At 50.4% G+C, this 57,671-nt stretch carries 50 protein-coding genes and 1 pseudogene (1 of these 51 running past the window's edge); 22 read left to right on the top strand and 29 right to left on the bottom strand.

Annotation, left to right across the window (positions count from 1 at the left end; genetic code table 11):
* The 4 genes in view from KQJ19_RS07730 to KQJ19_RS07715 are tightly spaced (at most 12 nt apart) and all read right to left on the bottom strand, a layout consistent with a single transcriptional unit that may run on beyond the window.
* Window positions 1-981: the 5' portion of a hypothetical protein gene (locus tag KQJ19_RS07730; protein ID WP_216403515.1), read on the bottom strand. It extends 27 nt beyond the left edge of the window; only the first 981 of its 1,008 coding nucleotides appear in the window; it begins with the start codon at window positions 979-981; the stop codon falls past the left edge of the window.
* Window positions 978-1,220, bottom strand: coding sequence for a DUF4222 domain-containing protein (locus KQJ19_RS07725; protein ID WP_216403514.1), 243 nt, complete (start codon window positions 1,218-1,220; stop codon window positions 978-980). The genes KQJ19_RS07730 and KQJ19_RS07725 overlap by 4 nt, the downstream gene beginning before the upstream one ends.
* Before the next feature lie 12 nt (window positions 1,221-1,232).
* Window positions 1,233-1,709 (bottom strand): toxin YdaT family protein, encoded by a 477-nt coding sequence (locus KQJ19_RS07720; protein ID WP_216403513.1) that lies wholly within the window; start codon window positions 1,707-1,709, stop codon window positions 1,233-1,235.
* The gene (locus KQJ19_RS07715) at window positions 1,696-1,920 is read right to left on the bottom strand and encodes a Cro/CI family transcriptional regulator (RefSeq protein WP_087052715.1); all 225 of its coding nucleotides are present in this window, start codon (window positions 1,918-1,920) and stop codon (window positions 1,696-1,698) included. The genes KQJ19_RS07720 and KQJ19_RS07715 overlap by 14 nt, the downstream gene beginning before the upstream one ends.
* A 74-nt stretch (window positions 1,921-1,994) precedes the next feature.
* Between KQJ19_RS07715 and KQJ19_RS07710 the strand changes: the two genes are divergently transcribed.
* The 9 genes from KQJ19_RS07710 to roxA all read left to right on the top strand — a co-directional run bounded on the left by KQJ19_RS07710 (window position 1,995) and on the right by roxA (window position 11,057).
* Window positions 1,995-2,399, top strand: coding sequence for a helix-turn-helix domain-containing protein (locus KQJ19_RS07710; RefSeq protein ID WP_087052714.1), 405 nt, complete (start codon window positions 1,995-1,997; stop codon window positions 2,397-2,399).
* Window positions 2,400-3,347: 948 nt separating this feature from the next.
* Window positions 3,348-3,542, top strand: coding sequence for a hypothetical protein (locus KQJ19_RS07705; protein ID WP_216403512.1), 195 nt, complete (start codon window positions 3,348-3,350; stop codon window positions 3,540-3,542).
* Window positions 3,535-3,720, top strand: a complete 186-nt coding sequence (locus KQJ19_RS07700; RefSeq protein WP_216403511.1) for a hypothetical protein — start codon at window positions 3,535-3,537, stop codon at window positions 3,718-3,720. The genes KQJ19_RS07705 and KQJ19_RS07700 overlap by 8 nt, the downstream gene beginning before the upstream one ends.
* A gap of 297 nt (window positions 3,721-4,017) precedes the next feature.
* Entirely contained in the window at window positions 4,018-5,850 is a 1,833-nt protein-coding gene (locus KQJ19_RS07695; RefSeq protein WP_253296323.1) for a hypothetical protein, read from the top strand.
* Window positions 5,851-6,133: 283 nt separating this feature from the next.
* A complete protein-coding gene (gene xisR / locus KQJ19_RS07690; RefSeq protein ID WP_216403510.1) occupies window positions 6,134-6,349 on the top strand; it encodes an excisionase family protein in 216 nt (71 codons plus the stop codon).
* Window positions 6,349-7,635 (top strand): site-specific integrase, encoded by a 1,287-nt coding sequence (locus KQJ19_RS07685; protein WP_057064235.1) that lies wholly within the window; start codon window positions 6,349-6,351, stop codon window positions 7,633-7,635. The genes xisR and KQJ19_RS07685 overlap by 1 nt, the downstream gene beginning before the upstream one ends.
* A 73-nt stretch (window positions 7,636-7,708) precedes the next feature.
* Window positions 7,709-8,380: a two-component system response regulator PhoP gene (phoP, locus tag KQJ19_RS07680; protein WP_003846709.1), complete on the top strand. Its 672-nt coding sequence runs from the start codon at window positions 7,709-7,711 to the stop codon at window positions 8,378-8,380.
* Entirely contained in the window at window positions 8,380-9,843 is a 1,464-nt protein-coding gene (gene phoQ, locus KQJ19_RS07675) for a two-component system sensor histidine kinase PhoQ (RefSeq protein ID WP_016152698.1), read from the top strand. Before phoP ends, phoQ begins: the two co-directional genes overlap by 1 nt.
* A gap of 92 nt (window positions 9,844-9,935) precedes the next feature.
* Window positions 9,936-11,057 (top strand): [50S ribosomal protein L16]-arginine 3-hydroxylase, encoded by a 1,122-nt coding sequence (gene roxA, locus KQJ19_RS07670; RefSeq protein WP_016152697.1) that lies wholly within the window; start codon window positions 9,936-9,938, stop codon window positions 11,055-11,057.
* Window positions 11,058-11,161: 104 nt separating this feature from the next.
* Here roxA and pepT read toward each other — a convergent pair whose 3' ends face one another.
* Complete coding sequence (gene pepT / locus KQJ19_RS07665; protein WP_047415361.1) at window positions 11,162-12,388, bottom strand: peptidase T; 1,227 nt, start codon at window positions 12,386-12,388, stop codon at window positions 11,162-11,164.
* 250 nt (window positions 12,389-12,638) lie between these two features.
* On the opposite strand from pepT, the gene potA reads away from it, so the two are divergent.
* The 3 genes from potA to KQJ19_RS07645 all read left to right on the top strand — a co-directional run bounded on the left by potA (window position 12,639) and on the right by KQJ19_RS07645 (window position 15,688).
* Window positions 12,639-13,775: a spermidine/putrescine ABC transporter ATP-binding protein PotA gene (potA, locus tag KQJ19_RS07660; protein ID WP_016152695.1), complete on the top strand. Its 1,137-nt coding sequence runs from the start codon at window positions 12,639-12,641 to the stop codon at window positions 13,773-13,775.
* Window positions 13,759-14,622, top strand: a complete 864-nt coding sequence (gene potB, locus KQJ19_RS07655) for a spermidine/putrescine ABC transporter permease PotB (RefSeq protein WP_016150058.1) — start codon at window positions 13,759-13,761, stop codon at window positions 14,620-14,622. Before potA ends, potB begins: the two co-directional genes overlap by 17 nt.
* Window positions 14,623-15,454: 832 nt before the next feature.
* Window positions 15,455-15,688, top strand: coding sequence for a hypothetical protein (locus KQJ19_RS07645; RefSeq protein ID WP_029139493.1), 234 nt, complete (start codon window positions 15,455-15,457; stop codon window positions 15,686-15,688).
* A gap of 19 nt (window positions 15,689-15,707) precedes the next feature.
* Here the strand turns inward: KQJ19_RS07645 and KQJ19_RS07640 are convergent, their stop codons facing one another.
* The 6 genes from KQJ19_RS07640 to cspG form a co-directional block, all read right to left on the bottom strand.
* Window positions 15,708-24,290: a glucoamylase family protein gene (locus tag KQJ19_RS07640; RefSeq protein ID WP_049282082.1), complete on the bottom strand. Its 8,583-nt coding sequence runs from the start codon at window positions 24,288-24,290 to the stop codon at window positions 15,708-15,710.
* Between the two features lie 156 nt (window positions 24,291-24,446).
* Window positions 24,447-24,611 carry a YnfU family zinc-binding protein gene (locus KQJ19_RS07635; protein WP_175299807.1) on the bottom strand — a complete coding sequence of 55 codons (165 nt, stop codon included), beginning with the start codon at window positions 24,609-24,611 and terminating at the stop codon, window positions 24,447-24,449.
* Window positions 24,612-25,307: 696 nt separating this feature from the next.
* Complete coding sequence (locus tag KQJ19_RS07630; protein ID WP_016152691.1) at window positions 25,308-25,481, bottom strand: addiction module toxin, GnsA/GnsB family; 174 nt, start codon at window positions 25,479-25,481, stop codon at window positions 25,308-25,310.
* 206 nt (window positions 25,482-25,687) lie between these two features.
* Window positions 25,688-25,918 carry a hypothetical protein gene (locus KQJ19_RS07625; protein ID WP_019076503.1) on the bottom strand — a complete coding sequence of 77 codons (231 nt, stop codon included), beginning with the start codon at window positions 25,916-25,918 and terminating at the stop codon, window positions 25,688-25,690.
* A 73-nt stretch (window positions 25,919-25,991) separates the two neighbouring features.
* Entirely contained in the window at window positions 25,992-26,180 is a 189-nt protein-coding gene (locus tag KQJ19_RS07620; protein ID WP_094169075.1) for a cold-shock protein, read from the bottom strand.
* 10 nt (window positions 26,181-26,190) lie between these two features.
* Complete coding sequence (cspG, locus tag KQJ19_RS07615) at window positions 26,191-26,403, bottom strand: cold shock protein CspG (RefSeq protein WP_016152690.1); 213 nt, start codon at window positions 26,401-26,403, stop codon at window positions 26,191-26,193.
* Window positions 26,404-27,702: 1,299 nt separating this feature from the next.
* On the opposite strand from cspG, the gene KQJ19_RS07610 reads away from it, so the two are divergent.
* On the top strand, window positions 27,703-28,794 hold the full coding sequence (locus tag KQJ19_RS07610) for an FUSC family protein (RefSeq protein ID WP_049282083.1): 1,092 nt from the start codon (window positions 27,703-27,705) through the stop codon (window positions 28,792-28,794).
* 487 nt (window positions 28,795-29,281) lie between these two features.
* Here the strand turns inward: KQJ19_RS07610 and KQJ19_RS07605 are convergent, their stop codons facing one another.
* Window positions 29,282-29,470 carry a cold-shock protein gene (locus KQJ19_RS07605; protein WP_071600303.1) on the bottom strand — a complete coding sequence of 63 codons (189 nt, stop codon included), beginning with the start codon at window positions 29,468-29,470 and terminating at the stop codon, window positions 29,282-29,284.
* Window positions 29,471-29,898: 428 nt separating this feature from the next.
* Complete coding sequence (locus KQJ19_RS07600; protein WP_005127641.1) at window positions 29,899-30,111, bottom strand: cold-shock protein; 213 nt, start codon at window positions 30,109-30,111, stop codon at window positions 29,899-29,901.
* A gap of 552 nt (window positions 30,112-30,663) precedes the next feature.
* On the opposite strand from KQJ19_RS07600, the gene KQJ19_RS07595 reads away from it, so the two are divergent.
* The gene (locus KQJ19_RS07595; protein ID WP_016152687.1) at window positions 30,664-30,876 is read left to right on the top strand and encodes a KTSC domain-containing protein; all 213 of its coding nucleotides are present in this window, start codon (window positions 30,664-30,666) and stop codon (window positions 30,874-30,876) included.
* Between the two features lie 138 nt (window positions 30,877-31,014).
* Here the strand turns inward: KQJ19_RS07595 and KQJ19_RS07590 are convergent.
* Window positions 31,015-31,122 (bottom strand): annotated as a pseudogene (locus KQJ19_RS07590) (antitermination protein); the annotation flags it as partial.
* Window positions 31,123-31,360: 238 nt separating this feature from the next.
* Here KQJ19_RS07590 and potC point away from each other — a divergent pair.
* Both potC and potD read left to right on the top strand, forming a co-directional pair.
* A complete protein-coding gene (gene potC, locus KQJ19_RS07585) occupies window positions 31,361-32,140 on the top strand; it encodes a spermidine/putrescine ABC transporter permease PotC (RefSeq protein ID WP_003030794.1) in 780 nt (259 codons plus the stop codon).
* Window positions 32,141-32,167: 27 nt separating this feature from the next.
* Entirely contained in the window at window positions 32,168-33,214 is a 1,047-nt protein-coding gene (gene potD, locus KQJ19_RS07580; protein WP_029139492.1) for a spermidine/putrescine ABC transporter substrate-binding protein PotD, read from the top strand.
* Between the two features lie 51 nt (window positions 33,215-33,265).
* Here potD and cobB read toward each other — a convergent pair whose 3' ends face one another.
* From cobB to lolC, 5 genes are all read right to left on the bottom strand, one after another.
* Window positions 33,266-34,087, bottom strand: coding sequence for a Sir2 family NAD+-dependent deacetylase (cobB, locus tag KQJ19_RS07575; protein ID WP_016152685.1), 822 nt, complete (start codon window positions 34,085-34,087; stop codon window positions 33,266-33,268).
* Between the two features lie 15 nt (window positions 34,088-34,102).
* A complete protein-coding gene (nagK, locus tag KQJ19_RS07570) occupies window positions 34,103-35,014 on the bottom strand; it encodes an N-acetylglucosamine kinase (protein WP_200049509.1) in 912 nt (303 codons plus the stop codon).
* A 141-nt stretch (window positions 35,015-35,155) separates the two neighbouring features.
* A complete protein-coding gene (gene lolE / locus KQJ19_RS07565; RefSeq protein ID WP_216403509.1) occupies window positions 35,156-36,400 on the bottom strand; it encodes a lipoprotein-releasing ABC transporter permease subunit LolE in 1,245 nt (414 codons plus the stop codon).
* The gene (gene lolD / locus KQJ19_RS07560) at window positions 36,400-37,101 is read right to left on the bottom strand and encodes a lipoprotein-releasing ABC transporter ATP-binding protein LolD (RefSeq protein WP_003832278.1); all 702 of its coding nucleotides are present in this window, start codon (window positions 37,099-37,101) and stop codon (window positions 36,400-36,402) included. Before lolD ends, lolE begins: the two co-directional genes overlap by 1 nt.
* Complete coding sequence (gene lolC / locus KQJ19_RS07555) at window positions 37,094-38,293, bottom strand: lipoprotein-releasing ABC transporter permease subunit LolC (RefSeq protein ID WP_216403508.1); 1,200 nt, start codon at window positions 38,291-38,293, stop codon at window positions 37,094-37,096. The genes lolD and lolC overlap by 8 nt, the downstream gene beginning before the upstream one ends.
* A gap of 261 nt (window positions 38,294-38,554) precedes the next feature.
* Here lolC and KQJ19_RS07550 point away from each other — a divergent pair, with 261 nt between their 5' ends.
* The 3 genes from KQJ19_RS07550 to KQJ19_RS07540 all read left to right on the top strand — a co-directional run bounded on the left by KQJ19_RS07550 (window position 38,555) and on the right by KQJ19_RS07540 (window position 44,298).
* A complete protein-coding gene (locus KQJ19_RS07550) occupies window positions 38,555-39,619 on the top strand; it encodes an acyltransferase family protein (RefSeq protein ID WP_153690514.1) in 1,065 nt (354 codons plus the stop codon).
* A gap of 118 nt (window positions 39,620-39,737) precedes the next feature.
* Complete coding sequence (mfd, locus tag KQJ19_RS07545) at window positions 39,738-43,184, top strand: transcription-repair coupling factor (protein ID WP_016152681.1); 3,447 nt, start codon at window positions 39,738-39,740, stop codon at window positions 43,182-43,184.
* Window positions 43,185-43,332: 148 nt separating this feature from the next.
* Window positions 43,333-44,298, top strand: coding sequence for a L,D-transpeptidase family protein (locus KQJ19_RS07540; RefSeq protein WP_216403507.1), 966 nt, complete (start codon window positions 43,333-43,335; stop codon window positions 44,296-44,298).
* Window positions 44,299-44,383: 85 nt separating this feature from the next.
* Here the strand turns inward: KQJ19_RS07540 and bhsA are convergent, their stop codons facing one another.
* Window positions 44,384-44,641, bottom strand: coding sequence for a multiple stress resistance protein BhsA (gene bhsA, locus KQJ19_RS07535; RefSeq protein ID WP_029139491.1), 258 nt, complete (start codon window positions 44,639-44,641; stop codon window positions 44,384-44,386).
* Between the two features lie 243 nt (window positions 44,642-44,884).
* Between bhsA and comR the strand changes: the two genes are divergently transcribed.
* A complete protein-coding gene (comR, locus tag KQJ19_RS07530) occupies window positions 44,885-45,520 on the top strand; it encodes a TetR family copper-responsive transcriptional repressor ComR (RefSeq protein ID WP_016156207.1) in 636 nt (211 codons plus the stop codon).
* 254 nt (window positions 45,521-45,774) lie between these two features.
* Complete coding sequence (locus tag KQJ19_RS07525; RefSeq protein WP_019076496.1) at window positions 45,775-47,955, top strand: TonB-dependent siderophore receptor; 2,181 nt, start codon at window positions 45,775-45,777, stop codon at window positions 47,953-47,955.
* Window positions 47,956-48,012: 57 nt separating this feature from the next.
* Here the strand turns inward: KQJ19_RS07525 and KQJ19_RS07520 are convergent, their stop codons facing one another.
* From KQJ19_RS07520 to hinT, 8 genes are all read right to left on the bottom strand, one after another.
* Complete coding sequence (locus KQJ19_RS07520) at window positions 48,013-48,552, bottom strand: glycine zipper 2TM domain-containing protein (protein WP_003030814.1); 540 nt, start codon at window positions 48,550-48,552, stop codon at window positions 48,013-48,015.
* A 167-nt stretch (window positions 48,553-48,719) separates the two neighbouring features.
* Window positions 48,720-50,024, bottom strand: coding sequence for an NADH-quinone dehydrogenase (gene ndh / locus KQJ19_RS07515; RefSeq protein WP_016152676.1), 1,305 nt, complete (start codon window positions 50,022-50,024; stop codon window positions 48,720-48,722).
* Window positions 50,025-50,260: 236 nt separating this feature from the next.
* Window positions 50,261-50,803 (bottom strand): alpha/beta hydrolase YcfP, encoded by a 543-nt coding sequence (gene ycfP, locus KQJ19_RS07510; protein WP_003030817.1) that lies wholly within the window; start codon window positions 50,801-50,803, stop codon window positions 50,261-50,263.
* 21 nt (window positions 50,804-50,824) lie between these two features.
* Entirely contained in the window at window positions 50,825-51,850 is a 1,026-nt protein-coding gene (gene nagZ / locus KQJ19_RS07505) for a beta-N-acetylhexosaminidase (protein WP_216403506.1), read from the bottom strand.
* 10 nt (window positions 51,851-51,860) lie between these two features.
* Entirely contained in the window at window positions 51,861-52,685 is an 825-nt protein-coding gene (gene thiK / locus KQJ19_RS07500) for a thiamine kinase (protein WP_103847903.1), read from the bottom strand.
* The gene (lpoB, locus tag KQJ19_RS07495; protein WP_016152673.1) at window positions 52,666-53,307 is read right to left on the bottom strand and encodes a penicillin-binding protein activator LpoB; all 642 of its coding nucleotides are present in this window, start codon (window positions 53,305-53,307) and stop codon (window positions 52,666-52,668) included. The genes thiK and lpoB overlap by 20 nt, the downstream gene beginning before the upstream one ends.
* Before the next feature lie 13 nt (window positions 53,308-53,320).
* Complete coding sequence (locus KQJ19_RS07490) at window positions 53,321-53,695, bottom strand: YcfL family protein (RefSeq protein ID WP_019076489.1); 375 nt, start codon at window positions 53,693-53,695, stop codon at window positions 53,321-53,323.
* A gap of 2 nt (window positions 53,696-53,697) precedes the next feature.
* Window positions 53,698-54,057, bottom strand: coding sequence for a purine nucleoside phosphoramidase (gene hinT / locus KQJ19_RS07485; RefSeq protein WP_016156204.1), 360 nt, complete (start codon window positions 54,055-54,057; stop codon window positions 53,698-53,700).
* Window positions 54,058-54,405: 348 nt separating this feature from the next.
* Between hinT and fhuE the strand changes: the two genes are divergently transcribed.
* Window positions 54,406-56,592: a ferric-rhodotorulic acid/ferric-coprogen receptor FhuE gene (gene fhuE / locus KQJ19_RS07480; protein WP_216403505.1), complete on the top strand. Its 2,187-nt coding sequence runs from the start codon at window positions 54,406-54,408 to the stop codon at window positions 56,590-56,592.
* Between the two features lie 76 nt (window positions 56,593-56,668).
* Here fhuE and KQJ19_RS07475 read toward each other — a convergent pair whose 3' ends face one another.
* Entirely contained in the window at window positions 56,669-57,559 is an 891-nt protein-coding gene (locus KQJ19_RS07475) for a LysR family transcriptional regulator (protein WP_200010162.1), read from the bottom strand.
* Between the last annotated feature and the right edge of the window lie 112 nt (window positions 57,560-57,671).

Below are 57,671 nucleotides of genomic sequence, written 5' to 3'. Positions count from 1 at the left end.
GTTGTCCGGGACTGAAATGGCGTTAACATCCCGTTGTTGCGTGTTACCACCAAGGCGGATAATTAATTCATCCCATTTTTCCCGCAGCTTTGACGGGCTCAGGACATTGCGACACCAGAACGGATCGCGTTGTACGCGTTTGAATAAATCGCAAATCTGGCGATGAGTACGCCCGTCCATGCAACGCATCAGGCGTATTTCGTTTGCCCAGGCATTCCAGTTCGGGTCTTTTGGGCGTGACAGTTCGCCGTCTGTTTCGGCAGCCTTCTCGTAGAGTTTCTTGATGCGGGAAAAAATCCATTCAGCGCACTGGTGATCTTCTGATGTGCCCCATTTGCCTTTTTGCTGTTCAGAAGATGATTTTTTTTCTTCGCCTGTAGATAAATCGGCTTCCGGGGACGCAGTTCCCGGACAAGAAGAGATCTGTATGTATTTATCTGTTTTAAGATCTGTATAGAGAAAAGATTCGGCTTGAGAGCCGTTTCCAGGATTCGGCTTATGAGCCGTTTCCATTCGGCTTAAGAGCCGTTTGGGTTCGGCTTGAGAGCCGTTTCCATTCGACTTAAGAGCCGAATCCAGCACTGGCGGGAATATAAGGGCAATTAATGCCTCTTCGTTGATGCGATAATGCATCTTCGGCGTACCGTTTACCTTGCGTTTCTTCTCTTCGATAACACCAGGCAAATACTGGCTGATTATTTTGCTCATTGCCTTGCGGATGACGTCCTCACTGGAGGCTCGAACTTCCGCAGCAATTACTGCATGTTCTTTGTAAAACCAGCCATTTTCCAGGCGAGATTTACCAGACCAGAACACCAGTTGATTCAGGATCGCCGCGAGTAAATGCTGCTGGCGGTCACCGGCGAAAAAATCCAGATAGGGACAAGGAATCGTGATGCTGTTCCCCTGACCGGACATCGACTGGACAATCTCAAAAATTCTACTCACACAAAACTCCATACCTGCTGTGCGCTCTGTCATGACTGCACCTTCCTGAACTTGAGTTCAAACTCTCTCCGGCCTATCTCGCAGATGTCCTGATAACCTTCGTATCGGTACATAACCCGAAGATGTGAAACTCTCGTTACTGTCACCATGCGTCCGCGTTCGTTGCGGTACTTCATCCCCGGAATCAGTTCAGCGCTGCGATCGACTGTCTCCACCGGTACTCTGTGCTTCATCGCTTTTTTCATGCGGTCTACTAATTCCTGGGCAAGCATGGGAGCCTCCTGTTACACCGCGTGCGGGCTGATATGTTTAAACTGGATGCTGACGCCGGGAATGAGATCGGCCAGCGCCTGAATCGCCTCTGCCGTTTCTTTGCGGATTACCTGCATTGGTTTACCAGTCAGCACCGCGCTGGTCGCCTCGATGCACTCGCGGTTCGCAATGGCCACCAGGTTATGTAAGTCATGTTGACCAGCCAGCTCTGCATCCATCGCAGCCCTGATTGCTGGCGCCAGCACAGCTGCCTGACCACGATAGTTCGGCGTGTCATTTCGAAATGCCCGCTGGATGATCTGCGTATTGTTATGCAGGCGACGCGCATACTCTGACGGGTCGACGATATCCGCCAGGCTGTCCAGCAAATCACCGTAGTGATGCGCTGTAATCAGCGGGACTATCTTTTTCCAGCCCCCTTTCCTGCCATCCTTCATCGCCCACTCTTCCAGCTCGATGGCTAGCAATTTGATCTCATTGATTTTCATCGTTCAATTTTCTCCCTTTCTTTGCTTTATCCTGGTTTTCATAAAACAACGGGTCATATTTCAGAACTCCACCTGTTAGACGCTCTAACCTAACTGCTCGCTTTTCAGGAATGGCGCTTCCCCATCGGGTGACCGCGACCTGAGAAATGCCAAGCGCTCGCGCAACGGCAGCTTTGGAGCCAAAAAACTTAATCACTGTCTCTGTGAACATGCGTCCTCCGCATAACTAATGTTAGCAAAATAAATACTAACAAAAGTTATGTCAAGTTAACTTATATTAGGCTTATGAAAATTGAAACTTTGAGTGATCGCATCGCCGCCCGGCGCAAAGAGCTTGGACTAACACAGCAGCAGCTTGCTGATCTGGTTAAGAAGTCCAGCGTTAGCGTATTCAAATGGGAAAGCGGCCAAACTGAGCCAAAGGGGAAAAGTCTCTTTGCTTTAAGTACTGCGCTGCGCTGTTCTCCGACCTGGTTACTTTTCGGTGATGAAGAACAAATCCCCACCCCAGTGGAGTCACTTCCTACGGCGTTAGATGAACGGCAGCAACGTCTTTTAGATTTGTTTGATTCTCTTCCTGAATCAGAAAAAGAGTCCTATCTCAATGAGTTAGAAGCAAGAGTTGAAAATTTTAACCGCCTCTTTGAAGAGCTTCTAAAAGTTAGAAAATCCCAAACAAATAAAAAATAGCAAGTCAGTCAATGGCTTGCGTTTTTTCACATCTCGTAGCTTAACTTTTGTTATTTTTATTCTTGCCATTTAAATTACCTTTAGTTAATCTCATGTCATCAAGTAACCATACGCAGTGATTACTCAGAATCAAAATGTTCCGCTTACCCTGGCGATACAGGGGAAACAGATTTTAAGTTTTAACGCTAAATAGGTGTCTTCGGGAGGGGTTACGGGTTGGAGTGACTACCAGCATCGACAGCTCTATCCGACGAAACGGAACCGTCTAACCCACGGTTGTCGGTGAAAAGTACCGTAGGGATGCCAGCTAGTCACTGGCCCCCGCCCGAAGATACCTACCACCGCGCCTGATGTGGTTAAAAGCAGGCCAAAGCAATAACAAGTAGAACCCTGTTCTGGCGGCCCGGTGTTTTCCCATATGTATCCGGTAACCGCCAGCCTTTTTCAGGGAATATCAGCCGGTCATGGTAAGTATCTCGCAGGATCCTTACCGGGGCTGGAAGAGTTACCACTTGGAGACGGCCCTTATAAATGTCCTGGACAGTGGCGGTACCAGCACCGATAACAGCGGCAGACGTTCAACTGTGAAAACGGAGAGATGCCAGCTCCCTCGACGGCAGTGACGGCGGGAAGTAGACCGCTGACGGCTCGGAAAGACGAGCTAGCCCAGACAATATCTGAGTGGCTTTAAAAACAGATGGGAGTCGGTGTAATCCCGGCAAATGGGTTTCATGTACCGAATGAATACATGATGACGCGGGGAAAGAACCGTGACAGGAGGGAAGTAGACCCCGCGAACACAACATGAAAGCGCACTCCTTCACTTACCAGTTATGGGTGACAGGTGTGAAACAGGCGGAGTGCGCTTGCAGATGTGATTAGTTACTGTGTGTGCCGCGTGGTCTTTGCCCATCTCCCACGATGGGCACCTTTTTTACCGGAGGGTTTATGAAAAATTCACAGCCAGTTATACCGGACGGGGATCCTGATGTGGAAAGCTCAGTAAATAATTTTATTTATCAGTTAAGCGTTCCTGTTTTTCGCGACCGCCTTACAGCTGAACTTGAAGCACTGTACGAACAACAGAAAGCTACTCTCGATCACACTGAATCTCTGCTCAGGATGGTGCGTGCCAATGGTTAAATTTACCAGCGACGATATTGCCCAGCGTACAGCTGAAGCTGAATATAAAAAAGCTGTGGCTGATATAACCGGCGTTCAAAAATATAAAGATGAGGCGGTGCTGGATATGTGCTTCATCAAAGTAATGACCAAAATAGTTAACGACCAGAGGGTTAATACTAGCGAATTTTTACGCTGAACTTTTATTTACCCCCTTCGATAACTTCAAACAATTAAGAGAGTTTTTATTTATGCCTTAGCTGGCAGGGCTAACTATATCCATCAATGATGGCCCTGTCATAACCAGCCATGCAGGGAGGGAAAGTGACGCTTGAGTGCTGTCCGTATTGCAAAAAATGGAGTTCTGATGACTCCATGTATAAATCAACTAAAAGAATGAACAAGAGAGTGGTCACTGCTTATTTCTGTAGCATTGAGCATGCTATCTCCTACAAACAAATTCATGAACCGCGGCGCTGCAATTTAAGCAGAAGCAATGCACGCCATTCACATAAATATTATTGAGGTTATTATGACAACTGGATTAAAAAATTTTGGCGGGAGATTCGAACCGAAAAAAAGCGCGCTTGAAAAAGATAGTACGCTTCCGGTTTATGTTGCTTTTAAACAATCGAAAAATAAAACAATTGCAAAGACCTTACTGCATGCGGATTTTATACAGTTCGCGCCAGATTATGCTGATGATTATTTTGCGCCCAAGGTATGGGAAGTAGAGGAAGGAATGTTCTGCACTGTTGAAGGGCAGTTCTATACCGACCTTTTCACTGGTGAAATTGTCTGGAATGCTGAGAAAGGCGAACCAGAGCGCATCATAGTTGAGCCAGAGCTTGCTGGTGGAAATGAACAACTTAATGCTGACGCGACAGAAGAAAAAATGAAACCTGTGAAAGAGCTGGATGTGCTGGCCCGCGCATACTGCCTTGCGGTGTTTGGTGCCATTGAGGAAATCACCCCTTCTCAGTATGGCCAGTTAATCGACATGCTGAATGATGATGAATTTAGCCCTTTACGCGAACAGGCAGAGGGTCTTGCCAAAGAACCCCGCATTCTTGCCATGCTTCCTGAAAAACAGGCCGAATGCCTGGTCTGGGTGCGTCAGAAGGCGCGCGACAATGCTAAATGGCCAGACTATAAAAACCTGTTTACCCAATGGGCTGATACCCCGCCCGATAAACGCGAGCCAGTAAAGTGTGTTCAGACTGGCACCAGGAGCAGTGACAAGCCGACCATGAGCGAACTTGCTACCAGACTGCGCTATCGCACAGCCATGGGAAAATTATCCCGATCCATGGATTTCGACGTGTGCAGCCCTCCAGTTGGCATTGAAATGCGCATCAATACCATGCTGTGCAGTAAAGATGTCGAGATTGATAACTGGTGTGCGCCATTTTCACGAACACCGGGTATTCATGATTATCACCCGGCGTCCATCGTGGCCATCATCAAAACCGCTGATGAAAAACTTCATATTTACCCTGGCGAACTTCGCCAATACATCGATAGCTGCATTGCGGGTTTTGACTGCGTTAATCCACCACAACTGGTCATTGATATTGCCTGCGGCCGTACCTCTGCCCCGCTGCCACAAAAAAATGATGGAGCAAAATCTGATGGTAAAACCGAACAGACGTTACAGGACGAAAATTTACCACCAGCAGTCTGCCCGGCTCGCGCTGCAGAACTCGACAGGGAACTGGATGCAGCATTTGCCAATAGCGCCTCAAATGAGGGTGAAAAAACGGAAGTAACCGAACAGGAAGACGATCGCCCAATTCTGGATGATCATGAAGTTGAGATAGCCCACGCGCTGAACGACCTGCTTTCGGGACGTACTGACATTATGGGCAAGGAAGAAGCGGAAGGCGTTGTGGCATGTACCGGTCATATTATCGCTAACATTCTTCCTATGCTGATCATCGATATTGCCACCACTGAATTTTGTCTGTCTCCCAATTTCAGCGACGAAGAAGTTCACGATGTCGCAACGACAATTCTTGATAGCTGGTCTGATGATGCTGCCGCACGTCAGAAAATCGCCCTCGATGCGATCGTGGAATATCGTCGCCCGGAACCGCCAAAACCAGTGGTGATGGATCCTCCCGTGGTTACCGTTACCCCGAAAAAGGAACCAGAAACAGTATTTGGGCCAAAACCGGCCCCGATGGCCCTCACCTACCGCCAGCAACTGACGCTCGCAGCGCTGCAAGGGATGTGTGCAAACCCGGCATACCGCGGCGATTTTGACGAATTGCCGCATATGGCCGCAGCGTTGGCCGCTGGGGTTATAAGTGCGGAGGCGGAGCAGTGACAGAGAATTTAACCGGCGATGAAGAGCTGAACCGTTCTCTGCACGTCTGTGATGATGGATGTGACTGGACGTCCTGGCATTTATGGCGAATGGGAGAACGCAGGCGCATAAGTGAGCATGTTTTCACGCGGCCACCAGTTCGTCAGCGCGCTATACAGCCGAGCATGAAACCCAGGAAAAAACGGTGCCAAAAACGAAAGGCAAAACCAACTACTGATTTTTGATTATCAATATTCGCCAGCTCCAGCATGTACTGTTGTGGCTGGCGGCATCGGAGTTATGTATGTCGCAACTCATTTTCAGCGAAGAGTGGATGGTTGAAGCGCGATTAGCAGAAAAGACCGGCTTGTCTGAAAGACAAATTAAAAGTTATCGGTTGAATTTGTGGATCGAAGGCGTGCATTTCAAACATCTGACAGCTCTCGGGGAAACTGACAATTCTAAAGGTCTGCTTTGGTACAACTATCCAAAGATTAACCAATTAGTACAGGAAGCATGATGGACTTTCCAACCGGCGTTGAGCTGCATAATGGAAAAATACGGATCACATTTACCTATCGCGGCAAACGTTGCCGCGAAGTCCTTCGGGGCTGGACGGTTAACAGCAGCAACATCAAAAAAGCCGGAAATCTTCGTGCGCTCATAACAAGTGAAATACAGCTCGGTAAGTTCGACTATGCGGAACGTTTCCCGGAATCCAAAGCGCTTAAGAAGTTCATCACAACCAAAAAAATCACCACGTTTAAAGAACTGAGTGATTTTTTTACAGACACCAAAGCCTTAGAGGTATCTGGTGCAACACTGCTATCGCTTACTTCGGTCGTAAATACGTTACTACGTGTAATCGGAGAAAATACCCGTCTGGTAGATATTGAGCATGCCGACATTTTGCATTACCGAAAGGAGTTATTAACCGGGACAATTATTAACCCGGCGATGCCGAATCTGGCCAGGCAGGGCCGCGCGCCCTCAACAGTCAATAAACAGATGGCAGTTTTATCAGAAATGCTTAAGCTCGCAAACCGAAGCCAGTTTATATTGCATGCTCCTTATGAAGGAGTGTCGCGACTCAAGTTATCTAAAAATGATCCCGACCCACTTTTACTTCATGAGTACCAGGCTCTGATAGCCGCCCTTCCCCGTAGCCAGGCATTAATCATTATTGTTGCCGTACATACGGGGATGAGGCCGGGCGAGATATGCGCCCTGGCATGGGAAGACATTGATTTGGTAAAAGGTGAAATCCACGTATCCAGAAGTTTGACGAATAAGCGAGTATTTGTACCCCCTAAGACAGATGCCGGAATAAGGACGATAACGTTGCTTAAACCTGCTCTGGATGCACTGAAGGAACAATACGAAGTCACCGGCGCTAATCCGAAGCAAGAAATTCGATTTCACCATCGGGAGATCGGAAAAACTGAGCAGCAATCTCTTCGCTTCGTTTTTTCACCGACAGCATATTCGTCAAAAAAAGGCAGTTACTTCTCCAAGAACTCGATTGCCTATGGCTGGAAGCGAGGCACTAAACTTGCAAATATCCGCGAAAGGAATCCTTATCAGTCACGGCATACCTACGCATGCTGGACGTTGATGGCCGGAGCGAATCCGTCATTCATAGCGAGTCAGATGGGACATGAAGATGCGCGCATGGTGTACGAGGTTTACTCCAAGTGGATTGGCGACATGAACCAGGATCAGGTCAACATGCTGAACAATCAGATGCCAACGGCACTGCCCCCAGGACGCCCCCACGGGCAGGGGAGCATGAGAAAAGTTATTTAATTTCATAGCGCTGCTTTCAATCCACATAATCAGCGTTAAACTATTTATACCGTTATTTTAGGGAGAAACGATGATGCGCGTACTGGTTGTCGAGGATAATGCTTTATTACGCCACCACCTCAAGGTTCAGTTACAGGATTTAGGGCATCAGGTGGATGATGCAGAAGATGCGAAGGAAGCGGACTATTATCTGAATGAACATCTGCCGGATATCGCGATCGTTGATTTAGGACTCCCCGATGAAGACGGTTTGTCATTGATCCGCCGTTGGCGCAGCAATGAGGTTTCGTTGCCGATTCTGGTGTTAACCGCGCGTGAAGGCTGGCAGGACAAGGTGGAAGTACTCAGCGCCGGAGCCGACGATTACGTCACAAAACCGTTTCATATCGAAGAGGTGGCTGCGCGCATGCAGGCACTGATGCGTCGCAACAGCGGTCTGGCATCGCAGATTATTTCTCTTCCTCCTTTCCAGGTGGACCTCTCTCGACGCGAGTTATCCGTCAATGATGAAGTTATCAAGCTCACGGCGTTCGAATACACCATTATGGAAACACTTATCCGTAACAACGGCAAAGTGGTCAGTAAAGATTCGCTCATGTTACAGCTTTACCCAGATGCCGAGCTGCGTGAAAGCCACACCATTGATGTTCTGATGGGGCGTCTGCGTAAAAAAATACAGGCGCAATACCCAGATGATGTCATCACCACCGTGCGTGGCCAGGGATATCTTTTTGAACTGCGCTAATGAATAAATTATTGCGTCATTTTTTCCCGTTATCACTGCGGTTGCGCTTTTTACTGGCAACCGCGGGCGTGGTATTGGTGCTTTCGCTGGCCTACGGCATGGTTGCCCTGGTGGGCTACAGCGTCAGCTTTGATAAAACAACGTTCCGCCTGCTGCGGGGTGAAAGTAACCTGTTCTATACCCTGGCAAAATGGGAGAACGGTAAGATAAACGTCGAGCTGCCTGAGAATCTCGATATGCAAAGCCCAACAATGTCGCTGATCTATAACGAAGACGGTGAGTTGTTGTGGGCGCAGCGCAATGTTCCCTGGCTGACGCACAGTATCCAACCGGAATGGCTAAAAGCGAACGGTTTTCATGAGATTGAAGCCAATGTAGATGCCACCAGCACCTTACTGGGCGAAGATCACTCCGCTCAGCAGCAGTTAAAAGAAGTCAGGGAAGATGACGACGATGCCGAAATGACCCACTCGGTCGCCGTGAACGTCTACCCCGCCACTGCCAGAATGCCACAGTTGACCATTGTGGTTGTCGATACCATTCCTATTGAGCTAAAGCGCTCGTATATGGTCTGGAGTTGGTTTATTTATGTGCTGGTCGCCAATCTGTTGCTGGTCATTCCGCTGTTATGGGTAGCCGCCTGGTGGAGTCTGCGGCCTATCGAATCGCTGGCGCGTGAAGTCCGTGAGCTTGAGGAACATCATCGAGAGATGTTAAACCCCGCCACCACGCGCGAACTGACCAGCCTGGTCCGCAATCTTAATCGACTTTTAAAAAGCGAACGCGAGCGCTACGACAAATACCGTACGACGTTAACAGACCTCACCCACAGCCTGAAAACACCGCTGGCGGTATTACAGAGTACGCTCCGCTCGATGCGTAATGAAAAAATGAACGTGAGCGACGCGGAACCCATCATGCTGGAACAAATCAGCCGTATTTCCCAGCAGATTGGCTATTACCTGCATCGCGCCAGCATGCGTGGCAGCAGCGTGCTGCTTAGCCGCGAACTGCATCCGGTCGCGCCGTTGCTGGATAAACTCACCTCGGCGCTAAATAAGGTGTATCAGCGTAAAGGCGTCAACATAAATCTCGATATCTCACCCGAAATCAGTTTTGTGGGCGAACAGAACGATTTTGTCGAAGTGATGGGCAACGTGCTGGATAACGCATGTAAATATTGTCTGGAGTTTGTCGAGATTTCAGCGCATCTGTCCGAGGATCAGCTACACATTCTGGTTGAAGATGATGGTCCTGGTATTCCGCAAAGCAAACGGGAAGTGGTGTTTGACCGTGGACAGCGTGTCGATACGCTACGACCAGGGCAAGGCGTTGGACTGGCGGTGGCGCGAGAAATCACCGAACAGTATGACGGGCAGATTATTGCAGGCGATAGCCTGCTGGGTGGCGCGCGCATGGAAGTTATTTTTGGCCGCCAGCAGCCGGGGCAGATAGACGAGTAATCGCCGCATGTAATAAATATGTACTGATTTCCCGCTTGCGGTTAAGTATCCGTTATAATCGGTTGCAGATACCAGCCTGCGGGATGCTCATTATGGAATACCAACTCACACTTAACTGGCCCGATTTTCTTGAACGCCACTGGCAGAAACGCCCGGTGGTCTTAAAACGCGGGTTTAACAACTTTATTGATCCACTCTCTCCTGACGAACTGGCTGGACTGGCAATGGAAAGCGAAGTCGACAGCCGACTCGTCAGCCACCAGGACGGTAAATGGCAGGTTAGCCACGGTCCGTTCGAAAGCTATGATCATCTCGGCGAGAACAACTGGTCGCTGCTGGTACAGGCGGTCAATCACTGGCATGAACCCACCGCCGCGCTGATGCGTCCGTTTCGCGAACTGCCGGACTGGCGGATTGACGATCTGATGATCTCCTTCTCCGTACCCGGTGGCGGCGTTGGCCCACATCTTGATCAGTACGATGTGTTTATTATTCAGGGAACCGGGCGACGTCGCTGGCGCGTGGGCGAAAAACTGCAGTTGAAGCAGCACTGCCCTCACCCGGACCTGCTGCAGGTCGCCCCGTTTGAAGCCATCATCGATGAAGAGCTGGAACCCGGCGATATCCTGTACATTCCACCAGGATTCCCGCACGAAGGCTATGCGCTGGAAAACGCCATGAACTATTCGGTCGGTTTCCGCGCGCCAAATACTCGCGAACTGATCAGCGGCTTCGCCGATTACGTTTTGCAACGTGAGCTGGGCAGCACGTATTACAGCGATCCTGACCTGCCGCCGCGCGATCATCCGGCTGACGTTCTGCCGCAGGAAATGGACAAGCTGCGTGAAATGATGCTTGGACTGATTAATCAGCCGGAACATTTCCAGCAGTGGTTTGGCGAGTTTATTTCTCAGTCTCGTCATGAGCTGGATATTGCTCCACCGGAGCCGCCGTATCAGCCAGACGAAATTTACGATGCCCTGAAGCAAGGGGATGTGTTAGTGCGTCTGGGCGGATTGCGCGTATTGCGCATCGGCGATGACGTCTACGCCAACGGTGAGAAAATTGATTCACCGCATCGCCCTGCCCTGGAAGCGCTTGCCAGCCATATTGTTCTGACGGCCGAGAACTTTGAGGATGCGCTGGAAGATCCGTCTTTCCTTGCCATGCTTGCCGCACTGGTAAACAGCGGATACTGGTTCTTCGAAGGATAATACGAACGGTGCCTGATGCGACGCTAGCGCGCCCTATCAGGCCTTCTGGAGTGAAATACTGTAGGCCGGATAAGCGAAGCGCTATCCGGCATCTATCGATAAATTTACTGCTGCTTTGCGGTTAACTCCGCAATACGTACAATCACCCGCACCGCTTTTTCCATTCCTTCCAGAGTTACAAACTCATGTTTACCATGATAGTTGTAGCCTCCGGTAAACAGATTCGGACACGGTAACCCCATAAAGGACAGCTGCGCGCCGTCGGTGCCGCCACGAATAGGTTTCAGCACCGGCTCAATATCGCAATCGCGCATCGCCTTCTGGGCGATATCCAGCACGTGCGGATGCTCAATCACTTTTTCGCGCATATTGTAGTAGCTGTCTTCAATCACCAGTTCGATATAGCAATCCGGGTGTAACCCTTTGCCGACCTTTTTGGCGATCTCCATGATCTTGCGTTTGCGCGCTTCAAACTGCTTGCGGTCAAAATCACGGATGATGTAGTGCATATCCGCCCGATCGACCGTCCCTTTCATGCTCGCCAGATGATAAAAGCCTTCGTAGCCTTCCGTCGTTTCCGGGCTTTCGTCTGCCGGAACCTCAGCATGAATACGAGCAGCCAGCGACAGCGCATTCACCATCACCCCTTTTGCGGTACCGGGATGGACATTGTTGCCGACAATTTTGATATTAACCGACGCGGCGTTGAAGTTTTCAAATTCCAGCTCTCCCACGCCACCGCCGTCAACGGTATAGGCCCACTGCGCATCAAATGCCGCAACGTCAAAATGCTTCGCCCCTTTACCAACCTCTTCGTCCGGCGTAAAGGCCACGCGGATATCACCGTGCGGAATATCTTTTTGGATGAGCACCGCCAGCGCGGTCATGATTTCCGCCACGCCTGCTTTATCATCCGCGCCCAGCAGCGTTTTACCGTCTGTGGTGATCAGCGTCTGACCCAGAAGTTGATGCAGCACCGGGAACATCACCGGCGACAGAACTTCATCACCAATGCCTAACGCAATATCGCCGCCGCGATAGTTTTCAACGATTTGCGGATTAACGTTTTTACCGCTGAAATCCGGTGAGGTATCCACATGGGAAATAAAGCCGATCGCGGGAATATTGCCAGCAACGTTAGCGGGCAACGTGGCCATCAGCGTCCCCTTTTCGCTCAGTGAAATGTTAATCAGCCCCATCTCTTCGAGCTGTTGTTTGAGCAGTTGTAATAACTTCCACTGTCCTTCGGTGCTGGGTACCTGCCGCACACCCGATTTTGATTGGGTGTCCAGCGACACGTAGTGTAAAAAACGCTCAAGTAGTTTATCCATGCAGTCACCCTCACTTTTTGTGACAACATTATCAATAAGCAACAAAAGACAAATATTGCGTCAGGTCACTTTTATCCCCGCAAGTGAGAATATTTCGCCCTGACATCCCCTCTGACTATAGGGCTAAGTCAGTAATTCGCAACAAGGATTGGCGATTACCATGGTTTGCCGTAGAATAACGGCCCTCATTAAGAGTCATCAAGGTGGTTAACCACGAACCCCGCAGCGGTCAGCCATCCGTTGCGTTTACATGGGACAGAGTAAAAAATTGAATAAACAACCGCGTTCGCTTTCTCCACTGGTGCAATTAGCGGGAATTCGCAAAAGTTTCGATGGCAAAGAGGTGATTTCCAGCCTGGATTTGACCATCAATAATGGCGAGTTTCTCACGCTGCTTGGCCCCTCTGGCTGCGGTAAAACAACCGTTCTTCGCCTGATTGCCGGTCTGGAAACGGTTGATTCCGGTCATATCATGTTGGACAACCAGGACATCACTCACGTTCCTGCGGAAAACCGCTACGTGAACACCGTCTTCCAAAGCTATGCGTTATTTCCCCACATGACCGTATTTGAGAATGTGGCCTTTGGCTTACGCATGCAAAAAACGCCCGCAGCCGACATTCCTCCCCGCGTTACCGAAGCTCTGCGCATGGTGCAGCTGGAAGAGTTCGCCCAGCGAAAACCGCATCAACTCTCCGGTGGACAGCAGCAGCGCGTAGCGATTGCCCGAGCGGTGGTCAATAAACCTCGTTTACTCCTGTTAGACGAATCTCTCTCTGCGCTGGACTACAAACTACGTAAGCAGATGCAGAACGAACTGAAAGCGCTGCAACGTAAGCTTGGTATCACCTTTGTCTTTGTCACTCACGATCAGGAAGAGGCGCTGACCATGTCAGACCGTATCGTGGTGATGCGCGATGGCAAGATTGAGCAGGACGGTACGCCGCGCGAAATCTACGAAGAGCCGAAAAATCTGTTCGTCGCCGGGTTTATCGGTGAGATCAATATGTTTAATGCGACGGTGATAGAACGTCTGGACGAACAGCGCGTTCGTGCTAACGTTGAAGGTCGCGAGTGCAATATTTATGTCAACTTCGCGGTGATTCCCGGGCAGAAGCTGCACGTCCTGTTACGCCCTGAAGATCTGCGCGTTGATGAAATCAACGACGACAATCATATCGAAGGCCTGATCGGCTACGTGCGTGAACGCAACTACAAGGGCATGACGCTGGAGTCGGTTGTGGAACTGGAAAATGGCAAGATGGTGATGGTCAGTGAATTCTTCAACGAAGACGATCCTGACTTTGACCACTCTCTCGACCAGAAAATGGCGATTAACTGGGTAGAAAGCTGGGAGGTCGTACTGGCTGATGAAGAACACAAGTAAATTCCAGAGTGTGGTGATCGTCACCATTGTCGGTTGGCTTGTGTTATTTGTCTTTCTGCCCAACCTGATGATCATCGGCACCAGCTTTTTGACCCGCGACGACGCCAATTTCGTCAAAATGGTCTTTACGCTGGAAAACTATACACGCCTGCTCGATCCGCTCTATTTTGAGGTACTGGTTCACTCCCTCAATATGGCGCTGATTGCCACGCTCGCCTGTCTGGTGCTCGGCTATCCGTTTGCCTGGTTTTTGGTGAAACTGCCGGAAAAAGTGCGTCCATTGCTGCTGTTCCTGCTGATTGTTCCGTTCTGGACCAACTCGCTGATTCGCATCTACGGACTCAAAATATTCCTCAGTACCAAGGGCTACCTCAACGAATTTCTGTTGTGGCTCGGCGTTATCGATACCCCCATTCGCATCATGTTTACCCCCAGCGCGGTGATTATCGGCCTGGTGTACATCCTGCTGCCGTTTATGGTGATGCCGCTCTATTCCAGCATTGAAAAGCTCGATAAACCGCTGCTGGAAGCCGCGCGCGATTTGGGCGCCAGTAAACTTCAGACCTTCACCCGCATCATTATTCCGTTAACGATGCCGGGAATTATCGCCGGATGCCTGCTGGTTATGCTGCCCGCAATGGGGCTGTTTTACGTTTCCGACTTAATGGGCGGGGCGAAAAACCTGCTGATTGGCAACGTGATTAAAGTTCAGTTCCTGAACATCCGCGATTGGCCGTTCGGTGCAGCCACCAGCATTACGCTGACCATCGTCATGGGTCTGATGCTGCTGATCTACTGGCGCGCCTCCCGCTTGCTGAACAAGAAGGTTAGCGACATTGATAGTTAACCGATATTACTCAAAAAGTTAAAATGATCATGGCATGCTTTTTACCCTCAAGTAAACTGCATGCCAGGTCACGAACGGGGATAAGATTTGTAAAATCAGAAAGGAATTGTAAACCCGCAATATTATGCCGTCATGATACTCATGAATTTATTATCGATATTCAAGAAATTGTCTTCTGGATTCATCATCTTCAAGGTACTCAAATGAGAGAAGGCGAATTTTGGTAAGGTTATAAAACCACTCGCAATCGTTTCGTTGAATAATTTCGCCAGGCTTGAAACATATTCCGGATGCTTCCCGGATAATCGCATATTTACCATTATTAAACCTGGCCCTGTGGATACAGAAAGATTGGCCAACCTGCCCATGACAGCTGTTCGAAAGGATATGTCCTTCAATAAAAATAGATTTTTTAGATTTCATCATCATATCCTCTCAAACTACAGTACAGGAGCAATATTGTCATTTCCCAACATCACTCACGTTAGGTGGCAGAAGCCGATCAGCCGCCGATACACCAGCATTCTGATGGTCTGAACAACAGCCCGCAGGCAGGGCACTCCAGAACCGCATCTTTTCTTAGTTTACCTGCTTTCTGATCGGCTCTGTATGCGCATACCGGGCAGGCAACATGCACCGGTCTTTCTTTAAAGTGCCTGAGTCCTTTTGTATAAGACATAAATAATTCTCTGAGGAACACAGTAATTATTATACGCCTTAATATAAAAATAACTGGCTTAAGTTATGTTAATTTATGATTAAATCAGGAGATCAGATATTGAAAATTAAACGTCTGATTTATGATATAATACCCTTCCGTGAGAAATTTATCATGAAATCAGAAGACACCCTTGACTGGTACCCGGCCCAATTGCCACCAGTGAAAATTATTCTTGGCGAAGCCGTGCTGGCAGTGGGCAAACAGGGCCGACCTATTAATACCCGAACTTTGCTGGAATACCTTCAGGTCATGCAGGACAAGCAAAAAAAACGAGATGACAAAATCGCCATGCAGACAGCGATTGAGGTTCTCAGGGATAATCAGCGCATTAACGGCAGACGTTAATGCGCGTCCGGACTCAGTGTCAGTTCTGAATAATCTCAACCGTATGGTTTTGTCCATCATCCCGCAGCGGTATTCTGTCATCAGGGAGGAGAACACCATCCAGTGTAACGCGATATTCTGCATCGCCGCGTGACACACTAATCTGATAATGGCTTTCGCCATATTGATAAGCCATAGAAAAAGACGGCCACCCATCCGGCAACCGGGCATGAACCGTAAGGTCAGCACCGGAACGTTTTATCCCCAGTAATTCCTCGGTAAGTAAACGCCAGGCCCAGCCTGATGAACCGGTATACCAGCTCCATCCGGCACGTCCGATATGGGGAGCGACGCTGTAGACATCAGCGCTCATGACATAAGGCTCGGCTTTATAGATCCCGACTGAGTTCACATTCAGAGTATGATTTATCGGGCTGAGCATGGACCAGAGTTGCCAGGCACGTTCGGCATTCCCCATTCGGGCAAATGCCATCACAGCCCAGATAGCGCCATGTGTATACTGCCCTCCGTTTTCCCGCACACCAGGCAGGTAGCCCTGTATGTAACCCGGATTTGGACCGTGCCCATCGAAAGGCGGCGTTAATAGTTTTATCAGTCCCCCCTCGCTATCCACAAGGTGCTTATCCAGCGCCTGCATGGCCTTTGCGCACCGTCCCGGGCTAGCGGCCCCGGACAATACTGACCAGCTCTGGGCAATCGCATCAATCCGGCAATCCTGTGATGCTTTCGACCCCAGGGGAGTACCATCGTCAAAATATCCACGCCGGTACCATTCACCATCCCAGGCGTGGGCTTCGAGATTGCTTTGCAGGCGTACAGCCTGTGAACGGCACATTGAGGCGACGCTTTCATCCAGCCTGCGATCAGCCAGCGCCGCAAACCGCTGCAAAATGTCGAACAGGAAGAAGCCCAGCCAGACGCTTTCACCCTTGCCGTCGATCCCCACCCGGTTCATGCCGTCATTCCAGTCACCCGCCCCCATCAGCGGCAGACCATGCTCCCCGAACTGTTGTCCATACTTAATGGCTTTGACGCAGTGTAACCAGAGTGTCTCTTCGGTACCGCTGATCACCGGCGTATCATAGGCAGACTCTTCACCAGGCTGAAGCGGACGTCCCTCCAGATAAGGAATACGTGTTTCCAGTACATCCATATCCCCCGTCGTTTCAACATAGTGGCAAACGGCAAGCGGAAGCCACAGATAATCATCGGAACAGCGGGTGCGCACCCCGTTGCCGTGTGGCGGGTGCCACCAGTGCTGTACATCACCCTCAATAAATTGCCGTGATGCACACAGGATTATCTGTTCTCTCATCCGGTTCGGATCAGCATGACTCAGCGCCAGCGTATCCTGCAGTTGATCGCGAAAACCAAATGCGCCGCCGGACTGGTAGTAACCGCTGCGAGCCATCAGGCGGCAGGCTACCGTCTGGTACAATAGCCAGCCATTCACCAGTAAATTTACCGATGTGTCGGGGGTGTTAACCACGATTTTATCGAGCACATTGTGCCAGTGGTTGTGAACCCGGTTCAGCTCCTCGCGGACCGTCTCCTCATTCATATAACGGGCAAGCGTCTCCTGAGCTCGAATATGATTCTCCTCTGCGCCGAGGATAAAAATAAACGTCCTCTGATCGCCATCAATTAAGGTAACCGCCGATTGTACTGCCCCGCAGGGATCCAGACCGGCGCCCGTTTTACCTGAAAGCCTGCGTAGCTTCATGACCGACGGGGCGTGCAGAGAACCATTACGACCGATAAATTCCCGGCGGTCCCCGGTCAACGAACAGTCATTACCGCTGACGGCAAAAAAGGCAGTACGACCGCTACCGTTATCACCATAAAAATTGTTCGCCAGCACTCCGCAGCCGCCAGGCGGTCTGGCCGCATGTGTCACAATGTGAGGGGCTGAGCGAGTTCGTGTTCCTCCGAGCGTCCACTCCACATAGCCGGTGACGGAAAGTTTGCGTGTCCGCCCCGAAGAGTTACTGAGCGTCAGGAGCGCCAGTTTAACCGGCGCCTCTTCGGCAACCAGGACCGTCAGCTCGCTGTCTATACCACTCTCTCGATGGGCAAACACGCTGTAACCGAAACCATGGCGGGTCAGGTAATCACCATGTCCGCGAACAGGTAAAGCCGTCGGTGACCAACACTCACCGCTCTCTTCATCGCGCAGATAAAACGCCTCGCCGCTGCGATCGCTCACCGGATCGTTCTCCCACGGTGTCAACCGGTATTCATGTGCATTCTCATACCAGGAGTAGGCCTGTCCCGCCTCTGAAATCACAGTGCCAAAACGGGCATTTGCCAGTACGTTTGACCAGGGTGCCGGTGTCTGCGCATCTTCCCGCAGGACAATCTGATATTCCCGACCATCCTGAGAAAATCCACCGTACCCATTGAAATGGCATAACTGACTGATATCGGGACTCCAGTCCGTATGTTGATTACGCTCGCGTACAGCCCGTGGAATGAGTGCTCTGGCCTGAGGTTTAAGGGTGTGAGTACGCTGATTAAGCTGCTCATTAATACTGCCTGTGCGGTCATCAAGATAAAGACAGGCCACGCTCATCAAAAGCAACTTATCCTCAGCAGAGAGATGCTCGCCATTACGAACAAAAATACCGCCCGTTTTGTCCAGCAGGCTGGCTTCAGACCCGGCATAAATTAAGTCCATAATCTGATTTTGTAAGCCCTGCTGGTAGCCGCCGGGACTGTTATTCAGGATAACCAAATCAACATCCAGTCCTTTCTGTCTCCAGTAACGGTGCGCCTGAATCAGTGTGGTCACTGAAGCAATACTTTCCTCGCTGGTAATACTGATCAGCACTATCGGCAGATCGCCTGAAATTGCCCAGCCCCACAGACCGGACTGACCACGCCGGTTGCGGCTGATCGCCTGGCCTTCGGCGCGCAGCTCCTGGACAGGGTAAAGCACCGCGCTGGCAAGACGATTAAACAAAGTGGCATCATCTTCACTGGCGTTCATCTGGCGTAACACCACCAGACTGTGAGACCAGGCCAGTTCAAAGACGCGATCAGCGATAGGGTAATCGCGGTATTTTTCCAGCAATGCCAGACTCTGCTGGCGGGTCTCGCTGATGCCATAAATGATATCAATCGTGACCGGCTGCCCCGGCTGCAGAGTGATGGCGTGGCGTATTGCCAGGATCGGATCCAGCACTGACCCCGACGTGTTGCTGAGCGCCCCGCCTGCCTTTATTGCCTGGGCATCAGCAGGGTTTCTGCCACGACCAAGAAATTTTGCCCTGTCTGTTTCAAACGAAACGTTATGAAGGTTATCGCCATGCACCACCATCATGTGAAACAGGCAGGGACTCGCTTCACCCGGAGAACGCGGGCGCCGGTGGCAAAGAATAGCGTCACGCTCAGGATCCAGTTCCGTCTGAATAAACAGATTGCTAAATGCCGGGTGTGCCAGATCGCTGGCTTCAGGCGCCAGTACTACTTCGGCATAGGTTGTCAGTTCCAGAGAGCGAGGCTGGCGACCACGATGAATCAGTGTGAGCCGTCGCAACTCAATATCATCCTCCGGGGAGATCACAACCTGAGTTTTGACGCTGAGCCCATCGAAAGTGCGTCTGAATTCAGCACTCGCATCGGTGAATATCACTTCCTCGTCATGCCCGCTGGTGTGGGCTGTTGGTTGCCAGGTATTGCTCGACACATTCCCCGTCTGTATATCGCGGATATAGCAGAATGCTCCCCAGTTATCGCGGGTGGTATCACTGCGCCAGCGCGTAAGCGCAATATTATTCCAGCGACTGTAGCCGCCGCCGCCCGTGGTCAACATCAGATGATAATGGTTGTTGGACAGCAGTTGAATATCCGGGGCCGGCGTGTCCACGCCATAGAAAATACGGGGTTCATAGCGAACGGGTTTGACCCTGCCCTCATGAGATTCAAAATGACGGCGCGGACTGTACAGATCGACTGCATCCGGCACGCGTTCCTGTAACAGCAGGCTCGCAGACCGGAAGACCGTACTGGACATGAAGCGTTCAGTCATCGGGGCGTCAAGTAGCACATGAGCCAGCGCCTGAAACGCCATGCCCTGGTGATGCGCCATCCAGGACTGAACCACCGCATAGAGCTGACCGGTTGCGAGGCGTGAGGGAGTATAGTCCAGCGCTTCATAAAAACCGTATTCACCATGTGCGCCATTTTTTTGCAGCCTGATCAGGTTCTCACAGGCTTTCTGTGGGGAGACCATCAACGCCAGCAGTGTGGCGTAAGGGGCGACAACCATGTCATCAGCAAGCCCCCTGCGCAGGCCGAGACCCGGCACACCAAATGCCTGATATTGATAATTATGCTGAACATCAAAAGCATGATAACCAGACTCTGAAACGCCCCACGGTACTCCGCGTTCTTTCCCCCAATGAATCTGGCGCATAACCGCCGACTGACTCATTTCATCGAGCAGGCTGCCAGGCCAGGTGGGCATTACCAGATTCGGCATCAGGTATTCAAACATTGACCCGCTCCATGACATCAGGGCGGTTTCATTGTCAATGGTAGTGAACAGTCGTCCCAACGCGTACCAGCTTTTAAGAGGTAGCTGATTAGTGGCAATGGCAAGAAAGCTGGTCAGGCGGATTTCAGACGGCAGAAGATCGTAGTGGCTCTTGTCAGGCATATTCGTGTCACAGTTATAGCCAACACTGAGCAGACTGGTTGCTTCGCTGTACAGAAAGGCGAAATCCATCCGGGCATGCTCATCCAGCCGTTGTTCAAGTTCAGTGATAATATTGAGTCGCATCCGGGCCTGCTCCGTCGCTGACGCCGGGGGGGTTCCTACACCAGTAAATGTTGCGCGGGCAAGCTCGCACAAAGTCGGCAGCGTCTGTTCGTTCCAGGATGCAGGTAACCAGCCAAGCAGCAGCGACCACTCATGGCAAAGCTGAACCAGTTGATGCTCCAGATGTCCTGCCCAACGCATCTGAAGAGGAGATCCCTGATGGCATAGCGTGTTCAGGTGGTTGCACTGGGTGCGCATATTTATCAGCTCGCTGAAAAATGTCTGCGGAGAGAGCGACACCGCGCTCAGGCAGTGTTTTCGCAGCAACCGCAAGCTGTCAGGCGGGTTCTGACCCCACTGTTTTTCCAGAATATCCAGCGTATCGTTCAGTCCTGCCAGTATCTGTTGGCGGTTTAAAACTGGCTGATGACGCATGGCGGACAGCCCTGCACGCAGGGTCAACAAATGCCCTGCCATGTTGCCGCTGTCGACGCTTGAGATATAGCGTGGGCTGAGGGGGGCCAGCGTACGAGTGTCATACCAGTTGTAGAGATGGCCCCGGTAGTGCTCCATTTTATCCATTGTGTCGAGCGTGAGCGACACGCGCCGGAGCACTTCCCCGCCGGGCAGGTAGCCAAAGTCCCATGCCGTCAGGTTAGCCATGAGAGAAAGGCCAATATTGGTAGGAGAAGTTCGATGGGCCACCGTCGGCTGCGGTATTTCCTGGTAGTTATCAGGCGGAAGCCAGTTCTCTTTTTCTGTGGCAAAGGTTTCAAAAAACGCCCAGATTTCACGGCTTGTCTGGCGCAACAGCTGTTTTTGTTCCGGATTGGGCGAAAACACCTTACGCGCAGGCTGGCGACTCAGCCAGCTCATCAGCAGCGGTGCCACACACCATAACAAACCGATCGGCAACGCAATCCCCAGCAGTTGTGGAGCAAATTGTCCGGTCAGTATTATCAGCATCACACCACCTGCAACATTCAGCCACATCGCCTGATAAAAACGCGCGACAGTGGGTCCGGCCTGATTGCTGTCCTGGCTGTGGCTGACCCACTGGCTGAGGTGACGCCTACTGATCCCCAATCGCCATAACGTCACGGCGATCGCTTTTAGCGAATATCCGGCTTCATGCGGCAGTATCGCAAAATTAAGGCCGATACCTGACAAACGCTTCAGCGCGCCCGCCCCTACCAGTAACAGATGCGGCTTCAGGCGGCGACGCAGAGGTTTATGCAGCAGGTCATGGGTGATGCAGAGGATGGTTGGCAACAGCCATATCAGCGACAGTACGCCCAGCCAGTAAACCGGATTAGGTACCCCAAGCAGGGTGAAGAACAGCAATACCAGTAATGAAGGGGCGACCAGACTGCGACGCAGATTATCGAGTAATTTCCAGTAAGAAAGCGCGGTCAGCGGATTCCTGGTCCGGGTTCCATCGGCTCTTCTGACACGTGGTTTCAGCCAGTTAAGCAGTTGCCAGTCACCCCGGATCCAGCGTGAACGACGTGCAACATCCGACAGATAATTATTCGGGTACTGTTCATAGAGTAACACCTCACTCAGCAGACCCGAACGTGCATAGCATCCTTCGAGTAGATCATGGCTGAGAACCAGGTTTTCCGGGCAGGTGTTGGCCGTGGCCTGCATAAAAATGTCAACATCGTAAATCCCTTTCCCCACGAACGATCCTTCCCCAAAAAGATCCTGATAGATATCCGAAGACATCATCGAATAGGGATTATTGCCCGGTATGCTGCTGCGCATGGCGGCGTAACGTCCCTGACCGTTGCGTGGTATCTCCTCCGCAAGGCCGGGTTGTAAAATGCCAAATCCTTTGACAACCCTCTGGCGTACCGGATCATACTCTGGCGTATTCAGCGGATGCGCCATTGTCGCGACCAGTTTGTGCGCCGTATCGCGCGGCAGCACCGTATCACTGTCCAGGGTAATGACGTATTTAATGTGGCCCGGTAAAAGGTTAGCAGGCATGTCTGCAACGCTGACGAATTGTGTCCCCGGATGGCGCAACCAGCTGTTCAGTAACGCCAGTTTTCCCCGTTTGCGTTCATAGCCCATCCACGTTCCTTCCGCGGGGTTCCATTCAGGCTGGCGGTGTAGCAGATAAAAACGTGGGCGGCTGGAGGGATAGCGGCGATTCAGCGCCTGCGTATCGGCGATCGCCTGTCTGAGCAGCATCTGGCTTTCCGGCGAGGGTTCATTTGCAGAATCAGCGAAATCAGTGAGCAGCGCAAACCTGAGATTTTCGTTTTCATTCCCCAGCCAGCAGACTTCAAGACTGGTGAGGAGTTGGCTGAAACTTGCGTGGCTGGTCAGCATGCAGGGGATGACTAACAGAGTGGCGCTGTCAGGGGGAATGCCGGTTGAGAAATCCATCCGCGGCAAGGGGCGAGGAACGCGAAAACGGGTGGTGGCGTCACTGAGTAAATCGCTCATCAACTGAGTTACAGCGATAATCAGAGGGAATATCACCGCGATCAACAGCCAGTCTGCGCCCTGCATGGCTGTTTCGTGCAAAATTGCCGCGGTCGTTGCGGTTGTCAACAACGCCAGGCTTCCAAGCCATGACAGCAGGGTTATTCTGTTGAAACTGTGCCGCAAGCGCATGAGCCTTGAGGTGTCTGCTAACAGATGAATTTCCAGCGCCTGCCGACCTTCGCCTGCGAGATAATAACCAACATGATATTCCAGTGTATCGGGAGCACTGTTTCCTGAAAGGGTCAGCACCCTGTCAGCAACTTCAGGCTCGCTGAGACCACTGTCTCTGGCCAGGACCTCAACAACGTGCCGGTAATGATCCCGGGTATTGAAGTGCATCCGAGGATAGATACCGGCAGGATCATTGCGTAATGCCTGTTCGACGACACTTATCGTTTCGGCGAAATCAGCCCAATCCGTTTCACTCAGTAATCGCAGGCCCGCGATACTGTTACTGACAGATAGCTGGCTGGCGGCAAGCTGTTGATTGAAATTATGTATGAGAACGTCGGTGGTGATCCCCTGTTCCCGAAGGCACTGATCAACCCAGGTCAGAGGTAACGACAGCGCATTGCCATGCCCCTGCAGACGCCGCACCAGCTCTGCGACAAAGGCACTGGTTAACGTAGGTCGGGAGCGTGCCATATCGGCAACAACCATGATTAAATCGCCAGGGGCATTCTCTGCACATCCGAAAATCTTTGTTATCCACATATCGGCCAGCGTTCTGTCCTGCTGCGCTTTGATCACTTCGATACTGATACGACGAAGATTTTCAATCAGCGCCAGGCGCAGCATTCCCGGTAACGCCCAGACTTCACCTAATGTCAGCGGGGTCACCTGTTGATAGGCGGTGAGATAGCTGGTCAGGCTGGCGGCATCCCAGCGCCCGTCACCGTGAGCAATGGCCTCTGATGCAATATTGTAAATTCGTGGGCAATTCAGCGGCGACATCAGCGACGGGAGACCTTTACCAAAGCTTTTCGGCAAGTGCTGGCGGACAGTGCGGATTTGTTCCTCAATCAGATAATAATTGTCCAGCAACCACTCCCCGGCAGGCATGATGCTGGTCTTTTTACCCGCGTTAAGCTCATAGCAACTTTGGGTAATGATGGCCTCATTCTCGCCGAGTCTTTTTAGAAGATAATAAGGATGTTTATCCGGCGATAATTTATGAGTCCGTGCGAGCTTCTGACCGTAGCGTTCCATCTGGGCGGTCGAAAAGAGTTCTGACTGCAGCGTGCTTTCACCGGCAGGATCGTTCGCCGAAAACGTTACGCTTTCGGTAGCATTCATCGGAATATGGGAGCGGTTAAACCACGCCCTGGGGTTCATTTTCATAGCATTGCTCTGATGCAGAGTTAGCATGCAGGAGCAGTTGCGAAATCAGTTCAGAAACGTTCTCTCAGGATGGGCGTAAGGCATCAGGGATTTAACAGCTGCCGGGATTTGACTTAAGTATAGAACACCGGGTTTAGGTGCAACTAAGTGTCAGGGTTATCGTGGTGAAACAAACAGTGTTTTACAGCCAGGGCACAGCATTGTCTGTTTAAGGCGAATTTTAGAAATAGATTGGGATGAACGTAAGCCGCAGGCCGGGCAGATGACAGTAGTCGTCGATACGCCGCCGAGGTACTTCATTGCGTAATCGATGAGAGACATGATGATTACCCTTTCGATGAATGAGATTCACTGTACCACGTTTGGATAAAATTTAACCATTTAATTTATCGTCCTATTCTTTATCCAAAAGGGGGATATCACAGGGTAGATGACGACGTTTGCCAAGATAGATATTTGCAGCCACAGGGGCCGTTGAGACCGTTGACCCGCCACTCTTCGATACGGCTCCCTGCAGCCCGCTCTGGTATACAATGACCCGCTTCGATATTTTTTCCGGGAAATACTATGATATTTACCCTGAACTTTTCCTTTATGCCTTAGTCTAATAATCAAATCCATCTGAAATGAAGAAAATTTATGATTACCAGCCTTTCATTGGTATTTACCGTCATTACCGCTCTGTGCATTATGTTGTTTGCTGCGGTAAAAGTAGGAGTTGGGTTATCTAACAATCCCGACCGAAATGATAATTAACCCATTCGCAGGCTACTACGTCACCCACTCCCCTCAATGTGATACCCACTGACCACGAAATATTCGACAAGTGCATTCTCTGCCCTGAGCCAGCAGTAGCCCGATAGCGCGGGCTGGCATCGGAAAGGCCCCATTAAAAAGTCAGGCCTTGTCTCTATGATTAAAAATGAAGGTTTTGACAACATCCAAATTTTTTGACAGCAATAAAAAAGCATTACCTTTTAAGATAATGCTTTTCATTCAAGCTGGGTCTTTTAACAATTAGATCAATGTAATTTTAATATCATAGCTTTCAAGCCCAGTCATTTTTTCACGAGCAGTAAACTGGATGTCGGAAACTTCTTTGCCTGTCTTTTTTTTGAGTTCAACAATTTTTTTTGTAATGAATTCAGAAATATCCGCTTCAGTTTTTGTTTTTAACTCTTCGACGTTCATTATTTACCTCTCTTGATCTCTAACGTATCAACGCCAAGTATGTAACATTCCCCGTGGAGCACTTATAACAGCGCTGACATGTTTAAAAGATAGAATGGAAAGACTCAATAATCAAGAGGTTGCAGTACAATCTTCATACAAGAAAAGCGCAAAACATCTGCAAACCACTGGACTACTATCTTGGTCGGTAAAGAAACAATCAGATGTCACTTCAAAAGCTTCGATGCTGCCTCGAGAATCTCTTCGGAACTGACATCGCGATCAGAGGCAACATAAACTATTTTATGGTCTCCTGTCAGAGATGGAAATCCTGCTGACATCACGGACAGGTGTGCTTTTTCCCCATTGGGAAACTCACGCATTATTGAAGTAATTCCCTTCATTACGGATACAACAACTGCCGGTTCTGAGTTAAAAAAAACGATTACTTTTTTCATAATGATACCGTGATGGTTCGTACAGAGATGAACGGTTTAGCATACAAAAAAGGCTCCATAAGGAACCTGAACTTTATTTTCTAAAATCTAACGAAGTCTGACCAGAACGAATGTATAGCGCAACATTGTCAAATGTAATCATTCCCGATTTGCAAAAAATACATTTTGCTCCGAAAGGATTTTTTTCAGTAACATCAAAGCTCGACGTTCTGTACTGAGATCCGTGGCAACACGGGCATCTGAAGTGAATATGATGTGTAATAACAGTTACCTTATACAACCACGACATTAACTGCTGAGGGGCCTTTAGGTCCCTGTTCAACACTAAACTCAACTTCCTGATTCTCATTCAGTGTCTTGAAATCGTTACTCTGGATAGCAGAAAAGTGGACAAACACATCTTTACTGCCATCTTTAGGGGTGATAAACCCAAAACCTTTTTCAGGATTGAACCATTTAACTAAGCCAGTCATTTTATTAGACATAATTATTACCTTTCTTGAGTAAGCACTTGGGCAGAATGGTCCGAAAAAAATCATCAGAGAGAAAAGCCAGCAAGAAAATCTCAACAGGAACAAGAAATAAAATTAATACAGCACTTGCTTTAGATAAATTCGTTACAAACCAAGAATTCATTAACGCATGATTAACCAAACATAGCAAGATTTAGTTTTATAGGGAAATCGCACATGATTCTTATCATAAAAATGAATTTAAATAGCTTAAATCGAAAATTATGTCATGCTGCTTAAGACCTTTATCTATCACCCTAAGTTTTCAGGGATTTTGACTCACGGAAGAGTCGTATTTCCTCCATTGGATTATTCATCCCCCTTGTCTCTAGAAAGTGCTCCCCTTAATTTATCATTTTATTTTGTCTTCTTTCTGGACGATCCACTGTTGTTTTTTTATGACCTCATAGAGGTGTGCACAAGACAATCCGGCATAGAAGCGGTCATCAACAATGCTTTGCGGCATCCACGCGGGTGACAAGCTTTGTTGCATTGATGTGCTGCCGGCTAAGACTGACACTAAGCTCACCATAACAATGCAAAAATCCTACCGCTGGTGCAAACGCACCGTCATAGCGCATCACTGAAACAATATGAAACAATCAAACAATCAATGCCCATGCTTTTTTGTTTGTTGTTGACATTTAAATCTGCCATTAATTAGGAACTGAATCTGTGGAGGATATTTATGCTCAAACTTTTCCATTACCATTCTCAATACTGGATATTTCTCGCACTTGCACTTTCTGTTTACGTAGTTGCTTTTCGATAACACATGAATAGGTTGTGTACTGCTTCCATCTAATGTAGCCAGAACTTATATTTCATGAGCTTTGGTCCGGGCCTTAGCTCATCAAAGTGCATTGTTATTAATATAATGATACCGTTGCTGATATAAAGCCGTGCACAGACACCATTTGACCTGTTTTGATTAGCCTTATAACAACCTGTAAAAGAAAACGTTTTATACATGCTAACCAGTATTTTGGAAGTCCACAACTTTTTAATATCTGTCAAAGTCAACATGTTGAATTTAAGTCATGGGCCACTCAAGATGAGTAGAGCCGCTTACCACCATAATGGCAAATCCAAAGATATTGTGGGTATTAAAAATTACGTCTTCTTTCGCTACTGCATTAGCAATTGATTAACAATAACCTATATCAGGCATCGCCCTCCTTTTTTATAAGTTAAAAAAGTAAGACGAGATTATTTTTTCAGTGTGTATCTGAACTTTCTTTATAATTCTGTCTATGTTAAAGATTTTAACCAATGAAAAACAATATTTTTTCCATTGAACGGAATAAACCGATAAGTCCTTTAGAACTTAAGATTTACCGCAACTATCGCGTAGTTCATGGGATCCGTATTGCTTTAGCATTTGTTATAACTTTCTTACTGATAAGAATGTTGAATTTACCAGACCACTCCTGGCCCCTGATTACACTGGTTGTGGTCATGGGACCAATTAGTTACATGGGCAATGTGATACCCAGGGCACTTGAACGTATGGCGGGAACTGTAGGGGGTGCGATTTTGGGGATCATCGCATTACACATTGAAATGTACTCTCTCACTATGATGATGCTGTGGTGTGGATGCGCAGCTTTCCTTTGTGGTTTTCTGGCCATGAGTAAACGTCCCTATGCCGCATTATTGATTGGTATCACGCTGGCGGTTGTCAGCAGCGCTCCTGCAGGAGACTTACAAACAGCATTGTGGCGAAGCACCAACATTATTATAGGATGCATTCTGGCGATGTTGTTTACCAGCATTTTTCCCCAAAGAGCATTCATTAACTGGCGTATACAACTTGCTGACTTTCTTTCTGATTATCTAAAAATAACAACTGCGGGAGTCTCCCGAAACGTTCTTGCGCCCCCGAGAATGGCCAAACTTCAAACGCGAGCGCTGAATAATGTAGTAAAAATGCGCAGTCTTATTACACCAGTAAATAAAGAAACAAAGATTGCGAAGAGTCTACTTGAAGATATTCAATCGATAACCCGCGATATGATAGCGGCGCAAAAATTTCAGATAAATGCCCACTGGGCATCTCGTGGCAGTCGATTTCTCATATTGAATACTCATACGCTGTCAGATATGGAACAAATGACCCGTAGCACCCTCAACACCCTCGCACATGCCTTGCATGAAGGAAACCCAACGCCGATAGCATCAAATAGCGAGCATCTTCTCGAAATTACTAAAGAGTTGCATTGTCTTTTACTCGCCAATGAGGGCGAGGAAATCATTGAAAGCGCCGTTCACGGATATGTTTGGTTGAGCATTCAGCTTGCTATCCAACTTGAAGCACTATCAACCTTAATCACAAAAGCGCTTACAGAACCGATTTTTTCCTGATAAATATCAATATTTCTCTTATCTCATCGGCCTTTTGACCGTGCAAGGCATGACTTTTCCGTTCGAGCAAATCAATGATATTCCCTGTCGTAACCCTTTTGCCATTTTCAAGTAGCTGGATAACTGTTTCACCAATTTCCTGGGCCATAATATGGTTTTGTATGATTCTCAATGCGTTGCCCTTTATATGGTTATTAGTAATACCGTTACACATCAGACATGATGTTAATAGCAAAACAAAAAATACAATTCTTTGCCCAACTTACTTGTATGTTGCACGGATAACCCTGAAATGACAAAACCCCGTTAGAACGAGGTTTTTATTCATGGTGTAACCATAGAGGATCAAACCCTCGTCTCCTGCAAGTTCAAAAGTCGCCCGCTCAATTCGATGAGGTAGTAGCTGACTGGCGGCCCTTGTTGGACTTAAACCAGTGCCCGGCCATAATGAATCTTGCCGCCTTAACTGGAAGGTCAGAGCCAAATGTTACTTTCGCAACACCTGTTCATTTGATTTACTGGAAGTATATGGTGCATAGTTATCAGGTGTGATCATTGATGATTTACAAAAAATACACTTTGCACCAAAGGGATTTTTCTCAGTCACATCAAAATGGGAAGTTCTGTACTGTGACCCATGACAACAAGGGCACTTAAAATAAATATGGTCGGTCATGATGTTAGCCTTTATTTGCTACAACACTCACTACCGCAGTGATATCCAAAAGTTCTATTTAACTAATAGTTTCTCTTGGTTTTCAGCATCAGGTTACAACTCACTATTAAAAGCAATAAAAAATAAATATTTCTTATCAGTTCACATGAGGAATCTAAAATAATATAATTTTCTTTATATTATAGCACCAGCGATTTTTGGGATGTTGTTAGCTTTTACGAATGCACTTAAGCGTGCAAGAAAAACTACAGAGGTAAAACAACAAATGACATTTATAAAATAATCATTTCAACTGTTCTACCCAATAATTAGACTCAGACATCTGTTCAGTTTTATGTTGACAGATGTTGAGTTTCTGAAAAACCAATATATCTACTCAGGCATTCACCGTCTTCGCTATCGTATATTGGTTTACATCAGGAAAAATATCAGGCAGCTACAACGTTTTCAGCTGACGGCCCTTTTGCACCAGCAGTAATGCTGAACTCAACTTTTTGGCCTTCATTCAGCGTTTTAAAGCCACCACTCTGAATAGCAGAGAAGTGTACAAACACATCTTTACTACCATTGTCAGGGGTAATAAAACCAAAACCTTTAGACTCGTTAAACCATTTTACTAAACCAGTCATTTTATTAGACACAGGTAATTCCTTAAATTCTATGTAGCCTTACGGCGAAAAGGGCTTCGCACACAATCTAATTAGTAACGATAAGAAGGCTCAAAAGAAAGGATTATCTGTGGATAACGCTTGAGATGAGAACTGCTTTACTAAACCGCTTTAATGGGTCTGTGTACCTAACCAACCCCTCATTAATCACACACCCCACAAACAATAGCAAGTTATTTTTTCATTTAATTTTTCGCAAAATCTTAGAAATGGAAACTGAGACAGCATAATCAATGAGTTCTGTTCACCAGCAATAACATACAGCCGGTCGCCCCCTGGATAACGAAAAATAAAATAGAATATATTTATCAGTTACTTAAAGGAAAGCCCGAGTCAATCCGTAAAAATCCAGCAACGAATTTTCGTGCTATTTTTCGCAGTTCAGGAAATTAAAGCAACAAAGAAAATCATTTCATCCAACCAGTAAACTCTGAAACAACCATAACATTTACAAAACTATGCTCCTTTTGTTTCATATCAGTGTATTATCAGAGAAGGAAAATTAAAAAAATTGAAGGAGAAAAAATGCAACGACAGGCAATGATTTCATCAAAAATAAAATTTATTGGTTACTACCCATTAGAAAAGATACTGGAGATTGGGTTCGTAAATTCTTCAACTTTCCAGTATGTGGGCGTTCCTGAAAGCATCTATAACTCTTTTCTCACGGTGCAATCTAAAGGCCGTTTCTTTGACGGTGTCATTAAAGGTAAATTCTTGTGTCGTAAAACAGGGTGATTCAAGAAATTTACGCTGTAGATAGCGTAAAACGCCGTTCTGGTGTTTTCTGTTTTTGTTACCACCGGTCCAGGAAATTGATATCCAAAAAACCACTATTCCCGTCAATTTCGTTACCCTTCGTTAAGCATGCTCCCTGCAGCGTTCACAGGTTTCAAACACTGGGACGCCATGCTCTTTCGTGGCTTTGCAGTCAAGTACCTCCTCTTTACCACCACAGCGGCAGCGTGCGCTAATTGTTCCCTGAACCGATTGCTATACCGACACTCGCAGTCAGGAATGGGTAAAGCGGGTCATTTAAATGGCCTTTTTTTCCCGATCATCCTAAAAATTGTTGTAAAATTCGCGGCCTTAGTGATAGCTGCTTCTTTTTGGCTATCTGTTTTGGCGGGAAGTTTTGGAGAGATTTTGGAGAAGAGAAAAAGTTGATTATTTTCAATACTCTGAAAACATCGCGCCTTCTGAACAAGAAGGTGAAGCGCGAATGATCGGTCGGCTGCTCAGAGGCGGTTTTATGACCGCCATCTACGCGTATCTGTATATTCCAATCATTATTTTGATTGTGAACTCCTTTAACAGCTCGCGCTTTGGCATCAACTGGCAGGGTTTTACCACCAAATGGTACGGCCTGCTGATGAACAACGACAGCCTGCTACAGGCAGCGCAACACTCGCTGACGATGGCGGTGCTATCCGCCACGTTTGCCACGCTGATCGGCTCACTCACAGCGGTTGCACTGTACCGCTACCGTTTTCGCGGTAAACCGTTTGTCAGCGGCATGCTGTTCGTGGTGATGATGTCGCCGGATATCGTAATGGCGATTTCTTTGCTGGTGCTGTTTATGCTGATCGGCATTCAACTGGGTTTCTGGTCACTGCTGTTCTCGCATATCACTTTTTGTCTACCTTTTGTGGTGGTGACGGTTTACTCACGTCTGAAAGGTTTTGATGTACGAATGCTTGAAGCCGCCAAAGATCTCGGCGCCAGTGAAGTGACTATTCTGCGCAAGATTATACTGCCTCTGGCAATGCCTGCAGTGGCTGCCGGCTGGTTGCTGAGCTTTACGTTGTCGATGGATGATGTCGTCGTGTCGTCCTTCGTTACCGGGCCTGGTTATGAAATTTTGCCGTTAAAAATCTACTCAATGGTAAAAGTCGGCGTATCACCAGAGGTGAACGCGCTGGCGACCATTTTGTTGGTTCTGTCGCTGGTTATGGTGATTGCCAGCCAGCTTATTGCACGTGATAAAACCAAGGGCCGCTAAGGCCCTTAATTCAGGGGACGTTAAATGATGAAAAAATGGTCACGCCACCTGCTCGCGGCGGGTGCTCTGGCACTGGGCATGAGCGCCGCTCACGCTAATGACAACAACACGCTCTATTTCTATAACTGGACCGAATATGTCCCGCCTGGACTGCTGGAGCAGTTCACCAAAGAGACCGGCATTAAGGTTATCTATTCGACCTACGAGTCGAACGAAACCATGTACGCCAAGCTCAAAACCTATAAAGACGGCGCATACGATCTGGTGGTTCCGTCCACCTATTACGTCGATAAAATGCGCAAAGAAGGCATGATCCAGAAGATCGACAAGTCGACGTTGACCAACTTCCACAACCTCGATCCGGAAATGCTCAACAAGCCATTCGACCCCAACAATGACTACTCTATCCCGTATATCTGGGGTGCGACGGCCATTGGCATCAATAGCGATGCCATCGACCCGAAAACAGTAACCAGCTGGGCCGATCTGTGGAAACCGGAGTACAAAGGTAGCCTGCTGTTAACGGATGATGCGCGAGAAGTGTTCCAGATGGCGCTGCGCAAGCTGGGATACTCCGGCAATACCACTGATCCTAAAGAGATTGAAGCCGCCTATAACGAATTGAAGAAGCTGATGCCTAACGTCGCGGCATTTAACTCTGACAACCCGGCCAACCCGTATATGGAAGGCGAAGTCAATCTGGGGATGGTGTGGAACGGCTCCGCGTATGTTGCGCGTCAGGCAGGTACACCGCTGGAAGTGGTATGGCCGAAAGAAGGTGGGATTTTCTGGATGGACAGCCTGTCTATTCCAGCAAACGCAAAAAATAAAGAAGGTGCGCTGAAGCTGATTAACTTCCTGCTACGCCCGGACGTGGCGAAAGAAGTCGCGGAAACCATCGGTTATCCGACGCCAAACCTGGCAGCACGTAAGCTGTTAAGCCCTGAAGTCGCGAACGATAAAACCCTCTACCCTGATGCAGAAACCATCAACAAAGGGGAATGGCAGAACGATGTTGGTTCCGCCAGCGCTATCTATGAAGAGTATTATCAGAAGCTGAAAGCAGGACGCTAATTCAGCGTTGTAAGGAATGCCCGATGGCGCTGCGCGTATCGGGCAAAAAAATCACAGTCCTTTCAATAATTTCTCAACAAACTCAGGCACCACTTGGCTTGCCGGACCGTAATACTTCTCTTCAAACTCGCTTCCTACCTGGCTCGGTTCGAGATTTAGCTCTACCGTATGCGCCCCATGTAGTCGAGCTTCATGCACAAACCCCGCTGCCGGGTATACATGGCCCGATGTACCAATCGCAATGAACACATCGGCCATTGCAAGTGCCATATAAATTTCATCCATGCCCAGTGGCATTTCACCAAACCACACTACGTGCGGGCGCAGCGGCGCCGGAAACTGGCAACAATGGCATTTATCTTCCGCAGTTACATCGCCAGTCCACTCCAGAATCTGCCCGCTTTGCGAACAGCGAACCTTGAGCAGTTCGCCGTGCATATGGATTACGTTCTGGCTGCCCGCACGTTCATGCAGGTTATCAATGTTCTGCGTCACCAGTAAAAAACGGTCGCCCAGCTCGGCTTCGAGTTTTGCCAGCGCGATATGCGCCGCGTTAGGCTGGATTTCTGACTGTTGCAACTGATGACGACGGGCGTTATAAAACGACTGGACCAGTTGCGGATTACGACTAAATCCTTCCGGAGTCGCAACGTCCTCTACCCGATGTTCTTCCCAGAGACCATCCGCCGCGCGAAAGGTTCGAATTCCTGACTCAGCGGAGATTCCCGCTCCCGTCAGTACCAGCACTCTTGGTTTTTCCATCAATTCAGGCACCACTCTGTCTCTGAAAAAGATTCGTTGACGCAGGCGATCGCGCATATGGCGTTTATTTTTACGAAAGCGGCTTAACCGATGACCCCGGCGCGACAGCATAACAACCTCTTTGTATTAATCGGTAAGATGTAGGAAAGCGGCTCCGCGCATCCCGCCCGCATCACCGTGCCGCGCCCGCTCAATACGCGGCACCCGGGCAACCGGCAGCAGATGACGTGGCAGTCGGTCCGCCAGTTGCGTCGTAATAGCGGTAAAATTCGACAAGCCTCCGCCAATCACCACCAAATCAGGATCGACGATAGTCAGGATATTCCCAAGGCACACCGCCAGCAAATCCAGATAGCGTTCAACATGGGCACGTGCTTGTTCATCACCCTGCTCCCACAGCGCGATAATTTCCCGGGCATCCAGCGATTGATGGTAGTAATGCTGATACAACCACGCAAATCCACCGCCGGAAAGATAGCTTTCGATGCATCCCAGTTGACCGCACCCGCAGCGGCGCAATGGGAAATCAAAGCCCATCAACGTCAGCGCATCGACTGGCAAACGGATATGACCAAACTCGCCGGTGATATAGCTGCGTCCGGTGATGGATTTCCCGTTAAGCACCAGACCGCCGCCAACACCGGTGCCGAGGATCAACCCCATCACGAGCGGATATTGGGTGAACTCGTCATCCCAGGCTTCGGAGAGGGCAAAACAGTTAGCATCGTTATCCAGACGCACATCGCGGTCAAGGCGAGCGCTGAGATCGGCGCGGAGCGGCTTACCACTGGCAGCAGGAACATTGGCCGCATACAGCGTGCCGTCTTCCGTTTCCGGCATGCCAGGAATGCCGATGCCTACCGAACCTTTAACGCCGAACCGCTGGTCCGCTTCCGTCACCAGATTGCAGACCGCATCAAGGAAAGCATCATAGCTGTCGCGAGGCGTAGGGACGCGTGTTTCCCATTGCAAACGACGTTGCTTATCAAACACGCCCAGCGCAATTTTGGTCCCGCCGATGTCAAATCCGTAATACATCACCGCTCCTTGATACACGTCATCCTTCAAGATGCCTTGGGGTTGGCTGCGCACTCACCCTCCAGTCACATCGTTATCTATGCTCATGGAGATTTCGGTTTGCCGCCTTACCGCCGCATGAATGCTTTCGTGTATATATTGTTATTGGCCGCTAAGTACTCTCGCAGGATCAATATTGCTGGCGCGACGCGCCGGATACCAACTTGCCAAAAGACTCAGCACGAGTGCTGTCACCAGCACGTAAATCACATCCAGCCAGTGTAATTCCGATGGCAGGAAGTCAATGAAATAGATATCGCCGGACAGGAACTGATGGCCGATAAGCGCCTCAATCCCGTTAATGATCGGCGTCAGTTGCAGCGAGACAACCACCCCAATGACGACGCCTATCAGGCTCCCCAACAGACCCGCCAGCAGGCCGTACCAGACAAAAATGGCACGGATAAGGCCATCTTTAGCCCCCAGGGTTCTTAATACCGCAATATCGCCGCTCTTGTCTTTTACCGCCATCACTAACGTGGAAACGATATTAAAACAGGCCACGCCAATCACCAGCACCATCGCCAGATACATAATGGCGCGGATCATCTGGATATCGCGATACATATAGCCGTATGTACCGATCCAGCTCTTAATGTACACATAGTTATTGGTGACTTCACCCGCGTCTCGCACCAGCTTATTGGCGTTAAACACGTCGTTCACTTTCAGCGCGATCCCGGAAACGCTGGATCCCATATCCAGGTATTGCTGCGCATCTTCCATTGGGATCATGGCAAAACTGTGATCGAGCTGACCGCTCAGTTGCAGGATCCCCGTGACGTGCAAACGCACGCGTTTAGGCTGCTGTAACTTATGATCCGCACTGGCGTTAGGGATCATAATCGATACCCAGTCGCCCTGCTTCACCTTCAGCGCATCGGCAATTCCCTTACCAATAATGATTTGTTGCTCACCCGCTTTGAAATTATCCCATGCGTGGTTTTGCACAAACGAGGGTAGCGCACTTAAACGCTGCTCCTGCTGCGGATCAACGCCCTTCACCTGCACTGCGCGTAGGTTCGCCCCACTCTCCACCAGCCCGGTAAAGTTAATATAAGGCGCCGCAGCAGCAATGCCTGGTACCTTCTGTACCTTGTCGAGCGCTTCCTGCCAGTTGTTCCACGGCTGATTCACGGCTTCAATCTCACCGTGCGGCACCACGGCCAGAATACGGTTGTTAAGCTCACGCTCAAATCCGTTCATGGCGCTTAAGCCGACGATCAACACCGCTACGCCCAACGCAATGCCAACGGTGGAAATCACGGAAATCAGCGAGACCATGCCACCGCGCCGCCGACCACGGCTAAAACGCAAACCAATCAATAACGATAAAGGCGAAGCCATTACTCAGCTCCCATCAGGCTCAGTTCAGCCGTCAGGCGACCATCGCGCATTTCAAGCTGGCGGCTCATGCGCTTCGCCAGTTGCAGATCGTGTGTCACCACCAAAAATGCCGTGCCCTGAGAGCGGTTCAGCTCACCCAGAAGCTCGAAAATGCTGTCCGCGTTACGCGCATCAAGGTTACCCGTTGGCTCATCCGCCAGTACCAGGCGCGGGTTATTCACCAGCGCACGAGCGATGGCCACGCGCTGGCGTTCACCGCCTGAAAGTTCAGACGGACGATGGCTGGCACGATGGTCCAGCCCTACTGCTTTCAGCATATCCCGTGCGCGCTCGGTGATTTCAGCCGGTTTTTTCTTGCCGATCAGCAACGGCATCGCCACGTTTTCCAGCGCGGTAAAGTCCGGCAGCAGATGGTGGAACTGATAAATGAACCCCAGCTTCTGATTGCGCAGTTCCGCTTTCGCCGCCGACGAGAGTTTGCTCATCGGCTGACCGCTAAAAATGACATCGCCGGAAGTTGGCGTATCCAGCCCGCCTAACAGATGCAGCAACGTACTCTTACCGGAACCGGAGCTGCCGACAATCGCCATCATCTCACCTTCACCGACGCAAAAACTGACATCGTGCAGTACATCGGTCTGCACTGTGCCTTCCTGATAGCGTTTGCACAGGTTGTCGCATTGCAACAGGATCTTATTCATAACGTAAAGCCTCAGCGGGTTGAGTGGCGGCAGCGCGCCAGGAAGGATAAAGCGTAGACAGCAGCGCGATGGCCATCGCCACCAGCGCAATGACGATAACCTGCAGCGGCTCAATCGCGACCGGCAGCGCAGCCCCATCCAGAAGCACACCGATAATTGGCATCAGGTTGTTCAGTTGACTGGCGAGTAATGCGCCCAGCGCGGCGCCCAGCAGCGCGCCGATAATCCCGGCACTGGCCCCCTGCACCATAAATACCATCATTATCTGCCGCGGCGTCAGCCCCTGCGTTTGTAGAATCGCCACTTCCCCTTGCTTCTCCATTACCATCAGACCCAGCGAGGTAATAATATTAAATGCCGCCACCGCCACGATCAGGCTAAGCAGCAGCCCCATCATGTTTTTCTCCATACGCACGGCCTGGAACAATTCCCCTTTGCGCTCGCGCCAGTCCTGCCATTTGGTACCTTGCGGCAGCGTTTGCTGGCTCAGCGTATCAACCTTTAACGGTTCGTTCAGCCACAGACGCCAGCCGGTAATATTGCCCACCGGGTAACGCATCAAACGTGACGCATCCTGGATGTTGGTCAGCATCTGGTAGCCGTCGACTTCGCTGTTGGCGGCGAAGGTGCCAATTACCGTAAACAGACGCTGGCTCGGCAGACGTCCCATCGGGGTAAACTGGCTGGCTGAGGGCACCATCACGCGAATTTGATCGCCACGATTAACACCCAGTTGCCCGGCAAGCTGCTCTCCGAGGATGACATTATACTTACCCGGCTGCAGATCTGTTTGCTTCACATTGACCAGATATGGCGTTAATGGATCTTTTTGCGCCGGGTCGATACCCAGCATCACGCCGACTGCCACGCTACGCGCACTTTGCAGTACCACATCCCCTGTGGTTATCGGTGCGACGCGGTTGACGCCGTTCAACACCACCGCTTTTTCCGGTAGCTGTTGCGGGTTTAGGGAACCCTGTTCAGACGAGAGGACGGCCTGAGGCATCAGGCCAAGAATATTGTTTTGCAGCTCGCGCTCGAAACCGTTCATCACCGACAACACCGTAACCAGCGCCATTACCCCGAGAGTAATGCCAATGGTGGAGAGCCAGGAAACGAAGCGACCGAAGCGATCTGCTGCACGCCCACGCATATAACGCAGGCCGATGAATAGAGCGACAGGTTGGTACATGAAATCCGTCTGGTTGCTGTTAGCAAAGTCACGAGTATATAAGCGAAAGCGGAATGGGTAAATGACTGAACCGTAAGTGTTCGTCAGCACTATTCTTAAAAGTATAAATAAATCAAACCGCTAAAGTTGTCCCTCTTCCCTGCAACCCTGATCCCTGACCTTTATCCTAAAAAAACAAAATGCAGACAGTTACGCATTACAGCGCACAGCAGGTTGCGCAGGATGGCAGGCTATTGCAATCAATATGGATGCGCCGTCTCAATGAATAAAAAAGAACTATGGATTAATCAAATCAAGGGGTTATGCATTTGCCTGGTGGTGATTTACCACTCAGTGATCACATTTTACCCGCACCTCACCACTTTTCAGCATCCACTGTCAGAGGTGTTGAGCAAATGCTGGATTTACCTCAATTTGTACCTGGCACCGTTTCGCATGCCGGTGTTTTTCTTTATTTCGGGGTATCTGATCCGTCGCTACATCGATAACGTCCCATGGACAACCTGCGTGGATAAACGGATCTGGAGTATCGCCTGGGTGCTGGTGCTTTGGGGAGTGGTGCAATGGCTGGCGTTGGTGGCGCTCAATAACTGGCTCGCCCCGCAGCGCGATCTGACCCATGCCGCCAACGCCGCTTATGCGGATTCGATTGCGGGTTTTACCCACGGGATGCTGACCGCCAGCACCAGCCTGTGGTATCTGTACGCGCTGATTGTCTATTTTGTTCTGTGTAAAATTTTCAGCCGTTGGGCGATGCCGCTGTTAGCGTTATTTGTGGCGCTGAGCGTGGCGATCAATTTTTTCCCGACCCCGTGGTGGGGAATGAACAGCGTGATTCGCAATTTGCCCTGGTATAGCCTCGGCGCATGGTTTGGCGCAACGCTGATGGCGTGGATCAAGGAGGTGCCCCTGCGCCGCCATGCGGTCATTGTTCTGGGTAGCACAATCGTCGCCGTCGTCGCGTGGCTGGCAAATGTCTCGCTATTGCTTTCTCTCCTTTCCATTGTGCTGATCATGAAGCTGTTTTATCAGTTCGAGCTCCACTTTGGCATGCGCGCGTCCAGTCCGTTAAGCGTGATTGGCGCCAATACCATCGCCATCTACACCACACACCGTATTCTGGTTGAGCTGTTCAGCTTAACGCTTATCCCCAAAATCAATCATGCCGCCTGGCCTGCATACGCGGAGCTGGCCCTGCTACTGGTGTATCCGTTCGCCTGTCTGCTGCTGTGCACCCTGTTTGGCCTGCTGGTGCGTAAGATTTCACAAAAAACCGTGGCCGATCTGCTCTTTTCCCCGCCCTCTTTATCGCTCGCCTCGCGCTAACCCCTTCGCGCTTTTTGCCCCCATTCGGGGGCGAATCAATTTGCTTATGAGAAACGATCACGGATAATAAAGAACATTGCTTATCAGATGTATATCTAAACGAGATCCTGACAACCGAATGCCTGAACAACATCGTTACACGCTCCCAACGGGCGCTTCCGATCAGCGCCAGTTGGGTGAGCTTACGGGTGCCGCCTGCGCAACACTGGTCGCCGAAATCGCCGAACGTCACGCGGGTCCAGTGGTGCTGATCGCGCCGGACATGCAAAATGCTTTGCGTCTGCATGATGAAATTCGTCAGTTTACTGACCAGATGGTGATGAACCTGCCCGACTGGGAAACGCTTCCCTATGACAGCTTTTCTCCCCATCAGGAGATTATCTCCTCACGGCTCTCCACGCTGTATCAACTGCCCGCCATGCAGCGCGGCGTGCTGATCGTTCCGGTAAATACGCTGATGCAGCGTGTCTGTCCGCACAGCTATCTGCACGGTCATGCGCTGGTCATGAAAAAAGGCCAGCGGCTTTCGCGCGACGCCCTGCGCGAACAACTGGACAGTGCTGGCTATCGCCATGTTGATCAGGTCATGGAACACGGCGAATACGCCACGCGTGGCGCGTTGTTAGATCTGTTCCCGATGGGCAGCGAATTGCCTTATCGTCTGGATTTCTTTGATGACGAAATCGACAGCCTGCGTCTGTTTGATACTGACACTCAGCGCACGCTGGAAGAAGTCGATGCCATTAATTTGCTGCCCGCACACGAATTCCCGACTGACAAAACGGCCATCGAACTGTTCCGTAGTCAGTGGCGTGATACGTTTGAGGTAAAACGCGACGCCGAGCATATTTATCAACAGGTCAGCAAAGGCACGTTACCTACGGGGATTGAATACTGGCAGCCGCTGTTTTTCAGCGAGCCGCTGCCGCCGCTGTTCAGCTACTTCCCCGCCAATACGTTGTTGGTAAATACCGGCGATATCGAGACCAGCGCTGCACGCTTCCAGGCCGATACCCTGTCACGCTTTGAGAATCGCGGCGTTGATCCGATGCGCCCGCTTCTGCCACCGGAATCGCTGTGGCTGCGGGTTGATGAGCTGTTTTCTGAACTTAAACGCTGGCCGCGTGTTCAGCTGAAAACCGAGAGTCTGCCGAAGAAAGCGGCGAATACCAACCTCGGGTTCCAGAAGCTGCCAGATATCGCCGTTCAGGCACAGCAAAAAGCACCGTTAGATGCATTACGTAAATTCCTGGAGGGCTTTACCGGTCCGGTAATTTTCTCGGTGGAAAGTGAAGGACGCCGGGAAGCGCTAGGCGAACTGCTCGCCCGCATCAAAGTCGCGCCGAAGCGGATATTGCGACTCGACGAAGCCGTAGACAACGGTCGTTATCTGATGATTGGCTCAGCCGAGCACGGCTTCATCGATAGCAAACGCAATCTGGCGCTGATTTGTGAAAGCGATCTGCTCGGTGAACGTGTGGCGCGTCGCCGCCAGGATTCTCGTCGCACCATCAACCCGGACACGTTAATTCGTAACCTCGCGGAGCTGCATCCCGGTCAGCCAGTAGTGCATCTGGAGCACGGCGTGGGTCGCTATGCCGGTATGACCACGCTGGAAGCAGGCGGCATTACCGGTGAATACCTGATGCTCACCTATGCCAACGACGCCAAACTGTATGTGCCGGTGTCGTCGCTGCATCTGATAAGCCGCTACGCCGGCGGCGCGGAAGAGAATGCGCCGCTGCATAAACTGGGCGGTGATGCCTGGTCACGCGCCCGACAGAAAGCCGCTGAGAAAGTCCGCGATGTCGCGGCAGAGCTGCTGGATATTTATGCCCAGCGCGCAGCGAAAGAAGGCTTTGCCTTTAAGCATGACCGTGAACAGTATCAGCTGTTTTGCGACAGCTTCCCGTTTGAAACCACGCCGGACCAGGCGCAGGCGATCAACGCGGTACTCAGCGATATGTGTCAACCACTGGCCATGGACCGCCTGGTGTGTGGCGATGTCGGCTTTGGTAAAACCGAAGTCGCGATGCGTGCCGCCTTTCTCGCCGTAGAGAATCACAAGCAGGTTGCCGTGTTGGTACCGACCACCCTGCTCGCTCAGCAGCACTTCGACAACTTCCGCGACCGCTTTGCCAACTGGCCGGTACGCATTGAGATGCTGTCCCGTTTCCGTAGCGCCAAAGAGCAAGCGCAGATTCTGGAGCAGGTTGCCGAAGGTAAAATCGATATTCTCATCGGCACTCACAAACTGCTGCAAGCGGATGTGAAGCTAAAAGATCTGGGTCTGCTGATTGTCGATGAAGAGCACCGTTTCGGCGTTCGCCACAAAGAGCGTATCAAGGCAATGCGCGCGGATGTAGATATTCTGACTCTGACGGCAACGCCAATTCCACGCACGCTCAACATGGCGATGAGCGGCATGCGCGATCTGTCGATCATCGCCACACCGCCCGCTCGTCGTCTGGCGGTCAAAACCTTCGTGCGCGAATATGACAACCTGGTGGTACGTGAGGCTATCCTGCGTGAAGTTATGCGCGGGGGACAAGTTTATTATCTCTTTAACGACGTCGAAAATATCCAGAAAACCGCTGACAGATTAGCGGAACTGGTGCCGGAAGCGCGCATTGGTATCGGCCACGGGCAAATGCGCGAGCGCGAACTGGAACGCGTGATGAACGATTTCCACCACCAGCGTTTTAACGTGCTGGTGTGTACCACCATTATCGAAACCGGGATCGACATTCCCACTGCCAACACCATCATCATTGAACGAGCTGACCACTTCGGTTTAGCGCAATTGCATCAGCTACGGGGTCGTGTGGGACGCTCACATCATCAGGCATACGCCTGGCTGCTAACGCCGCACCCAAAAGCGATGACCACCGACGCACAAAAACGCCTGGAAGCCATCGCCTCGCTGGAAGATTTAGGTGCAGGTTTTGCGCTGGCGACCCACGACCTCGAAATTCGTGGCGCAGGGGAACTGCTGGGCGAAGATCAAAGTGGCTCCATGGAAAGCATCGGTTTCTCACTGTATATGGAGCTGCTGGAAAACGCTGTCGATGCGCTCAAAGAAGGGCGTGAACCGTCGCTGGAAGATCTCACCAGCCAGCAAACCGAAGTCGAACTGCGCATGCCATCGCTTCTGCCGGATAACTATATCCCGGATGTCAACACGCGACTGTCGTTCTACAAGCGCATTGCCAGTGCGAAAGGCGAAACCGAGCTGGAAGAAATTAAGGTCGAGCTGATAGACCGTTTTGGCCTGCTGCCCGACCCGGCCCGGACGTTGCTGGATATTGCCCGTTTACGCCAGCAGGCGCAGAAACTGGGGATCAGAAAGCTCGAAGGCAATGAAAAAGGCGGTACTATTGAGTTTGCCGAGAAAAACCACGTTAACCCGGTCTGGCTAATTGGTTTACTGCAAAAACAACCGCAGCACTTCCGTCTGGATGGTCCAACACGCCTGAAATTCATGCAGGAGTTGGGCGAGCGTAAAGCACGGATCGACTGGGTTCGCCAGTTTATGCGCCAGCTTGAAGAGAACGCCGTAGCCTAGCGTCAAGCCGGGTGAGTCCTCCACTCACCCGGCCTGATGAATTTACAAACTCTTTGCACTTCCCTGCACTTCCCGACACTGCAAACCGCCATAATTCTTGTTTACTTTTACATAATAAAAACCACGTAAAAACAATGGATTTATGGTGATGTTAAACAATAAACGACTCTCTCGCTGGTTAGCATTTTTTACGCTTGCCGCGACCTTCGCGTTAGCACTTCCGGCCCAGGCAAATACCTGGCCGCTGCCGCCACCGGGAAGCCGTGTGGTGGGTCAGAATGCCGTTCACGTTGTCGAAGACAATGGCGGTTCTCTGGAAGCGATTGCGAAAAAATACAATGTCGGCTTTCTGGCGCTGCTACAGGCCAACCCCGGCGTTGACCCTTACGCACCACGTCCGGGCAGCGTGCTGACTATTCCGTTACAAACCCTGCTGCCGGATGCGCCACGCGAAGGCATTGTTATCAACCTCGCCGAACTGCGTCTTTATTATTACCAGCCGGGGACAAATTCGGTGACCGTGTATCCTATTGGTATTGGTCAGTTAGGCGGTGACACGCTGACGCCCACAATGGTAACCACCATCTCTGATAAACGTGCCAACCCGACCTGGACGCCTACGGCAAATATCCGCGCGCGATACAAAGCGAACGGAATCGACCTTCCTGCCGTGGTGCCTGCCGGGCCGGATAACCCGATGGGCCATCATGCCATTCGCTTAGCGGCATACGGCGGCGTGTACCTGCTGCACGGAACTAATGCTGACTTTGGCATCGGAATGCGCGTCAGTTCCGGCTGTATTCGTCTACGCGACGGTGATATCGAAACCCTGTTCCGTCAGGTGAAGCCAGGGACCAAGGTCAATATTATCAATACGCCAATCAAAGCATCTGTTGAACCTAACGGCGTGCGCCTGGTTGAAGTACACCAGCCGTTGTCCGAAAAAATCAATGACGACCCGCAATTGCTGCCGATCGTGCTGAACGCATCCATGCAGACGTTTAAGAATGCGGCGCAAACGGACTCTGCCGTCATGGAACATGCGATGGAGATTCGCTCAGGCATGCCGGTCGATGTCACCCGTCATCACGACGTTGCTCAACAACCGCTGTAAACTCAGCGCATAAAAAACCCCCGCTGGATTTTATTCCGCGGGGGTTTTTTATTTAACTCGCAGTGGCATTGCGATGAGTTAAATCTTATTTGTAGATAACTGCAGTCCCGTGGAGGGTGTTAGGACCGGTAACGGAAGTAATACGGAAAGACTTCGCCCCCATCTCATCCGCTTTCTGCGCCAGTTGATCTTCCAGAGAACCTAAGTTAGTCCCCGCATTCGCAGAAATAGTACCGACTTTCTGTTGGCCCGCAGGTGTGGCCTGAACTTCAACGGCAGCAAAGCTTGCAAATGAGAGTGAGCTAAGAACAGCAGCAACAAACAGAGTTTTTACGTTTTTCATGATAGTGACCTTTAGCAGATGAATGTATGTCGCAAAGATTAACTTAACGATCGATAGGTAAATCATAGATGTGATCCAGGTCACACGTCAACATTTTTTTATAATGATCGTTATATAAAATACAAAGACCTTATTTTTCATATCAATAGCGTTAAATTATTTTTATCGCTAATCCGCTGGAGTGTGCAGTCGAATATTTTTATAATGGTTATTCAATAAACCCAACAAAGGTACATCGGCGCCATGACAACTGAAATGACAGGTTGTGCTAAAAAAAGCCGTGGCCGACCAAAAGTGTTCGACAGGGAAGCCGCGCTTGATAAGGCCATGACACTCTTCTGGCAGCACGGGTATGAAGCGACATCGCTCGCCGATCTCGTAGAAGCAACTGGCGCAAAAGCGCCCACGCTGTATGCGGAGTTCACCAATAAAGAGGGGTTGTTTCGTGCCGTACTGGACCGCTACATCACTCGCTTCGCGGCGAAACATGAAGCCCAGTTATTTTGTGAAGAAAAAAGTCTTGAGTGCGCGCTGGAAGACTATTTCACCGCAATAGCGACCTGCTTTACCAGTAAAGACACCCCGGCGGGATGTTTCATGATTAACACATCTGCGACACTGGCGGCCTCTTCCCGGGATATTGCGCACACGGTGAAATCCCGCCATGCCATGCAGGAACAGACGCTTACCCAGTTCCTTCACCAGCGCCAGCAACGAGGCGAAATTCCGGCCCATTGCGACGTGCAAAAACTGGCCGAATACCTGAACTGTATTTTACAGGGTATGTCGATCAGCGCCCGTGAAGGCGCGACGTTTGAAAAACTGATGCAGATCGCACACACGACTCTGCGACTGTGGCCTGAACTTATCAAAGTTTAACCCTTTCCCGCTATTTCCCCGCAGTACTGACACCACCGGGAGCTGATTAAGCCCCCGGTTAGATTTCCGCGGATTACCCCTACATTATTCAGTGTTTTCATCATCTTATCCGATCATTTTTTGTAAAATGTATTGATAACAACAATTATTATCAGCAATATTCGCATTTGTTTTAACACCTGTTTCACAATGTAACCATCGGTTTCTCTACCGCCATAACAAAAACAGATCGACTCTTTTTAAAAGGAATACAAATGCATAAGCGTCTCTGGGTGCTCAATCCTCTCTTGTTGTCTTTAACTCTCCCAGCCATCGCGGCTGAGGAAGATAACCTCATCGTCAGTGCCAACCGTAGTCAACGCACCGTGGCAGAAATGGCGCAAACGACCTGGGTTATTGAAGGAAGCGAGATTGAACAGCAGGTTCAGGGGGGGAAAGAGTTCAAAGATGTTCTTGCTCAGTTAATCCCAGGAATCGATGTCAGCAGCCAGGGGCGCACAAACTACGGCATGAATATGCGCGGTCGTGCCATCGTAGTACTGATAGACGGTGTCCGTCTGAACTCCTCGCGTACTGACAGTCGTCAACTTGATTCTATTGATCCGTTTAACATCGCACACATTGAAGTCATCTCAGGTGCAACCTCACTGTATGGCGGCGGCAGTACCGGTGGGTTAATCAACATTGTCACCAAAAAAGGCCAGCCGGAGCGTGAAGTAGAACTCGAACTGGGGAGTAAAAGCGGCTTCAATAACAGTAACGATCATGATGAACGCGTTGCCGCGGCGGTGAGCGGAGGAACCGATCGCGCTTCCGGGCGCATGTCCGTCGCGTATCAACGGTTTGGCGGCTGGTATGACGGCAATCACGATGCCCTGCTGCTGGATAACACCCAAACCGGCCTGCAGCACTCCGATCGTCTTGACGTGATGGGCACAGGAACGATTGAGCTTGACGACAACCGTCAGTTACAACTGGTTACGCAGTATTATAAGAGCCAGGGGGATGACGATTACGGACTGGATCTTGGCGAGAACATGTCCGCCGTGACGGGAAACGGTAAGGCTTATACCAGCAGCGGACTGAATTCCGATCGTATTCCCGGCACCGAGCGTCATCTGATCAGCCTGCAGTATTCAGACGCGGATTTCTTCGGCCAGAACCTGGTCAGCCAAATCTATTACCGTGACGAATCGCTGAAATTCTACCCCTTCCCTACGCTGAGCAAAGGCAAGGTCACCAGTTTCTCCGCATCGCAGCAGGACACAGACCAGTTTGGTGCCAAAATCACCCTCAACAGCCAGCTGATGGACAACTGGGAGCTGACGTGGGGTGTCGATGCCGATCACGAAACCTTCGATTCCAATCAGAAATTCTTCGATCTGGCCTGGTCCCTGCCCTCCGGCGGTATGGACAACCGAACCGCTTATACCACCGGGCGTTACCCCGGTTACAGCATCACCAACTTCGCGCCTTTCCTGCAGAACAGCTATGACATTAACGACATTTTTACCCTCAGCGGCGGTGTGCGCTATCAATGGACCGAAAACAGGGTGGATGATTTCGTTGGCTATGCCCAACAACAGGGAATTGCCACCGGCCTGGCAAACTCCGCCGATACCATTCCTGGCGGTAAAACCGATTACGATAATTTCCTGTTTAACGCCGGTATCCTCGCCCACCTGACCGACCGTCAGCAGACATGGTTTAACTTCTCTCAGGGCGTGGAGCTTCCAGACCCGGGGAAATATTACGGTAACGGCACCTATTCCCTGGTTGGCGATCATTACCAGCTCCAGCGCAGCGTCAACGTGGCGGATTCACGCCTGGAGGGGATTAAAGTTAACTCCTACGAACTGGGATGGCGCTACACTGGCGACAGTCTGCGCACGCAGTTGGCCGCTTACTACTCTACTTCGGATAAATCGATCGTTATCAACCGCAGCGATATGACCATTAACGTCCAGCCCGACGATCGCCGTATTTATGGCCTTGAAGGTGCGGTGGATTATTTCATTGCGGATACGGACTGGAGTCTGGGCGGCAACTTCAACGTCATTAAATCGGAAGTGAAGCAAAACGGTAAGTGGCAGAAATGGGATGTCACCCTGGCTTCCCCGTCCAAAGCCACCGCGTGGGTCGGCTGGGCACCTGAACCGTGGACATTGCGCGTACAGAGCCAGCAAACATTTGATCTGACGGACGCCAGCGGCAATAAGCTGGACGGCTATAACACGATGGACTTTATCGGCAGCTATCAGCTCCCGTTGGGTAAACTGACCTTTAGCGTGGAAAACCTGCTGAATGAAGAGTACACCACGCTGTGGGGACAACGTGCGCCACTGCTGTACAGCCCAACCTACGGTAGCCCGTCACTGTATGAATACAAGGGCCGGGGCCGCACGTTTGGTCTGAACTACGCCTTAACCTTCTGATAAAAAAAGCCCCCCAGCCTGAGCGAATGGGGGGCTAATGTTCAGGATAATGCTATTTTACGCTTTGTTATTCAGTACCAACTGTCCGTTGTTATCCAACGGAATTTGCGCGCCGGGGTCCTTATCCATACGGATTTTCCCCTGCTGATCGCCAATTTTGTACGTCACGTCGTAGCCCAGCATTTTTTCAGATTTGTCATACACCGTTTTACAACGCTGCTGCGTAGTAGTGTACGTATCATTTTCTTGCATCGAACCCTGGATCTGGTTACCTGCATAACCGCCGCCTAAAGCACCAGCCACGGTAGCAATATCTTTACCGCGTCCGCCGCCAAACTGATGGCCGATAACGCCACCAGCAACCGCACCCAGCACGGAACCCGCGATACGGTTTTCATCTTGTACCGGCTTACGGTGTGTGACCGTCACGTTCCGACACTCCTGGCGCGGTGTTTTTACCGACTCTTTAATCGGTGTTGCAGAGACAACTTGTGCATACTGTGGGCCACGCTCGAAAACGTTAAGACTGGCCACCGCTGCAACACCCAGCGCAGCAGCTACGCCAATCCCTATACCCGCCAACATAGATTTATTCACGGGACTTCCTCCTTTTTTGCTATTAGCAACAACTTTGCAACAGAAGGTAAGGAATGCCAATCAGATTACGGATGAAAATAGCACGAGGAGGAGCGAAGGCAGGATGATTCGGAGAACTCTGAAGGAAGGCGCCGGATAAGTATAAACATCCGACGCCATAAGCCGTATTAATGCAGTTTCAGACGCGGGCGGATCACCCGGTTAATGCTGCCAACCAGCATCATCAGACCGGTTTTAAAGTAACCGTGCAGAGCAATCTGGTGCATGCGGTACAGTGAGATGTACACAAAGCGCGCAATACGCCCTTCTACCATCATCGAACCACGGGTCAAGTTGCCCATCAGGCTACCCACGGTAGAGAAGTTAGAAAGTGAAACCAGAGAGCCGTGGTCTTTGTACTGATACGCTTTCAGCGGCTTGCCGTTCATCTGCGCCAAAATGTTGTTCATTGCGCAGCTTGCCATCTGGTGCGCAGCCTGAGCGCGCGGCGGCACAAAACCACCTTCCGGGCGAGCGCAGGAAGCGCAGTCGCCAATCGCGTACACGTCGGGATCGCGCGTGGTCTGCAGAGTCGGCTCAACCACCAGTTGGTTAATACGATTGGTTTCCAGACCGCCAATGTCTTTCATAAAGTCTGGCGCTTTGATCCCCGCAGCCCACACCATCAGATCGGCTTCAATGTACTCGCCATCCTTGGTATGCAGTCCGCCTTCATCAGCGCTGGTTACCATCGTCTGGGTCAGTACGCGTACGCCCAGTTTGGTTAACTCATTATGCGCAGCACTGGAAATACGCGGCGGCAACGCAGGCAGAATACGCTCACCGGCTTCTACCAGCGTAACGTTCAGCGCTTCGTTGGTCAGCCCTTTGTAACCATAGCTGTGCAGCTGTTTTACCGCATTGTGCAGCTCGGCTGAGAGTTCAACCCCCGTCGCACCGCCGCCGACAATGGCGATATTTACTTTGCCATTAGCGCCCAGATTCGCGGAATACTTCAGGAACAGATTCAGCATCTCCTGGTGGAAACGACGCGCCTGATGCGGGTTATCCAGGAAAATGCAGTTTTCTTTGACGCCCGGCGTATTGAAATCGTTGGAGGTACTACCCAACGCCATCACCAGCGTGTCATACGGGACTTTGCGCTCAGGAACCAGCAGCTCGCCCTTCTCATCGCGCAGCTCGGCAAGAGTAATGGTTTTCGCTTCGCGATCGATATCCACCACCGAACCCAACTGAAACTGGAAACCGTGGTTACGGGCATGCGCCAGATAGCTCAGCGCATCCACGCCTTCGTCCAGGGAACCCGTCGCGACTTCATGCAGTAACGGTTTCCATAAATGGCTGTGGTTTCTGTCCACCAGCGTGATTTTGGCCTTTTTCTTGCGCCCCAGCTTTTTACCCAGCTGCGTCGCCATTTCCAGTCCGCCAGCACCGCCGCCGACAATCACGATTCTTTTTAATGGTGTAGTCAACGTGACCCCCTTAAATTTATTAACCAATTGTTAATTAAAAGTTATAGGCATAGCCTTTAATTAACAACAAGTTACGATAATGAAAATGTTCTTCGAGAGTGAGAATAACACGAACGGTGCATTGGTCATACCAAAATTGATGTGTATCAAGTTTTGATGCTGAAAAGATAGACAACACGAACTTTAAGAACAAAAAAACCAGCCCGAAGGCTGGTTTTTTACACGTTCATTGAGGATTAACCTAACGTCTTGAACGCTTTGATGCGCTGCAAATGCGGGGAGATATTCTTAAACTTGTGCGTCTGCTCTTCGTCCCAGACTATCTCGTAAAAATGATGCAGCTCTTCTGACGAACGCTGACTATTGAGCGCTTCATCATGACGTGACAGGATCACCAGGCAGCGATCGCGATTCTTTTCGCGGAAATTGGTCACGCATTTTGTCGCGATATCGGCATACTCTTCAGGCCTGTCGATTTTTCCTTCCATGTTCTCATATGGGAACAGGTTGGGATTAAACACTACCTGACGAATATCACACAGGAAACCAATCCGTTCAGCCCAATATCCCCCCAGTCCCACGCCACAAATCAGCGGACGGTCGTCCACATTAAGCTGCAGCATTTTGTCCACTTCTTTCAGTAGATGCTGCATGTCATGTTTAGGATGCCGCGTACTGTAGCTAATCAGCCTGACATCCGGGTCGATGAACTGCAGCTGCAACACCTTTTCGTGGTTGCCCGGGCTGTTAGAGTCAAAACCGTGTAAATAGATAATCATCGCATCCTCGCCAAACTTGCGTTAATGACCTGCTTTCTCTTCCTGCCAGCGCTCATGAAGCTGGTTGAGCTGGGCGCTTACCGTCTTCCAGCGTGCCGAGTCCATCAGTTCCTGACGTGAAAATGAACCTTTATGATACAAACGTGTAACACGTTCTGCATTGATCGGCGACAGATTATCTAACACACTGACCGCTCCCTTACGATTATTGCAGACCAGGATCATATCGCAACCCGCATCCAGCGATGCCTGACCACGCTCAGCATAGCTTCCCATAATCGCCGCCCCTTCCATCGACAAATCATCGGAGAAAATGACGCCATCGAAACCAAGCTCCTGACGCAGCACCGTTTTCAGCCAGTGTGGCGAACCGCTCGCCGGACGCGGGTCCACGTCACTGTAGATGACATGCGCAGGCATAATGGCATCGAGTTTGTTTTCCGTAATCAACGTCTGGAACACGGACATATCTTTTGCACGAATTTCGGCTTCTAAACGTGGATCGGTTGGGGTTTCTTTATGCGAATCCGCCGTCACTGCCCCATGCCCGGGGAAATGTTTACCGGTAGTTTTCATGCCAGCAGCATGCATACCGTCAATGAAGCGGGTCGCCATAGCCAGCGCTTTCCGCGGATCGGCATGGTAAGAGCGTTCGCCAATCGCCGCGCTGATATGCCCCACATCCAGCACCGGCGCAAAACTGATATCTATATCCATTGCGATCATTTCGCTGGCCATTAGCCATCCGGCGTCCTGCGCCAGATTGCCGCCTTCTTCCAGACCGTGCAGTGCAGCAAAGGATTGGGCCGCGGGCAGACGCGTAAATCCTTCGCGAAAACGCTGTACCCTGCCGCCTTCCTGATCTACCGCCACCACCAGATGATTGCGTGATGCCGCGCGAATCTGGCGCACTAATTCACGCAACTGTTCCGGGTCATGATAATTTCGGGTAAAGAGGATCAACCCACCTACCAGCGGATGCGCCAGAATCTCGCGCTCTTCAGCGTCCAGCTCATACCCTTCGACATCCAACATTACTGGGCCCACACTGCTCTCCTTATCCTTTCATTATTAGCTGCCGCCAGGTTTCATCGGCCAGCCTGATAAATTGTCGATCGCCGGTTTGTCGCCAGCGATACTCAAACCACCCCGCTTTCAGCATTATGACCCAGGGCCGCCATCGTCTGACCTGCCGCCACAGCGCGTTTTGTTCAATGTGCGCTCGTTGGGCGTAGGCGCTAACCAGCCGTTGGTGCTGAGATTCGTCGTTGACCCAAACCGCCGCCAGCTCCAGAGCGATATCACCGTCTCCGGCATATTCCCAGTCAATCAGCCGCAGCCCTGATGCTGTACGTACGATGTTGTCACCGTGGACATCCATATGCAGAGGCCCCAGACGCAAAGGTCGAGGCTCACCGCTTTTCCTGAGTCGCTTCAACGCTCGCAACCAGCATGGCGTGCGACGCGCCGGATCGCCACACTGCCAGTACTGTTCGAGTAGCGGCAGCAGACTGATTCGCCAGCCCAATTGGGGGTGTTGGTGCAGATGATACAATAAGCCAGCGAGTTCGTCGGCGTCCGGCAATCTGGATTCTACCTTACCGTGAAAAAAGTCGACCGCCATCCACCCACGTATATAAAAGCGGGGGCGCGGCGCAAGGCTTTCAGGCAGGTGCTTTAACGCGTGATAGTGGCGTAAGAAATACGATTCCGGTGCGTCAGGGTCGTGATGACAGCGCAACACTAAGCGGTGGGTATCGTGTTCGATGATGCAGCTCCCGCCGCTCAGGCCGCTCTGGTTGGCTACGACGGGATGATACTGCGGGAAATAGCGCGACAACACCTCGTCGCGCGTCAGTCGGTTATTGTTGCTGTACGGCACCTTTACCTGACCAGATTATCTCGCCAGTTTGTACCAGCATTAATTGCATTTGCAGCGCCGGCGAATTGACGTTGCCGGAGGCGCTGGAATAGAGCACATACTGTGCGCCAACGTTACGGGCGATACCAATCGCTTTGCTGCGCGTTCCCAGACTGTCGTTCGGCGACAGACCTAACTGCTGTTTGGCGACAGCCAACTGCTGGGCGGAAACCAGGGTAAACTTGCCGTTATTCGCCAGCGCGTTCCTCAAGGTCTCGGTGGCTTCACCGGCGTTCAACGAGCCGTTGGTCCGGTTATTCACGCTATCAACCAGCAGAACGCCTCCCGCTTTGACGCCGTCAGCCTGCAGCATTTTACCGACCATCGGCTGCATAGCCCCGTTCCAGTCATAGTGACGTTGACGCGGCGTCGGCTGCGCCGTTTGGTCCTCGTGCTCAATCGGACCCGGCTGCTGCGGTATGCTTGGCACCGTTGGTACAACCGGCACCGGCTGTTGCGGCTGCGCGGGCTGTTCCGGCACCGGCTTCACTTCCTCTACGGGTGCGGGCTCACGTTGCGCCACACAGCCAGAGAGAAACATCGCCAGCGCGGCAATCAGTGCGTAGCGATTCATTTTGATCATCAAGATTCACCCCTTACAAATAAAGATAAAGTCTAACCTTGTGCGCCCCCAGAAAATTGGCGCTGCCGTACAGCGTCACCGACGAATGAGCCGGGATAGTCACGCTGCGTGGCGCTTCCAGAGGATGCATTTCCAGTCCTCTGGCGTCATACCAGTAAAACCGATAATGAACGGTAACGGGTTCTTGTCTTTCGTTATAAAGTCGCGAGGATGCTGAGGCCTGAATATCAGACGTGGTTAACGTCGGCTGTTCTGCTGTAATGCCCGACGCCAGAATCGTTGATTCCATCACCAGCGACTGTTCATCACTTACCGGGATTTCAGGATGTGCCCGACAGCCAGCCAGTAGCAGCAAGCTCAGTGAAAGTGCAATGCATCCTCTGGTCATGCTTAGAGACCTTTATGCGCAAGCATTGGACCCAGCGCACGTCCACCCAGCAGGTGCATATGAATGTGATACACCTCCTGACCGCCGTGACGATTGGTATTCATAATTAAACGATACCCATCCGCAGCAATGCCTTCCTGCTCGGCGATTTTCGCCGCTACGGTGATCATGCGACCCAACGCCTGCTCGTGTTCCGCCGTCACATCGTTGACGGTCGGGATCAGGACGTTAGGAATGATCAGAATGTGCGTAGGTGCCTGAGGGGAAATATCACGAAACGCAGTGACCAGTTCATCCTGGTACACGATATCTGACGGAATTTCACGACGGATAATTTTGCTGAATATAGTTTCTTCTGCCACGACGTTTTCCTTTTTCATTAACAGCCCAAGCGTTATGCCATGCTACGCCGGGTCACTCTGCGAGTATAGAGTATGAGCGAGTTACTCACGCTCTTTCAACTTTAACCCTCGATTTTTTAAGCAAAAAGCCCTGCCACTGCTGTTCTTATAACCATTTCCCGTCGCTATTGCTTAAGCATAGTACTGAAACAACATTTCACTTATGCCGTAGCATCTGTTTACACATTGAATGTGAATGCGTATATTTCGCATTTGCATTCATATGCAAACTTAATAATTTACAACCAAAGGGTTCATCACAACCTCAGCGATTCGAACTTAATATTAATAATTATCAAGGACTTTTCGATGTCTTTCACAACACTCAACGGGGATGACCAGCGCCAATCGGGGCTTGCCCCTTCTGTACTGGCAGCCTGCATCACGTTAGCACTATTGCCTTCCACCAGCCTCGCAGCCCCTGCTGAAGAGACGGTTATCGTTGAGGGCTCTGCTCCAGCCACATCCAGCGAGGAGCAGGATTACAGCGTTAAATCAACGAATGCTGGCACCAAAATGCAGATGACGCAGCGCGATATTCCGCAATCGGTCAGCATTATCAGTCAGCAGCGCATGGAAGATCAGCAACTGCAAACGCTGGGCGATGTGATGGACAACACGTTGGGGATAAGCAGAAGTCAGGCGGATTCAGATCGCAGTAGCTATTACTCTCGCGGATTTCAGATTGATAACTATATGGTCGATGGGATTCCGACCTATTTTGAATCCCGCTGGAATCTCGGTGATGCCCTTTCCGACACGGCCCTTTTTGAGCATGTCGAAGTGGTCCGTGGCGCAAACGGGCTAATGACCGGGACGGGTAACCCCTCAGCGTCGATTAATATGATCCGTAAGCATGCCACCAGCCGCGAGTTCACCGGTAATGTTTCTGCGGAATATGGCAGTTGGAATAAACAACGATATGTGACCGATCTTCAAAGCCCGCTCACGGCAGACGGCAACGTGCGCGGGCGCATCGTGGCGGGCTACCAGAATAACGACGCCTGGCTTGATCGCTACAATAGCGAAAAAATGTTCTTCTCCGGGATTGTCGATGCCGATCTGGGCGACACCACCAGCCTGTCTGCGGGTTATGAATACCAGCGCATTGATATCAACAGTCCAACCTGGGGTGGATTGCCGCGCTGGAATACCGACGGCAGTAAAAACAGCTATGACCGCTCGCGCAGCACTGCGCCGGACTGGGCGTACAACGATAAAGACTTCAACAAAGTGTTTGTCACCATCAAGCAACGTTTTTCCGATACCTGGCAGGCGACAATGAATGCCACCCACTCCGAGGTCAAGTTTGACAGTAAAATGATGTACGTCGATGCCTATGTCAATAAAGCCGATGGCACGCTGATTGGCCCGTATGGCAGCTATGGTCCGGGCTATGACTACGTCGGAGGTACCGGCTGGAACAGCGGCAAGCGTAAGGTGGATGCCGTCGATCTGTTCGCCGACGGCGGTTACGACCTGTTTGGTCGTCAGCATAATCTGATGCTGGGCGGCAGCTACAGTAAACAGAATAACCGTTACGAAAGCGCGTGGGCGAACGTATTCCCCAACGAAATCGGCAGCTTCTATACCTTCGATGGTAACTTCCCGGAAACCAACTGGAACCCGCAGTCATTGGCTCAGGACGATACCACGCACATGAAATCGCTCTACGCCGCAACACGTATTTCGCTGGCCGACCCACTGCATTTGATTGTCGGCGCGCGTTATACCAACTGGCGTATCGACACCCTCGCCTACAGCATGGAACAAAACCATACCACGCCGTATGCGGGCCTGGTGTATGACATTGACGATAACTGGTCTACGTACGCCAGCTATACCTCAATCTTTCAGCCGCAGAACAAGCGCGACAGTTCCGGTAAATATCTCTCCCCAATTACCGGCAATAACTATGAACTTGGCCTGAAGTCCGACTGGATGAACAGCCGTTTAACCACCACCCTCGCGGTCTTCCGCATTGAACAGGATAACGTGGGCCAATCAACCGGCGTACCAATTGCCGGTAGCAATGGCGACACGGCCTATAGAGCGATGGATGGAACGGTCAGCAAAGGGGTCGAATTCGAAGTTAACGGTGCGATCACCGATAACTGGCAGATGACGTTCGGCGCGACACGCTATGTTGCTGAAGACAACGAAGGCAATGCGGTAAACCCGAACCTACCGCGTACCACAGTAAAACTGTTTACCCGTTATCGCCTGCCTGCCATGCCGGAACTGACCGTGGGCGGTGGGGTTAACTGGCAGAATCGTGTTTATAGCGATACGGTCACGCCGTATGGCACATTCCGCGCGGAACAGGGAAGCTACGCCCAGGTCGATTTATTCACCCGCTATCAGGTGACGAAAAACTTCTCTGTGCAGGGTAACCTCAATAACCTGTTCGATAAAACCTACGACACCAATATCGACGGTTCTATCGTCTATGGCGAGCCGCGCAACGTCAGCGTCACCGCCAGCTATCAGTTCTGATTCGAAACACATCACGCTCCACCTGCTCGTCAGGTGGAGTGATATTGATACATTGCGGCGAAAACTCCCCCCTTTTTTACACCACAATAGAGGTATCTCCTGCTACGACCAAGCGCAAAAAATCATCCCGACGATGATTTTTTATTTTTGGGTTCCACACCACACCTATATCCCAGCGTATTTGCTTTTCCATAGGCATTAATAAATTAACATTGGCGGGCAAAAAAGTACGAACGCTTGCGGGTAAAAAGGCAACGCCGTTACCACCAGCAATTAATGCCAGTAACGACGTCATATCATCCGTAGCGGACACCGTAACAGCCTTCAACTGGTTACTTTGGAGAAAATATGCAGTTTGTTCAGCAAGGCAAGGGCTGGTAGACGGATCGAGTTGGAGTAAGGGATATGCCGATAGTGCACTCTGAATATTCATATTGTGTATATCGCTATTCGCCGGCATAGCAAGCGCCAGCGTTTCCTCATAAAGAATATATGAAACCAGACCTTTACTTACAGGTGCCCGCACAAAACCAATATGCAACCGCCCCTCCAACAGCATTTTCATTTGAACACTAGAAGGAAGATGATTAATAACAACCTCACACTCAGGAACTTGCTGATGAAATTGTCTTATCCACTTTGGAACTTGCTGAAATGACGAAATCCCAAAGCCCATAAATAACTTTTCACGATTTTTCGAATTTACCTCTCTCGCATAGTTCAGAAATTCAATATGGGATTGTAAAAGCTCATTTGCTTTAGAAAAAAGCTGCTGCCCCAATACAGTTAAACTTGCGCCATGACGTCCGCGCAAAAAAAGAACGCCACCTGTCAAATGTTCCAGCGTCTGTATCTGCTTTGATAGTGCTGGTTGCGTCAAGAAGAGTTCTTTTGCAGCATTGCTGTAACTTCCTTTCATCGCCAAGGTAACAAAAGCTCGAAGCAGTTTTATATCTATTCCTTTCATTTATTGAACCCTGAAAAAAATGGAATTATACAAATACCTATAACAGGCCCATGATAGCAAGGGATGGCAATAAAGAAAAATAACTGACCAGTAGAAAACTGTAAAAAAACTA

Source organism: Citrobacter sp. S46_ASV_140 (assembly GCF_018919545.1).
Taxonomy (GTDB): Bacteria; Pseudomonadota; Gammaproteobacteria; order Enterobacterales; family Enterobacteriaceae; genus Citrobacter; species Citrobacter braakii.
Note: the sequence above shows the minus strand (reverse complement) of the source record. Positions and strands in the feature narration are given on the sequence as shown.

What these genes read in the sequence shown, in the direction of transcription:
- lpoB (WP_016152673.1), bottom strand. Translation starts at nt 53,307, where the DNA reads ATGATCAAAATGAATCGCTACGCACTGATTGCCGCGCTGGCGATGTTT.
- comR (WP_016156207.1), top strand. Translation starts at nt 44,885, where the DNA reads ATGACAACTGAAATGACAGGTTGTGCTAAAAAAAGCCGTGGCCGACCA.
- KQJ19_RS07685 (WP_057064235.1), top strand. Translation starts at nt 6,349, where the DNA reads ATGGACTTTCCAACCGGCGTTGAGCTGCATAATGGAAAAATACGGATC.
- KQJ19_RS07645 (WP_029139493.1), top strand. Translation starts at nt 15,455, where the DNA reads ATGAAATCAGAAGACACCCTTGACTGGTACCCGGCCCAATTGCCACCA.
- potC (WP_003030794.1), top strand. Translation starts at nt 31,361, where the DNA reads ATGATCGGTCGGCTGCTCAGAGGCGGTTTTATGACCGCCATCTACGCG.
- lolC (WP_216403508.1), bottom strand. Translation starts at nt 38,293, where the DNA reads ATGTACCAACCTGTCGCTCTATTCATCGGCCTGCGTTATATGCGTGGG.
- KQJ19_RS07625 (WP_019076503.1), bottom strand. Translation starts at nt 25,918, where the DNA reads ATGAAAAAAGTAATCGTTTTTTTTAACTCAGAACCGGCAGTTGTTGTA.
- KQJ19_RS07700 (WP_216403511.1), top strand. Translation starts at nt 3,535, where the DNA reads ATGGTTAAATTTACCAGCGACGATATTGCCCAGCGTACAGCTGAAGCT.
- KQJ19_RS07490 (WP_019076489.1), bottom strand. Translation starts at nt 53,695, where the DNA reads ATGACCAGAGGATGCATTGCACTTTCACTGAGCTTGCTGCTACTGGCT.
- KQJ19_RS07475 (WP_200010162.1), bottom strand. Translation starts at nt 57,559, where the DNA reads ATGAAAGGAATAGATATAAAACTGCTTCGAGCTTTTGTTACCTTGGCG.
- KQJ19_RS07525 (WP_019076496.1), top strand. Translation starts at nt 45,775, where the DNA reads ATGCATAAGCGTCTCTGGGTGCTCAATCCTCTCTTGTTGTCTTTAACT.
- lolD (WP_003832278.1), bottom strand. Translation starts at nt 37,101, where the DNA reads ATGAATAAGATCCTGTTGCAATGCGACAACCTGTGCAAACGCTATCAG.
- nagK (WP_200049509.1), bottom strand. Translation starts at nt 35,014, where the DNA reads ATGTATTACGGATTTGACATCGGCGGGACCAAAATTGCGCTGGGCGTG.
- KQJ19_RS07710 (WP_087052714.1), top strand. Translation starts at nt 1,995, where the DNA reads ATGAAAATTGAAACTTTGAGTGATCGCATCGCCGCCCGGCGCAAAGAG.
- KQJ19_RS07640 (WP_049282082.1), bottom strand. Translation starts at nt 24,290, where the DNA reads ATGAAAATGAACCCCAGGGCGTGGTTTAACCGCTCCCATATTCCGATG.
- KQJ19_RS07715 (WP_087052715.1), bottom strand. Translation starts at nt 1,920, where the DNA reads ATGTTCACAGAGACAGTGATTAAGTTTTTTGGCTCCAAAGCTGCCGTT.
- cobB (WP_016152685.1), bottom strand. Translation starts at nt 34,087, where the DNA reads ATGCTGTCGCGCCGGGGTCATCGGTTAAGCCGCTTTCGTAAAAATAAA.
- mfd (WP_016152681.1), top strand. Translation starts at nt 39,738, where the DNA reads ATGCCTGAACAACATCGTTACACGCTCCCAACGGGCGCTTCCGATCAG.
- potD (WP_029139492.1), top strand. Translation starts at nt 32,168, where the DNA reads ATGAAAAAATGGTCACGCCACCTGCTCGCGGCGGGTGCTCTGGCACTG.
- KQJ19_RS07595 (WP_016152687.1), top strand. Translation starts at nt 30,664, where the DNA reads ATGCAACGACAGGCAATGATTTCATCAAAAATAAAATTTATTGGTTAC.
- pepT (WP_047415361.1), bottom strand. Translation starts at nt 12,388, where the DNA reads ATGGATAAACTACTTGAGCGTTTTTTACACTACGTGTCGCTGGACACC.
- fhuE (WP_216403505.1), top strand. Translation starts at nt 54,406, where the DNA reads ATGTCTTTCACAACACTCAACGGGGATGACCAGCGCCAATCGGGGCTT.
- ycfP (WP_003030817.1), bottom strand. Translation starts at nt 50,803, where the DNA reads ATGATTATCTATTTACACGGTTTTGACTCTAACAGCCCGGGCAACCAC.
- potB (WP_016150058.1), top strand. Translation starts at nt 13,759, where the DNA reads ATGAAGAACACAAGTAAATTCCAGAGTGTGGTGATCGTCACCATTGTC.
- KQJ19_RS07695 (WP_253296323.1), top strand. Translation starts at nt 4,018, where the DNA reads ATGCACGCCATTCACATAAATATTATTGAGGTTATTATGACAACTGGA.
- KQJ19_RS07725 (WP_216403514.1), bottom strand. Translation starts at nt 1,220, where the DNA reads ATGCTTGCCCAGGAATTAGTAGACCGCATGAAAAAAGCGATGAAGCAC.
- lolE (WP_216403509.1), bottom strand. Translation starts at nt 36,400, where the DNA reads ATGGCTTCGCCTTTATCGTTATTGATTGGTTTGCGTTTTAGCCGTGGT.
- phoQ (WP_016152698.1), top strand. Translation starts at nt 8,380, where the DNA reads ATGAATAAATTATTGCGTCATTTTTTCCCGTTATCACTGCGGTTGCGC.
- bhsA (WP_029139491.1), bottom strand. Translation starts at nt 44,641, where the DNA reads ATGAAAAACGTAAAAACTCTGTTTGTTGCTGCTGTTCTTAGCTCACTC.
- xisR (WP_216403510.1), top strand. Translation starts at nt 6,134, where the DNA reads ATGTCGCAACTCATTTTCAGCGAAGAGTGGATGGTTGAAGCGCGATTA.
- KQJ19_RS07605 (WP_071600303.1), bottom strand. Translation starts at nt 29,470, where the DNA reads ATGACCGACCATATTTATTTTAAGTGCCCTTGTTGTCATGGGTCACAG.
- KQJ19_RS07540 (WP_216403507.1), top strand. Translation starts at nt 43,333, where the DNA reads ATGTTAAACAATAAACGACTCTCTCGCTGGTTAGCATTTTTTACGCTT.
- KQJ19_RS07705 (WP_216403512.1), top strand. Translation starts at nt 3,348, where the DNA reads ATGAAAAATTCACAGCCAGTTATACCGGACGGGGATCCTGATGTGGAA.
- roxA (WP_016152697.1), top strand. Translation starts at nt 9,936, where the DNA reads ATGGAATACCAACTCACACTTAACTGGCCCGATTTTCTTGAACGCCAC.
- phoP (WP_003846709.1), top strand. Translation starts at nt 7,709, where the DNA reads ATGCGCGTACTGGTTGTCGAGGATAATGCTTTATTACGCCACCACCTC.
- KQJ19_RS07630 (WP_016152691.1), bottom strand. Translation starts at nt 25,481, where the DNA reads ATGAACGTCGAAGAGTTAAAAACAAAAACTGAAGCGGATATTTCTGAA.
- potA (WP_016152695.1), top strand. Translation starts at nt 12,639, where the DNA reads ATGGGACAGAGTAAAAAATTGAATAAACAACCGCGTTCGCTTTCTCCA.
- KQJ19_RS07550 (WP_153690514.1), top strand. Translation starts at nt 38,555, where the DNA reads ATGAATAAAAAAGAACTATGGATTAATCAAATCAAGGGGTTATGCATT.
- KQJ19_RS07610 (WP_049282083.1), top strand. Translation starts at nt 27,703, where the DNA reads ATGAAAAACAATATTTTTTCCATTGAACGGAATAAACCGATAAGTCCT.
- KQJ19_RS07720 (WP_216403513.1), bottom strand. Translation starts at nt 1,709, where the DNA reads ATGAAAATCAATGAGATCAAATTGCTAGCCATCGAGCTGGAAGAGTGG.
- KQJ19_RS07635 (WP_175299807.1), bottom strand. Translation starts at nt 24,611, where the DNA reads ATGTCTCTCATCGATTACGCAATGAAGTACCTCGGCGGCGTATCGACG.
- cspG (WP_016152690.1), bottom strand. Translation starts at nt 26,403, where the DNA reads ATGTCTAATAAAATGACTGGCTTAGTTAAATGGTTCAATCCTGAAAAA.